This is a genomic window from Halogeometricum rufum (genome assembly GCF_900112175.1).
GTDB classification, from domain to species: domain Archaea; phylum Halobacteriota; class Halobacteria; order Halobacteriales; family Haloferacaceae; genus Halogeometricum; species Halogeometricum rufum.
The window spans coordinates 1-55,386 of the sequence record NZ_FOYT01000002.1 but is presented as its reverse complement, the minus strand read 5'-3'; the positions used below and the strand labels follow the sequence as shown (position 1 = coordinate 55,386).

Annotated in this window: 52 protein-coding genes, 1 tRNA gene and 2 rRNA genes (1 of these 55 only partly in view); 22 read left to right on the top strand and 33 right to left on the bottom strand. The window is 69.1% G+C overall.

The genetic code is table 11. From position 1 onward, the window contains the following. The 3 genes from BM310_RS09820 to BM310_RS09810 all read right to left on the bottom strand — a co-directional run. Positions 1–1,813 carry the 5' portion of a methyl-accepting chemotaxis protein gene (locus BM310_RS09820; protein ID WP_089807230.1) on the bottom strand. 488 nt of this gene lie to the left of the window's left edge, so 1,813 of the gene's 2,301 nt are visible here — the first part of the coding sequence; its start codon is at positions 1,811–1,813; the stop codon falls past the left edge of the window. 89 nt (positions 1,814–1,902) lie between these two features. Beyond that, a complete protein-coding gene (locus BM310_RS09815) occupies positions 1,903–3,504 on the bottom strand; it encodes a methyl-accepting chemotaxis protein (RefSeq protein ID WP_089807227.1) in 1,602 nt (533 codons plus the stop codon). A gap of 262 nt (positions 3,505–3,766) precedes the next feature. After that, positions 3,767–6,037, bottom strand: coding sequence for a methyl-accepting chemotaxis protein (locus tag BM310_RS09810; RefSeq protein WP_089807225.1), 2,271 nt, complete (start codon positions 6,035–6,037; stop codon positions 3,767–3,769). 117 nt (positions 6,038–6,154) lie between these two features. Between BM310_RS09810 and BM310_RS09805 the strand changes: the two genes are divergently transcribed. After that, positions 6,155–6,418 carry a BolA family protein gene (locus BM310_RS09805; RefSeq protein WP_089807223.1) on the top strand — a complete coding sequence of 88 codons (264 nt, stop codon included), beginning with the start codon at positions 6,155–6,157 and terminating at the stop codon, positions 6,416–6,418. A 39-nt stretch (positions 6,419–6,457) separates the two neighbouring features. Here the strand turns inward: BM310_RS09805 and BM310_RS09800 are convergent, their stop codons facing one another. The 4 genes from BM310_RS09800 to BM310_RS09785 are packed head-to-tail and all read right to left on the bottom strand — an operon-like array spanning position 6,458 to position 10,899. After that, positions 6,458–7,597: an ABC transporter ATP-binding protein gene (locus BM310_RS09800; protein WP_089807221.1), complete on the bottom strand. Its 1,140-nt coding sequence runs from the start codon at positions 7,595–7,597 to the stop codon at positions 6,458–6,460. Then, a complete protein-coding gene (locus tag BM310_RS09795; RefSeq protein WP_089807219.1) occupies positions 7,597–8,493 on the bottom strand; it encodes a carbohydrate ABC transporter permease in 897 nt (298 codons plus the stop codon). Before BM310_RS09795 ends, BM310_RS09800 begins: the two co-directional genes overlap by 1 nt. Continuing rightward, entirely contained in the window at positions 8,490–9,497 is a 1,008-nt protein-coding gene (locus BM310_RS09790) for a carbohydrate ABC transporter permease (protein ID WP_089807217.1), read from the bottom strand. The genes BM310_RS09795 and BM310_RS09790 overlap by 4 nt, the downstream gene beginning before the upstream one ends. Positions 9,498–9,510: 13 nt before the next feature. Beyond that, complete coding sequence (locus BM310_RS09785) at positions 9,511–10,899, bottom strand: ABC transporter substrate-binding protein (protein WP_089807215.1); 1,389 nt, start codon at positions 10,897–10,899, stop codon at positions 9,511–9,513. Positions 10,900–11,233: 334 nt separating this feature from the next. Between BM310_RS09785 and BM310_RS09780 the strand changes: the two genes are divergently transcribed. The 3 genes from BM310_RS09780 to gatE all read left to right on the top strand — a co-directional run bounded on the left by BM310_RS09780 (position 11,234) and on the right by gatE (position 15,055). Continuing rightward, complete coding sequence (locus BM310_RS09780) at positions 11,234–12,640, top strand: class II fumarate hydratase (RefSeq protein WP_089807213.1); 1,407 nt, start codon at positions 11,234–11,236, stop codon at positions 12,638–12,640. 195 nt (positions 12,641–12,835) lie between these two features. Further along, the gene (locus tag BM310_RS09775; RefSeq protein ID WP_177232589.1) at positions 12,836–13,000 is read left to right on the top strand and encodes an HVO_2901 family zinc finger protein; all 165 of its coding nucleotides are present in this window, start codon (positions 12,836–12,838) and stop codon (positions 12,998–13,000) included. 186 nt (positions 13,001–13,186) lie between these two features. Next, positions 13,187–15,055, top strand: coding sequence for a Glu-tRNA(Gln) amidotransferase subunit GatE (gene gatE, locus BM310_RS09770; RefSeq protein WP_089807210.1), 1,869 nt, complete (start codon positions 13,187–13,189; stop codon positions 15,053–15,055). Between the two features lie 44 nt (positions 15,056–15,099). Here gatE and BM310_RS09765 read toward each other — a convergent pair whose 3' ends face one another. The 3 genes from BM310_RS09765 to BM310_RS09755 form a co-directional block, all read right to left on the bottom strand. Further along, positions 15,100–15,474 carry a MaoC/PaaZ C-terminal domain-containing protein gene (locus BM310_RS09765; protein WP_089807208.1) on the bottom strand — a complete coding sequence of 125 codons (375 nt, stop codon included), beginning with the start codon at positions 15,472–15,474 and terminating at the stop codon, positions 15,100–15,102. Positions 15,475–15,506: 32 nt separating this feature from the next. Continuing rightward, positions 15,507–17,072 carry an ATP-binding response regulator gene (locus BM310_RS09760; protein ID WP_089807206.1) on the bottom strand — a complete coding sequence of 522 codons (1,566 nt, stop codon included), beginning with the start codon at positions 17,070–17,072 and terminating at the stop codon, positions 15,507–15,509. A gap of 98 nt (positions 17,073–17,170) precedes the next feature. Beyond that, on the bottom strand, positions 17,171–18,097 hold the full coding sequence (locus tag BM310_RS09755) for a M48 family metallopeptidase (RefSeq protein WP_089809140.1): 927 nt from the start codon (positions 18,095–18,097) through the stop codon (positions 17,171–17,173). Between the two features lie 140 nt (positions 18,098–18,237). Here BM310_RS09755 and BM310_RS09750 point away from each other — a divergent pair, with 140 nt between their 5' ends. Continuing rightward, positions 18,238–18,735 carry a MaoC family dehydratase gene (locus tag BM310_RS09750; RefSeq protein WP_089807204.1) on the top strand — a complete coding sequence of 166 codons (498 nt, stop codon included), beginning with the start codon at positions 18,238–18,240 and terminating at the stop codon, positions 18,733–18,735. 12 nt (positions 18,736–18,747) lie between these two features. Here the strand turns inward: BM310_RS09750 and BM310_RS09745 are convergent, their stop codons facing one another. The 6 genes from BM310_RS09745 to BM310_RS09720 all read right to left on the bottom strand — a co-directional run bounded on the left by BM310_RS09745 (position 18,748) and on the right by BM310_RS09720 (position 25,317). After that, complete coding sequence (locus tag BM310_RS09745) at positions 18,748–20,109, bottom strand: PAS domain-containing sensor histidine kinase (RefSeq protein WP_089807202.1); 1,362 nt, start codon at positions 20,107–20,109, stop codon at positions 18,748–18,750. A 147-nt stretch (positions 20,110–20,256) separates the two neighbouring features. Next, positions 20,257–21,006 (bottom strand): RNA methyltransferase, encoded by a 750-nt coding sequence (locus BM310_RS09740; RefSeq protein WP_089807200.1) that lies wholly within the window; start codon positions 21,004–21,006, stop codon positions 20,257–20,259. After that, a complete protein-coding gene (locus tag BM310_RS09735) occupies positions 21,006–21,617 on the bottom strand; it encodes a hypothetical protein (protein WP_089807198.1) in 612 nt (203 codons plus the stop codon). Before BM310_RS09735 ends, BM310_RS09740 begins: the two co-directional genes overlap by 1 nt. Before the next feature lie 59 nt (positions 21,618–21,676). Further along, positions 21,677–22,633: a PstS family phosphate ABC transporter substrate-binding protein gene (locus BM310_RS09730; protein WP_245778468.1), complete on the bottom strand. Its 957-nt coding sequence runs from the start codon at positions 22,631–22,633 to the stop codon at positions 21,677–21,679. A gap of 43 nt (positions 22,634–22,676) precedes the next feature. Beyond that, positions 22,677–24,764, bottom strand: coding sequence for a HAMP domain-containing sensor histidine kinase (locus tag BM310_RS09725; RefSeq protein ID WP_089807196.1), 2,088 nt, complete (start codon positions 24,762–24,764; stop codon positions 22,677–22,679). Beyond that, a complete protein-coding gene (locus BM310_RS09720; RefSeq protein ID WP_089807194.1) occupies positions 24,757–25,317 on the bottom strand; it encodes a response regulator in 561 nt (186 codons plus the stop codon). The genes BM310_RS09725 and BM310_RS09720 overlap by 8 nt, the downstream gene beginning before the upstream one ends. Before the next feature lie 213 nt (positions 25,318–25,530). Here BM310_RS09720 and folP point away from each other — a divergent pair, with 213 nt between their 5' ends. Both folP and BM310_RS09710 read left to right on the top strand, forming a co-directional pair. Further along, a complete protein-coding gene (gene folP, locus BM310_RS09715; RefSeq protein WP_089807192.1) occupies positions 25,531–26,697 on the top strand; it encodes a dihydropteroate synthase in 1,167 nt (388 codons plus the stop codon). A gap of 141 nt (positions 26,698–26,838) precedes the next feature. Next, positions 26,839–27,513: a 6-hydroxymethylpterin diphosphokinase MptE-like protein gene (locus BM310_RS09710; protein ID WP_089807190.1), complete on the top strand. Its 675-nt coding sequence runs from the start codon at positions 26,839–26,841 to the stop codon at positions 27,511–27,513. Between the two features lie 32 nt (positions 27,514–27,545). On the opposite strand, the gene BM310_RS09705 is transcribed toward BM310_RS09710, so the two are convergent. Then, positions 27,546–28,358: a hypothetical protein gene (locus BM310_RS09705; protein ID WP_089809137.1), complete on the bottom strand. Its 813-nt coding sequence runs from the start codon at positions 28,356–28,358 to the stop codon at positions 27,546–27,548. Between the two features lie 327 nt (positions 28,359–28,685). On the opposite strand from BM310_RS09705, the gene BM310_RS09700 reads away from it, so the two are divergent. The 3 genes from BM310_RS09700 (at position 28,686) to sod (ending at position 31,530) form a co-directional block, all read left to right on the top strand. Continuing rightward, a complete protein-coding gene (locus tag BM310_RS09700) occupies positions 28,686–30,089 on the top strand; it encodes a cryptochrome/photolyase family protein (RefSeq protein ID WP_089807188.1) in 1,404 nt (467 codons plus the stop codon). A 118-nt stretch (positions 30,090–30,207) separates the two neighbouring features. Continuing rightward, positions 30,208–30,828: a DJ-1/PfpI family protein gene (locus BM310_RS09695; RefSeq protein WP_089807186.1), complete on the top strand. Its 621-nt coding sequence runs from the start codon at positions 30,208–30,210 to the stop codon at positions 30,826–30,828. Positions 30,829–30,930: 102 nt separating this feature from the next. Next, entirely contained in the window at positions 30,931–31,530 is a 600-nt protein-coding gene (gene sod, locus BM310_RS09690) for a superoxide dismutase (RefSeq protein ID WP_089809135.1), read from the top strand. Positions 31,531–31,625: 95 nt separating this feature from the next. Here sod and BM310_RS09685 read toward each other — a convergent pair whose 3' ends face one another. Beyond that, the gene (locus BM310_RS09685; protein ID WP_089807184.1) at positions 31,626–32,054 is read right to left on the bottom strand and encodes a DUF7522 family protein; all 429 of its coding nucleotides are present in this window, start codon (positions 32,052–32,054) and stop codon (positions 31,626–31,628) included. Positions 32,055–32,143: 89 nt separating this feature from the next. Here BM310_RS09685 and BM310_RS09680 point away from each other — a divergent pair, with 89 nt between their 5' ends. Then, positions 32,144–32,449: a DUF5827 family protein gene (locus tag BM310_RS09680; RefSeq protein WP_089807182.1), complete on the top strand. Its 306-nt coding sequence runs from the start codon at positions 32,144–32,146 to the stop codon at positions 32,447–32,449. A gap of 67 nt (positions 32,450–32,516) precedes the next feature. On the opposite strand, the gene BM310_RS09675 is transcribed toward BM310_RS09680, so the two are convergent. From BM310_RS09675 to BM310_RS09665, 3 genes are all read right to left on the bottom strand, one after another. After that, a complete protein-coding gene (locus tag BM310_RS09675; RefSeq protein WP_089807180.1) occupies positions 32,517–33,092 on the bottom strand; it encodes an MBL fold metallo-hydrolase in 576 nt (191 codons plus the stop codon). 67 nt (positions 33,093–33,159) lie between these two features. After that, positions 33,160–34,161 carry a hypothetical protein gene (locus BM310_RS09670; protein WP_089807178.1) on the bottom strand — a complete coding sequence of 334 codons (1,002 nt, stop codon included), beginning with the start codon at positions 34,159–34,161 and terminating at the stop codon, positions 33,160–33,162. Between the two features lie 217 nt (positions 34,162–34,378). Beyond that, positions 34,379–35,041 carry an NUDIX hydrolase gene (locus BM310_RS09665; protein ID WP_089807176.1) on the bottom strand — a complete coding sequence of 221 codons (663 nt, stop codon included), beginning with the start codon at positions 35,039–35,041 and terminating at the stop codon, positions 34,379–34,381. A gap of 116 nt (positions 35,042–35,157) precedes the next feature. On the opposite strand from BM310_RS09665, the gene thyA reads away from it, so the two are divergent. The 3 genes from thyA to BM310_RS09650 all read left to right on the top strand — a co-directional run bounded on the left by thyA (position 35,158) and on the right by BM310_RS09650 (position 38,161). Further along, on the top strand, positions 35,158–36,159 hold the full coding sequence (gene thyA, locus BM310_RS09660; RefSeq protein ID WP_089807174.1) for a thymidylate synthase: 1,002 nt from the start codon (positions 35,158–35,160) through the stop codon (positions 36,157–36,159). Beyond that, on the top strand, positions 36,159–36,680 hold the full coding sequence (locus BM310_RS09655; RefSeq protein ID WP_089807172.1) for a dihydrofolate reductase: 522 nt from the start codon (positions 36,159–36,161) through the stop codon (positions 36,678–36,680). Before thyA ends, BM310_RS09655 begins: the two co-directional genes overlap by 1 nt. 71 nt (positions 36,681–36,751) lie before the next feature. Continuing rightward, positions 36,752–38,161: a hypothetical protein gene (locus tag BM310_RS09650; RefSeq protein WP_089807170.1), complete on the top strand. Its 1,410-nt coding sequence runs from the start codon at positions 36,752–36,754 to the stop codon at positions 38,159–38,161. Positions 38,162–38,189: 28 nt separating this feature from the next. Here BM310_RS09650 and BM310_RS09645 read toward each other — a convergent pair whose 3' ends face one another. After that, positions 38,190–38,681, bottom strand: coding sequence for a hypothetical protein (locus tag BM310_RS09645; RefSeq protein ID WP_245778467.1), 492 nt, complete (start codon positions 38,679–38,681; stop codon positions 38,190–38,192). A gap of 260 nt (positions 38,682–38,941) precedes the next feature. On the opposite strand from BM310_RS09645, the gene psmA reads away from it, so the two are divergent. Both psmA and BM310_RS09635 read left to right on the top strand, forming a co-directional pair. Next, positions 38,942–39,700, top strand: a complete 759-nt coding sequence (psmA, locus tag BM310_RS09640; protein ID WP_089807168.1) for an archaeal proteasome endopeptidase complex subunit alpha — start codon at positions 38,942–38,944, stop codon at positions 39,698–39,700. Positions 39,701–39,706: 6 nt separating this feature from the next. Continuing rightward, positions 39,707–40,579, top strand: a complete 873-nt coding sequence (locus tag BM310_RS09635) for an MOSC domain-containing protein (RefSeq protein WP_177232588.1) — start codon at positions 39,707–39,709, stop codon at positions 40,577–40,579. A 114-nt stretch (positions 40,580–40,693) separates the two neighbouring features. Here the strand turns inward: BM310_RS09635 and BM310_RS09630 are convergent, their stop codons facing one another. Then, positions 40,694–41,428, bottom strand: coding sequence for an SDR family oxidoreductase (locus BM310_RS09630; protein ID WP_089807166.1), 735 nt, complete (start codon positions 41,426–41,428; stop codon positions 40,694–40,696). A gap of 96 nt (positions 41,429–41,524) precedes the next feature. Between BM310_RS09630 and BM310_RS09625 the strand changes: the two genes are divergently transcribed. The 3 genes from BM310_RS09625 to BM310_RS09615 all read left to right on the top strand — a co-directional run bounded on the left by BM310_RS09625 (position 41,525) and on the right by BM310_RS09615 (position 43,684). Continuing rightward, positions 41,525–42,709 (top strand): metal-dependent hydrolase family protein, encoded by a 1,185-nt coding sequence (locus tag BM310_RS09625; RefSeq protein ID WP_089807164.1) that lies wholly within the window; start codon positions 41,525–41,527, stop codon positions 42,707–42,709. Between the two features lie 109 nt (positions 42,710–42,818). Next, a tRNA-Glu gene (locus BM310_RS09620) sits at positions 42,819–42,893 on the top strand. Between the two features lie 554 nt (positions 42,894–43,447). Then, a complete protein-coding gene (locus BM310_RS09615) occupies positions 43,448–43,684 on the top strand; it encodes a hypothetical protein (RefSeq protein ID WP_089807162.1) in 237 nt (78 codons plus the stop codon). A gap of 25 nt (positions 43,685–43,709) precedes the next feature. Here BM310_RS09615 and BM310_RS09610 read toward each other — a convergent pair whose 3' ends face one another. The 5 genes from BM310_RS09610 to hutU all read right to left on the bottom strand — a co-directional run bounded on the left by BM310_RS09610 (position 43,710) and on the right by hutU (position 50,198). Next, entirely contained in the window at positions 43,710–44,456 is a 747-nt protein-coding gene (locus BM310_RS09610; protein ID WP_089807159.1) for a DUF2270 domain-containing protein, read from the bottom strand. A gap of 172 nt (positions 44,457–44,628) precedes the next feature. Further along, on the bottom strand, positions 44,629–46,263 hold the full coding sequence (gene hutH, locus BM310_RS09605) for a histidine ammonia-lyase (protein ID WP_089807157.1): 1,635 nt from the start codon (positions 46,261–46,263) through the stop codon (positions 44,629–44,631). After that, positions 46,256–47,467 carry an imidazolonepropionase gene (gene hutI / locus BM310_RS09600; protein WP_089809129.1) on the bottom strand — a complete coding sequence of 404 codons (1,212 nt, stop codon included), beginning with the start codon at positions 47,465–47,467 and terminating at the stop codon, positions 46,256–46,258. The genes hutH and hutI overlap by 8 nt, the downstream gene beginning before the upstream one ends. Continuing rightward, the gene (gene hutG / locus BM310_RS09595; RefSeq protein ID WP_089807155.1) at positions 47,464–48,390 is read right to left on the bottom strand and encodes a formimidoylglutamase; all 927 of its coding nucleotides are present in this window, start codon (positions 48,388–48,390) and stop codon (positions 47,464–47,466) included. Before hutG ends, hutI begins: the two co-directional genes overlap by 4 nt. Next, the gene (gene hutU / locus BM310_RS09590) at positions 48,387–50,198 is read right to left on the bottom strand and encodes a urocanate hydratase (protein WP_089807153.1); all 1,812 of its coding nucleotides are present in this window, start codon (positions 50,196–50,198) and stop codon (positions 48,387–48,389) included. Before hutU ends, hutG begins: the two co-directional genes overlap by 4 nt. 84 nt (positions 50,199–50,282) lie before the next feature. Between hutU and BM310_RS09585 the strand changes: the two genes are divergently transcribed. Then, entirely contained in the window at positions 50,283–50,966 is a 684-nt protein-coding gene (locus tag BM310_RS09585; protein WP_089807151.1) for a helix-turn-helix domain-containing protein, read from the top strand. Between the two features lie 4 nt (positions 50,967–50,970). On the opposite strand, the gene BM310_RS09580 is transcribed toward BM310_RS09585, so the two are convergent. Together BM310_RS09580 and BM310_RS09575 are read right to left on the bottom strand one after the other, a co-directional pair. Further along, complete coding sequence (locus tag BM310_RS09580; protein WP_245778466.1) at positions 50,971–51,351, bottom strand: hypothetical protein; 381 nt, start codon at positions 51,349–51,351, stop codon at positions 50,971–50,973. Between the two features lie 14 nt (positions 51,352–51,365). Next, positions 51,366–52,556, bottom strand: a complete 1,191-nt coding sequence (locus BM310_RS09575; protein WP_089807147.1) for a redox-regulated ATPase YchF — start codon at positions 52,554–52,556, stop codon at positions 51,366–51,368. A 132-nt stretch (positions 52,557–52,688) separates the two neighbouring features. Here BM310_RS09575 and BM310_RS09570 point away from each other — a divergent pair, with 132 nt between their 5' ends. Together BM310_RS09570 and BM310_RS09565 are read left to right on the top strand one after the other, a co-directional pair. Continuing rightward, positions 52,689–53,003 carry a hypothetical protein gene (locus tag BM310_RS09570; protein WP_089807145.1) on the top strand — a complete coding sequence of 105 codons (315 nt, stop codon included), beginning with the start codon at positions 52,689–52,691 and terminating at the stop codon, positions 53,001–53,003. Next, complete coding sequence (locus tag BM310_RS09565; RefSeq protein WP_089807142.1) at positions 53,000–53,413, top strand: hypothetical protein; 414 nt, start codon at positions 53,000–53,002, stop codon at positions 53,411–53,413. Before BM310_RS09570 ends, BM310_RS09565 begins: the two co-directional genes overlap by 4 nt. A gap of 72 nt (positions 53,414–53,485) precedes the next feature. On the opposite strand, the gene BM310_RS09560 is transcribed toward BM310_RS09565, so the two are convergent. From BM310_RS09560 to BM310_RS21645, 3 genes are all read right to left on the bottom strand, one after another. After that, a complete protein-coding gene (locus tag BM310_RS09560; RefSeq protein ID WP_245778465.1) occupies positions 53,486–54,817 on the bottom strand; it encodes a hypothetical protein in 1,332 nt (443 codons plus the stop codon). A 219-nt stretch (positions 54,818–55,036) separates the two neighbouring features. Beyond that, positions 55,037–55,158 (bottom strand): 5S ribosomal RNA (gene rrf / locus BM310_RS09555). 127 nt (positions 55,159–55,285) lie between these two features. After that, positions 55,286–55,386 (bottom strand): 23S ribosomal RNA (locus tag BM310_RS21645); the annotation flags it as partial.

The window sequence follows — 55,386 nt, the reverse complement described above, 5'->3', positions numbered from 1 at the left end:
CCGCGCGCTTGTCCTGCAGCGTCGTGACGTGGTCCTCGATGGTCTCGGCGTACGTCGCCGTCTCCTCGGCGAGGTGTTTCACCTCCTCGGCGACGACGGCGAACCCCTCGCCGGCCTCGCCCGCCCGCGACGCCTCGATGGAGGCGTTCAGCGCGAGGATGTTCGTCTGCTCGGCGAGGTCGGCGATGACGCCGGTGACGTTGCTGATGCGCGCTATCTCCTCGTCCAGTTCCTCGACCGACGCGACGGCCTCGTGCGTCTCCGACTCGATGGCCTCGACGCCGGTGAGCGCGTCGTTGGCGGCCTCGCGTCCCTCGTCGGCGCGGTCGGCCACCTCTGCCGACCCCGTCGCTAAGTCGTCGGCCGTCGCCGACACCTCTTCGACGGACGCCGAGAGGTCGCCCATCTCCTCGGAGAGGTCCGCGAGGTGGTCGGCCTGTTCGCGCGCGCCCGCCGAAATCTGCTCGACCGACCGCGCTATCTCGTCGCTGGCGGCGCTGACCTCCGACGCGCCCGCGGCGACGCCGGAACTCCGGTCGGCCACCGTCTCGCCGAACGCGGTGAGTGCGACGACGGTGGTCTCCAACTCGTCGACCATCTCGTTGAACGCGTCGGCGATGGTCCGCATGTCCGCCGAGTCGGAGTCGCGGTCCATGCGGACGGTCAGGTCGCCGTCGGCCGCCTCGCTCATCACGTCGCTGTAGCGGCGCGCGTCCGCACGCTGGGCTTTCAGGTCGTCCCGAAGCGCAGCCACGCCGTCCACGACGGAGCCGAACTCGTCGACGCGGCCGCCGGGCAGCGACACGTTCAGGTCGCCCTCGCGCAGGCGTTCGACGCGATTCGCGAGCCTCGACAGCGGGGAGACGGTGGTGCCGTGGATGAGACCGCCGAGGACGACGAAGCCGACGACGACGGCGGCCAACAGGGCCACGAGTTTGCCGGCGACGGAGTTCTCGACGCTGTACACCGCCGAGGCCGGCGCGTGGACCACGGTGACGAAGTCGGTGCCGGCGACGGGGGCGTAGGCGACGAGGTGTCGCTCGTCCATCAGCGCGTTCGCGCCGTCCTCGTAGACGCCGGGGTTGCCGGCCGCGCCGTCGGTCACGGCCGTCGCGTTCGCCACGCCGTAGTCGCCGTAGTTCCCGCGGCCGGAGGCGTCGAACTGCACCCGCCCGTCGGCGGTGACGACCTGTGCGAAGCTTCCCTCGGTGGCGGTGTCGAGCGTGAGTTCGACGTAGCTGAGGTCGGCGACGACCATCACCACGCGGTCGGATTTGAGCTGTACCGGGCTGACGAACGCCATGAACGTCTTGTTGTCGCGGTGGTACGGGCGCGTGTAGGACACCTGGTCGGCGACGGGCATCTCCATCGACCCCTCCACGAACGCGGTGCCCTCGGGGAGCGGGTCGGTGCCCACGGCGTCGCTGTTCGAACTGGCGACGATGTTCCTGTTCTCGGTGTCCACGTAGTGGACCTCGGTCACGGCCGTCGGCAGGACCGCCTTCTCGCGTCTGAGATACTGCGAGACGACGGAGTCCTCGGCGGTCTGGAACACGTTGTACCGGGAGACCATCCGGGCGGTCTGCTGCTGTGAGGTGACCCACCCCGAGAGCTGTTCGGACTGGAGGTTGGCGGTCGTCTGGAGGTCACGCTCGGCGGAGTCGCTCACCTCCTCGGCGACGGTGACGTAGGTGTACCCGCCGATGGCGACCACGCCGACCGTCACGACGGCGAACAGCAGGGCCAACTTCGCGAGGTAGTTGCGCCGAAGCGATTCCGGGAGGAGTTCGTCGAGTCGTCGGGCGACCTTCATCTACTCGCGCCGAAGGTGTTTCGGTTCAAAATACTTCGCTGCCGAGTATCAGAGTTGATTCTCGAAACCGCCCGACGTCGTGCGGACTGTTACCTCGTGGCGTCCGGCGCGACCGCGGTGACGCGTTCCCCGTCCCCGGCGTCTGTGGCACCGGCGGCGACTGAGTCGTCGTCGAGGACGTCGTCCATCGCCTCGGTGGTGCCGTCCGAGCGGTCCACGTCGAACTCCGAGAGGTGTTCCTGCAGTGCGTCCACCTGCTGGGCGAGGCGGGTCGCGCTGTCGGTCACCTCGCCGAGCGACGCGGCCTGCTCCTCGGCGGCGGCGGAGACGTTCTCGGCCTCGCTGGTCGTCTCCTCGACGACGCTGGCAACCTCGTCGGTCATCGACCTGACCGCCTGGGCCGCCGACGCCTGTTCGGAGGTGACGGTCGATATCTCGGCGACGCTGTCGTTCGTCTCAGAGACCGCCTTGTCGATGTCGTCTAGCGTTCTGAGCGCGCTCGAAACGGCGTCGGAGCCGTCGTCGACCGACGAGCGCATCCGTTCGATACCGTCGGTCACCTCCTCGCGTTGCTCGCGGACGTCCTCGACGAGTTCCGAGATGTTGCCGGCGAACTGCTGGGTCTCCTCCGCGAGGGACTTGACCTCGTTGGAGACGACGGCGAAGCCCTCGCCGGCCTCGCCCGCGCGGGCGGCCTCGATGTTCGCGTTCAGCGCGAGGATGTTCGTCTGTTCTGCGATGGCGGAGATGCGGTCGGTTATCTCGCCCACTTCGACCAGTTTCTCGTCCAGCGTCTCCACCGACTCCACCGTCTCTCTGGTCTGTCGCTCGATGTCCTCGATGCCCTCGAGTGCGTCTTCGGCGTAGCGCTGCCCGCGTTCGCTCCGGTTCGACGCCTCGTCGGCCTGGTCGGAAACCTCGTCGGACTCGGCGGCGACCTGTTCGATGGCGGCCGACAGCGTCTCCACCTCGTCGGAGAGTGTGCCGACGCTGTCGGACTGCTCGCGCGCGCCGGCCGAGATCTGTTCGACGGACTCGGCGACTTCCTGGCTGGCGTGGTTCACCTCCGTCGCGCTCGACGCCACCTCCTCGCTCTGGGCGGCCACCTCGGTAGTGAAGCCGCTGACGGCCAGCACCGTCGTCTCCAACTCGTCCATCATCCCGTTGAACGACTCGGCGATGCGGCGCATGTCCCGACTGCTGCAGTCGGTGTCCATCCGCACCGTCAGGTCGCCGTCGGCCCCTGCTCGCATCGACGCGAGGTGGGCCTCCGCGTCGTCGCGTTGGTCTCTGAGGTCCCGGCGGACGCCGTCGATGCAGTCGGCGACGGTGCCGAGTTCGTCGTCGCGGCCGAGGTCGGCGCGTTCGTCGAGGTCACCCGCGCGGATGCGCTCGACGCGGCGTTCGAGCGACTCCAGGGGAGCGACGACGTGCCGACCGAAGAAGAGGGCGATGCCGGCGAGTGCGAGAGTCGTCCCGCCGACGAGGACGCCGAGGTCGGTCACGAGAGCCGTTTCGATGCTTCGCGCGGCCTCCTCGGAGGCGTGCCGCTCTATCTCCGCGGCCAGACTGAGATAGGTGTAGATGCTGACGCCGCCGCCGAACAGCACGACGGCGAAGAAAAACGTTCTGAGAGTCCTCGTGAGGCTTCCGGTCACCCAGTCGAGGACGCCTTCCGAACCTTCGAACATTGTGTGCGACTCTTACTACCGTTCACCAGAACTTATGATTTAGTTACCAGTTATCGGCAGTGAGTCTCGGACGGCGGATTTGCTCGCAGAGATGTCGATAGAAGCGGTCGGCGAACGCGACCGAACCCGTTGCCGCCGGCGAGCGATATCGTCCACTCACCGCGTAGTAAACAGTTGGACCGAACGAACATAACTGTAGGTGTCGTTCTCGCCCGTGATATCGAAGAGCGGGTCGGCGAACCCGACCGGGTCGAAGCCGGGGTTACGGTTCGGAGTCCGTCGTCGTCGCGGCGCCCTCGACCGGCCGCCGACGGTCGGCGTCGGCCGACGCGTCGCCTTCCGCCGCCCCGACCTCGAACTCGTCCAGCCGTTCCCCGAGTTCGGAGGCTTCGTCGGCCAGTTCGGCCGTGCTCTGCGTGACCTCGGAGAGCGAGGCCGTCTGCTCCTCCGCGGCCGCCGAGACGTTCTCCGCCTCCGCCGTCGCCGCCGCGGCGATGCCGGCCACCTCGTCGGCCGTTCCGGTCACCTCGTCCGCGGCCTCGGCTTGCGCCGCGGCGGCGTCCGTTATCTCGTCGGTGCGGTCGTCCGTCGCCTCGATGCTGGCGACCGTCTCGTCGAGCGAATCGAGCGTCGCCGCCACGGCGTCGGCCCCGTCGTCGACCTGTTCGCGCATCCGTTCGACGCCCTCGATGACCTCGTCGCGCCGCGTCTCGACCGCTTCGACGAGGTCCGCGATGTCCGTCGCGGAGTCGTGCGTCTCCTCGGCGAGCGACTTGACCTCCTCGGCGACGACGGCGAACCCCTCGCCGGCCTCGCCCGCCCGCGACGCCTCGATGGAGGCGTTCAGCGCGAGGATGTTCGTCTGCTCCGCGACGTCGGTTATCATCTCGACGACGTCGCTTATCTCGTCGAGTCGGGCGTCGAGTTCCCGAATCGCTTCGGCGGTGCGTTCGGCCTCCCGTTCGACCGCCTCCATCTCCGACATCGCTTCGCCGGCCGCCTCGCGCCCCTCCTCGCCGCGGGTCGCCGCTTCCCCCGACAGATCCGAGAGTTCCGCGGCGGCCGAGGCCACCTGTTGAATCGACGCCGACAGCGTGTCCATCTCGTCGGTCAGCGAGTCGAGTCGCTCGGACTGCTCGCGCGCGCCGGACGATATCTGTTCGACCGACTCCGCCACCTCCTCGCTGGCCCGTTCGACTTCCCCGACGCCGTCGGCCACGGAGGCCGAGCGTCGGGTCACGTCGTCGCCGAACGCGCGGACGGTCCGCATCGTCTTCGCCACCTCGCGCATCATCTCGTTGTAGGCCGCGGCGACGGTCCGCATGTCCTCGGAGTTCGAGTCCGGGTCCAGACGGACCGTCAGGTCCCCCTCGGCGGCCCGCACCATCTGTTCGCTGTACGCCTCCGCGTCCCGTCGCTGGTCCCGCAGGTCGTCTCGGAGGTGCGAGACGCCCTCGTACACGCGTCCGAGTTCGTCGCGGCGCGCCGTCGAGAGGTCGGCGTCCAACTCGCCGTCGCGGAGTCGTTCGACGGTCCCCGCGAGGTGGCGCAACGGACGCGCCGTTCGGTAGTGGATGACGGCCGTGAACGCGCCCAACGAGAAGAGGGCGACGAGAGAGAGCGCGACGAACCCGCCCGCGACGAGGGTCACCACGCCGTACGCGGCGTTCGTCGGCGCGTGCGTCACGACGGCCATCTTCGTCCCCGGTATCGGCGCGTACCCGACGAGGTGCCGTTCGCCGAGGGCCGCGTTCGCCGCCGCGGTGTACACGCCCGACTCGCCGTCGAGACCCGCCTGCACCGCGGGCGCGTCGTCGACCGGATACGGCGCTCCGACCGCGTCGTCCGTCGCACCGGTACCGTCCGCGTGGTCCGCCCCGTCGAAGTGGACGACGCCGCCCGGCGCGACGACCTGCGAGAAACTCCCGTCGATGGGCGTCTGCAACTCCGACTCGACGGCCGCCGTCGAGACGACGAGTACGACGGCGCGAGTCGGCCGTTCCGGGACGGGACTGACGAACGCTATCACGTCTTCGCTCGTCGTGTACACCTCCGTCATCGCCACGGAGTCGGCGTCGCCGTCGGTCAGCCCACCCATCATGAACGGCAGGTCGCCGTCGCCGCCGAGGAACTGACCGTTCATCGACTCGTTCGAAGAGGCGAGTATCACCCCCTCGGACCGGTCTACGTAGTGGATGGCGGACACGTCGTCGGTCTGCCTGTCTACCTCCTCCCGGAGGTACGACGACACCGCGTCGACGTCGTTCCGGGCGAACACCCGGTACTCCGAGAGCATCCGGGCCGTCTGCGACCGGGTCGCGACCCACTCGCTCGTCTCGACCGCCTGCTGTTCGCTCAGCGTTTCCACCTCGTGTCGCGCGTCCGCGCGGAGTTCCTCGGCGACGGCGACGTACGTGACGCCGCCGGTCACCGAGAGCAGGACGACGGCGGCGACGAACGCCGCGAGCAGTTTCGCGATGTAACTCCGAGAGAGCCGGTGTCGAACCGCCTCGAATAGATTATCGGATGACACGTTTGCGCAGACCAATTCGTGAAATTATTTAGAACTGTCCGTCTGAAAATCACGTTCGATAACAGCGGTCGCGACCCGTCCCGGAGCCTTTTATCCGACGCCGACCCACCGACGGGTATGGAGACTTCTGAAGTCGAACGCCTCATCGAGGACGGAATCGAGGGCGCGGAGGCGTCGGTGACGCTGCCGCGCGTGCCCGACGAGGACCACGAGGACGCGCACTTCGCCGCCGTCGTCGTCTCCCCCGCCTTCGAGGGGAAGAGCCTCGTCCAGCAGCACCAGATGGTGTACGACGCGCTCGGCGAGTCGATGACGACGGACATCCACGCGATGGAACTGAAGACCTACACGCCGGAGGCGTACGAGGCCGCCGGCGAGTAGTTCGGTCGCGGAGCGAAACCGGACGGTTCGGCCGCCCCGCTACAACTGCGGTTCGGTCTCCTCGAGTTCGTCGAGCGACCGGTTCTTCAGCGCCGCGCCGGTCCGCGTGTCGAACAGGTGAATCGCCGACTCGGGGAAGCGCGCGACGACCGGTTGCCCGGCGTCGAGGCTACGCATCCCGTCTATCGTCGCCACCACGTCGGCGTCGCCGTCCGTCTCGAACGACAGGTAGACGTTGTTCTCGTTGCCCATCGGTTCGACCACGTCCACCACCGCGCCGAAGTCGTGGTCGCCGGCGCTCTCGCCGACGATTTCGACGTCTTCGGGGCGGATGCCGAGCGTGACGTGTGTGGCGTCGCCGACAGCCTCGCGCGTCTCCTGCGACAGCGAGTAATCGAACCGGTCGCCGGTCAACCGGTCGCCCTGCACCTCCATCTCGAAGAAGTTCATCGAGGGTTCGCCGATGAACCCCGCGACGAACAGGTTCTCGGGCTGGTGGTACGCCTCGAGCGGCGTCGCCACCTGCTGGAGGACGCCGTCGTTCAGGATGGCGATGCGGTCGCCCATCGTCATCGCCTCCGTCTGGTCGTGCGTGACGTAGACGGTGGTGACGCCCAACTCCTCCTGCAGGCGCTGGAGTTCCGTGCGCATCTGCGAGCGGAGTTTGGCGTCCAGATTGGAGAGCGGTTCGTCCATCAGGAACACCTTCGGGTCGCGCACGATGGCGCGGCCGAGGGCGACGCGTTGCTGTTGTCCGCCGGAGAGTTCGCCGGGCTTCCGGCCGAGCAAGTCGGCGATACCGAGCATCTCGGCGGTATCCTCGACGAGCGAGGATATCTCGCTGTCAGCCATGTCGGTGGACTCCTCCAGCCCGAACGACATGTTCTGCTTGACGGTCATGTGCGGGTACAGCGCGTACGACTGGAACACCATCGCGATGTCCCGTTCGCGCGGCGGTTGTCCCGTCACAACGTCGCCGCCGAGCGTGATGTCCCCGCTGGAGACGGTTTCGAGGCCCGCTATCATCCGGAGCGTCGTCGACTTGCCGCACCCGGACGGGCCGACCAGGACGAGGAACTCCCCGTCCGCGATGTCTATCGAGACGTCGTCTACCGCGACTATCTCCGAGCCGTCGTCGTCGAATACCTTCGTGACGTTGTCGAGTGTGAGTTCTGCCATTATGTTTCACCTGCCACGCCCTCGGCGAACTGTTCGCCGAACAGCACGTACACGAGGAGCGTCGGGAGTGCCGCGACGAACGCGGCGGCCATCTGAACGTTGTACTGCTGCACCATCGACCCCTGGAGTTTGTTGAGCGCTATCGTCGCGACTTCGCTCGTCGGCGACGACACCAGCACGAGGGCGAACAGGAAGTCGTTCCACACCTGCGTGAACTGGTAGATGAGCACCACCGCGAACATCGGCTTCGAGAGGGGGAAGACGATGCGGCGGTAGATGCGCGAGAACGTCGCGCCGTCGATGCGCGCCGCCTCCAGCATCGAGTCGTCGAAACTCGCGTAGTACGACCGGAACAGGATGGTGCAGATGGGAATCCCGTACGCGGTGTGCGTGACGATTAGTTCGATGAGTCCGACGCGCTGGGCGAGGAACGGCACGCCCGCGAGGTAGTTCTGCAGGCCGACGATGGTCCAAAAGCGCGTCAGCGGGACGAGCACGGACTGGTAGGGGACGAACATCCCCGCGACGAACAGCATCAGCACGCCCGCCTGCCCGCGCCAGTCGAGGTTCGTGAGTCCGTACGCCGCGACGGAGCCGATGAGCCCCGACAGCACCGTCGCCGGGATGGCGACGAACGCGCTGTTGTACAGCGCGCCGGAGAAGTCCGATAGCGGCCCCTGCATCTGCGCCCACGCCTCGGCCCACGCGTCGAGCGTGAAGCCGTCGCCGAACGGCGGGACGAACGGCGTCGTCCGGAAGAACGCGTCCTGCGTCTTGATGGACGTCATCAGGCCGCTCTCAAGCGGTGCGAGGTAGAACGCCGCCATCGCGAGGAGGACGGCGTACAGCGCGTACCGACCGAGCGCGCTCGAACGCACGTCGTCGGCGAGGCTCATAGGTCACCCCGCTGGTACTGCACGTAGAGGTACGGACCGATGACCACCAGCGCCAAGAGGAACAGCACCGTGGCGATGGCGGCGCCGTACGCCCAGTTCGAGGAACTGAACGCCTCGCGGAACATCATCGTCGCGAGGATGTCCGTCGAGGGGCCGGGCGTGTCGCCGAACATGACGAACAGGAAGTCGAACGCCTTCAGCGCGAACACCATCAGCACGACGGCGGCGCTCATGGTGGAGGCGCGCAGTTGCGGGATGACGACGCGCCAGTACATCCGCACCGTGGACGCGCCGTCGATGCGCGCCGCCTCGAACTGGTCCGAGGGGATGGCGCGCAGGCCGGCGAGGTACACGACCATGCAGTAGCCGCTGAACTGCCACATCAGCGCGAAGATGACCGCGCCGAGTTTGGTCTGCGGGTCGCTTATCCAGTCGTTCGCGAGGAAGCCGAGGCCCGTCCCGCGGAGGACGACGTTGATGAGGCCGATTTCGGGGTTGTACATCCACGCCCAGAAGATGGCCGTCACGACGAACGAGAGGCTCATCGGCAGGAGGTAGACGGTTCGGAACGTGTTCTCGAACCGGATACCGCGGTCCACGAGGATGGCCAACAGGAGGCCGACGACGAGCGACGCAACCGTGAACACCACGAGCAACACGACGGTGTTGCGCGCGGCGGCGACGAACGTCGGGTCGCCGAGCATCTGCGCGTACATCGAGAAGTCCAGGTCGCCGTAGTCCGGACTGCCGAACCCGGACCACTCGGTCAGCGAGATGACGGCGTTCCAGCCGATGGCTCCGTAGACGAACAGTCCCATGAGCAGCGCCGGCGGGAGCCAGAACGGGAGCGACCGGACGAACTCGCTGTCGCGCCACGACCGGTTGGACTGCCCAGTCGAGGCGGACGCCGTCGCCGTCGCGGTGCCGCCGTCCGTGCGCAGTTCGTCGTCGCCCTCGTCGCCCCACCCGAGGCTCACGAGTCGTCGAAAGATGGAGTGAAGCATGCGTGAGACCCCGTCAGTTGGGGAAGGCGTTCACGAGGGCGTTGTACGCCCCGTCGACGTTCCACTGCTCGTTGAAGCTGGCGAACGCTTCGTCGATGTTGCCGTGGACGTCCGGCGTGACCGCCGTCCCGTGCGCGATGGTCGGCGGCTGGGCGTCGGAGTTCTTGAACTCCTCTATCTGCGAGGAGAGGAATGGGCCGAAGGCGTCCGTCGGCACGTCGGTCCGCGGCGGGATGGACCCCTTGACGGGGTTGAACCGCTCTTGGGCGTCGACGGTGCCGCAGTAGCTGAGGAACTTCCGCGTCGCCTCGGGCGACGGGTTGTTCTTCGGGAAGACGAACGAGTCCGTGACGACGGAGTACATCCCCTCGGTGCCCGGGAACGCGGTCATCCCCCAGTCGGAGTCGTACTCGAAGTCGGATGCCGACTTGTACTGGCCGGCCGCCCAGTCGCCCTGGTGGATGAACGCCGCGTTGCCGTTGACCACCTTGCTGTTCGCCTGGTCCCACGTGACCGAGCCCGCGTCCCCGTTGAAGTACTCGTGGTAGTCCTTCAGCGTCTGCAGGGACTCCTTGACCGCGTCCTCGTGGTCGCCGATGTTCCCCTCGACGATGGCCGCGTTGTACGTGTCGGCGCCGTTGTAGCCGAGGAAGATGGTCTCCCACAGCTGAACCGACGACCACGGCGACTGCACCTGATGGGCCATCGGCACCGCGTCCGTCTCGCTCGCGACGGTTTCGAGCGCGTCGGTGAGCGCACCGGGGTCCGAGATGCTCGCGGGGTCGACGCCCGCATCCTCGAGAACCGCCGCGTTGTAGAACAGGTTGTTGAGGCGGTGGATGTTGAGCGGCACCGCGACGTAGTTCCCGGCCGGCTGGGCGAGGTTCTGGACGCCCTGTCGGTAGGCGTCGCGCATCTCCTGACTCCAGACGGAGTCGCCGATGTCGTTGAGGACGTCGCCCTCGACGTACTGCGTGAGCGCCTTGCCCGGCCAGATTTGGAACGTGCTCGGGGGGTTCTGGTTGAGCACGCGGTTCTTGATGACCGTGTCGAGCGCCGACCCCGCGCCGCCCGGCGCCGGGTTGTTGTTTATCGAGACGTCGGGGTACTCCTCGCTGAACCCTTCGAGGAGCGCGTCGAGCGCGTCCTTCTCCCCACCGGCCGTCCACCAGTGGACGAGTTCGAGCGCGTTCCCGCTGCCGCCGCTCGTCTCCGTCTCGGCCTCGGTCTCCTCGGTCCCCGTGCTGCCGCCGGAGGCCTCCGTCTCCGTCTGCTCGGCCGTCGTCGTCTCGCCCCCGCCGCCGGAACAGCCCGCGAGCCCTGCCATTCCTGCGCTTGCGAGACCGCTGAGGCGAAGATACGTCCGCCGAGAGACACCGTCTTGGTTGGTTTCGTCTTTCATGGTAATTGACCGCTGACAGTTGCGGGTGTAATATCCTACACGATTTACTTAAATCTTTGTAGATAGTTTACACGGGTTCGAGTGAATAACTATAATAAAGATACATTATGGTATACGATTAGAAGACGGCATCGCACTACACCAGTAATTAGTAATCTGCGTTACATTCAAAATCCGGGCGCAGAGACGTTCATTTTACTACTCTCTACGGTATATTAAGGGACTATTCGCGAACGGCCGCAAACGTGTGGGGAGATAGTTCACGATACGTTGGTGCGGCCGTGGGAGAGGCGGACCAACGGGTTTTACGCGGACCGCCGCCGTCGCCCGAGATATGAGCGAGGACTTCCGTACCGAACGGGACAGTCTCGGTGAGATGCAGGTGCCCGCGGACGCGTACTGGGGGGCACAGACCCAGCGCGCCGTGGAGAACTTCCCCATCTCGGGTATCACGTTCAGTCGCCGGTTCATCCGGGCGCTGGGCGTGGTGAAGAAGGGGGCCGCGCAGGCGAACCGCGAACTCGGACTCGTCGAGGAGGAGAAGGCCGACGCCATCGTCGAGGCGGCGGACGAGGTCATCGCCGGCGACCACGACGACCAGTTCCCGGTGGACGTGTTCCAGACGGGGTCGGGCACCTCCTCGAACATGAACGCCAACGAGGTCATCGCCAACCGCGCCGCGGAACTGCTGGGCGAGGATATCGGCGACCGAGTGGTCCACCCGAACGACCACGTCAACTACGGCCAGTCCTCGAACGACGTGATTCCGACCGCGATGCACGTCTCGGCGCTCGAAGCCGTCGAGAAGGACCTCCTGCCCGCACTCGACACGCTCCGGGAAGCGCTCGAAGCGAAAGAGGACGAGTTCGCCGGCGTCGTCAAGACGGGTCGGACCCACCTGCAGGACGCGACGCCCGTCACTCTCGGGCAGGAGTTCGGCGGCTACCGAACGCAGGTCGAGAAGGGTCTCGCCCGCCTCGACAACACGCGCGAGCACCTCTCGGAACTCGCCCTCGGCGGCACCGCCGTCGGGACGGGCCTGAACACTCACCCCGAGTTCCCCGAGAAGGCCGCGGCGTACATCTCCGAGGAGACGGGCGTCGAGTTCCGCGAGGCCGACGACCACTTCGAGGCGCAGGCCGCCCACGACGCGATGAGCGAAGCCCACGGCGCGCTTCGCACCGTCGCGGGGTCGCTGAACAAGATAGCGAACGACCTGCGTCTCCTCGCCTCCGGCCCCCGCAACGGGCTCGGCGAGATAGAGCAACCCGAGAACCAGCCGGGCAGTTCCATCATGCCGGGGAAGATAAACCCCGTCGTCGCCGAGGCGGTCAATCAGGTCCACAAGCAGGTCGTCGGCAACGACGCCGCCGTCTCCGCCGGCGCCGCCGAGGGTCAGATCGACCTCAACCTCTACAAGCCCGTCCTCGCGCACAACTTCCTCGAATCGGCCGAGATGTTGTCGAACGCCGCCGAGACGTTCGGGACGAAGTTCGTCCGAAAGCTGGAGGCCAACGAGGACGTCTGCGAGGAACAGGTCGAGCGCTCGATGGCGCTGGCGACGGCGCTGAACCCCACCATCGGCTACGACAAGGCCAGCGAGGTGGCGAAGGCGGCGCTGAAAGAGGGCAAGACCGTCCGCGAAGTCGTCCTCGAGAAGGGCTACCTCACCGAGGAGGAGGCCGACGAGGTGCTGGACCCCGAGAAGATGACGCACCGCGGCATCCTCGGCGACGACTGAGTCGACGACGGCGACCGGACCGTCCGCGACGACCGGACGCTCCACGGCGACGGCGACGACGCCGACGCCGTCTCGATAGTTTGTTTCGTGAATCGCTAGGCGACAATCGAGAGACGGCGACGCGTCCGTGGGGAACAGTCACGAACTCCGTAGAAAATCGGTATTTTCATGCCTGAATCCGTAGAATCTCCGACTATGGCGAGCCTGCAGTACCAGCGTGACCGGGGCCGAGACCTGTTGGAATGTCGAAGCTGTGGCGAGACGTTCCCCGAGGGCAAAGCGACGAACGACGGCTGGCACTACGAGTGCCCCGAGTGCAACGAGGCGACCGGCATCGGTGAGGGACTGCGTCGCCTCTGAACGAGCGGGATAGATTTTCGCCCCGCGGGCGGTGGACGCCGCGACCCGGGCGGGCACGCGCGACCCGGTCATCGCGTCCCCCCGTCGTCGTCCCGGTGGTCGTCGGCTCTCGCGGGTGATTGCCGAGTGAGGAGGACGGCCGCCGTTGTGAATCCTTTTTACTCCCCCGACTCGCATGGGCAACCAATGAGCGCGTACGACTACGAGGACCTCGGACTCGTCGCGGGGCTGGAGATTCACCAGCAACTCGACACCGCGACGAAGCTGTTCTGCGGCTGTCCGACCGACATTCGCGAGCCCGAAGACGCCGAACGGACGTTCGTCCGCTTTCTGCACCCGACGAAGAGCGAACTCGGCGAACTCGACGAGGCGGCCCTAGAGGAGAGCCGCGTCGAACGCGAGTTCGAGTATCTCGCCTACGACACGACCTGTCTGGTCGAAGAGGACGACGAACCGCCGCACCGACTCGACGAGGAGGCGCGCGACGTGGTGATGCAGATCGCCTCCCTGCTCGACATGGACGCCGTCGACCAGGCGCACGTGATGCGCAAACTCGTCATCGACGGGTCGAACACCTCGGGGTTCCAGCGCTCCTCGCTGGTCGCCCAGAACGGCGAGATTCAGACCAGCGACGGTCCCGTCGGCGTCGAGGACCTGATGCTGGAGGAGGAGTCCGCCCAACGCGTCGAGGAACGCGACGGCGGCGTCACCTTCTCGCTGGACCGACTCGGCATCCCCCTCGTCGAAATCGGCACCCGACCGGACATCTCCTCGCCCGAACAGGCGCGCGAGGCCGCCGAGACCATCGGGATGCTCCTGCGCTCGACGGGGAAGGTCAAGCGCGGCCTCGGCACCATCCGACAGGACGTGAACGTCTCCATCGCCGACGGCGCGCGCGTGGAGATAAAGGGCGTGCAGGCGCTGGACGCCATCGACGACATCGTCCGCAACGAGGTGGGCCGACAGGTCGAACTGCTCGAAATCCGCGACGAACTCGAAGCCAGAGACGCCGCCGTCGGCGAGACGCGGGACGTGACCGACGTGTTCGAGGACACCGACAGCGGCGTCGTCGGCGGTGCCCTCTCCGCGGGCGGCGTCGTGCAGGCCGTCCCCCTGTTCGGCTTCGACGGCCTCGTCGGGCGGGAGATTCAGCCCGACCGCCGCCTCGGGACGGAGTTCTCCGACCACGCCAAGCGACACGGCGCGGGCGGCATCTTCCACACCGACGAACTGCCCGCCTACGGCGTCACCGACGAGGAAGTCGCCGCCCTCCGCGACGCCGTCGGCGCGGGCGAGGAGGACGCCGTCGCAATCGTCGCCACCGACCCCGAGACGGCCGAACTCGCCATCGACGCCGTGGCGGAACGCGCCGAGACGGCCCTCGCGGGCGTGCCCGAGGAGACGCGCGGCGCGAACGAGGACGGCACCACGCGCTACCTCCGTCCCCTCCCCGGCGCGGCGCGGATGTACCCCGAGACGGACGTGCCGCCCGTCGAACTCGACCCCTCGGACGTGGAGACGCCCGAACTCCTCACCGAGAAGGTCGAGCGCTACCAGTCGGCGTTCGGTCTCGACGCCGGCCTCGCCGAACAGGTCGCCTACGGCCGCCGGATGCCGCTCTTCGAACGGGCGACCGACGAGGGCATCGACGCCACGTTCGCCGCCGGACTGCTCGAGTCGACGCTGACCGAACTGCGCCGCGACGACGTGGCCGTCGAGAACCTCTCGGAGGACCACCTCCTCGACCTGATGCACCTCGTCGAGGACGGCGAGTTGGCGAAGGAGGGAGTCAACGACGTGCTGACCGCCGTCGCCGAGGACCCGTCGCTGTCGGCCGAGGAAGCCGTCGAGGCGGCCGGCCTCTCCGGCGTCTCCGAGGCGGAGGTGCGAGACGCCGTGACCGACGTCGTCGAACGCAACGCCGACCAGGTCGACGAACAGGGCATGGGCGCGTTCTCCGCGCTGATGGGCGAGGCGATGGGCGCACTACGCGGGAAGGCCGACGGCGAAGTCGTCAGCAGCGTGCTCCGCGAAGAGATACAGAAGCGCGCCTGAGGCTCTCGGTTCCGTTCTCGTTCTCCTTCCTGCTTTCCGTTCGACTACCCCTCGACGATACCCGTCACCGACCCGGTCATCACCACGTCGCCGTCGCGCGTGCACGTCACGCCGACCGTGAGGTCGTACCGGTCGTCCGTCTCCTCGACGGCTTCGACCACGCACGCACAGCGGACGGTCTGTCCGGTGTACACCGGCCGGTGGAACTCGAACTCGAACGTCCGGCCGAGGACGCCGAGTTCGCCGCCGACTTCCGTCGGCAGCGTGGCCGTCAGCAGACCGTGGACGAGCAACCGCCCGTCCGGGTCGGGTTCGGTGTGCCGGGGTTGGTCGTCGCCGGACAGGTCGGCGAACTGCCGAACCGTCTCCGGCGAGAACGAGCGCTCGACGACGTGCGTGTCACCTTCCTGTGGAGGCATCGGTCGAGCCATCTCGCCGACGCGGCAAGAAGCTAGTCACCGTCACCGTCGCCGTCGGCGAACTCCACGCCGGTGAACTCGAACCGCGCCCCGCCGTCCGCGCCGTCGGTCAGGGTCACCTCCCACCCGTGGTCTTCCGCGACTCGCCGGACGATGGCCAACCCGAGACCCGTCCCGCCCCGGTTCGTCGAGTAGCCCGGCGTGAACACGTCCCCCGCGTCGGCGTCGATTCCCCGGCCGTCGTCGGCGACGAAGAACCCGCCGTCGACGTCCCCGACGGTGATGGTCGGGGGGTCGAAGTCGCCTGCGGTGTCGTCGGCCTCTGGGCGACTGCTCGTGGACCCGTGTTCCACGCTGTCACCGGACGACGTCCGGTTGCCCGTGGAGCCGTGCTCCACGCTGTCTCCGGGAGCGGAGCGACCGGAGGTACGTCGAGCGCCGTGCTCGACCGAGTTCCGAAACAGGTTCTCGAACAGTTGGCGGAGTCGGCTCCGGTCGGCGCGAACGACGCGGTCGGTTTCGACGACGAGTTCGCCGACGCCGCCGACGTTCTGTCGGCAGTACTCTGCGGCGGAGGCGAGTGTGACCGGTTCGACGGTCGTCTCGCCGTCGCGGGCGAGGTCCAACAGCCCCTCGATGAGCCGTCGCATCCGGTCGTGGGCGTCGGCGACGGGGTCGAGGTGGTCGCTGTCGCACTCCTCGCGGGCGATTTCGGTGTGGCCGCTCGCGACGGCGAGCGGGTTTCGTAGGTCGTGCGAGACGATGGTGGCGAACTCGTCCAGCCGTCGGTTCTTCCGTTCGAGTTCTCGCTGGTGCTCCTTCTGGTCGGTGATGCTGGTGACGAACCCCTCCAGCGCGACGAGTTCGTCCCCCTCGTAGATGGCCTGCCCGCGTTCCCACATCCACTCGATGTTGCCTGCCCGGGTGACGATTCGGTAGGTCAACTCGAACTGGCCGTCGTCCGCCAGCGCCGACTGGACCACGTCCCACGCGCGGTCCCTGTCGTCGGGGTGGAGTACCTCCTCGCCCCACAGCGAGTCGTCGGACTCCAACTCGGCGGCGGTGTACCCCGTGAGTTGCTCGCAGTCGCCCTCGACGTACTCCATCGGCCACCCGGGGTCGTTCTCGCACCGGTAGACGAACCCGGGGAGGTTGTCGATGAGCGTCTCCAGCCGTCGCTTGCGCTCTTCGAGCACGCGCCGCGACCGGTAGCTCTCGACGGCGTTGACGATGCGGTTCGCCAAGAGCGTGTACTGCTCCGTCCCGGTTCCCTTCTGCAGGTAGTCGGTGACGCCCGCGGAGATGGCCTCGCTCGCTATCTCCTCGGACCCCTTGCCGGTGAACAGGACGAACGGCAGGTCGGGATACCGCTCCTGGACGACTTCGAGAAACTCGATACCTGTGCGGTCGGGCATGTCGTAGTCGGCGAGGACGCAGTCGACGTCGTCGTCGAGTGCCGCGACTGCGTCGGCGACGGCCGTGGTGGTGACCACGTCGATGCGGTCGTCCTCGCGTTCGAGGTACGTGGCGACCAACTCGGCGAAGGCGTCGTCGTCGTCCACGTGGAGGACGCGAATCTCGCCCGGTATCGTGCTCATCTCGGACTCGAATCGTAGTGCGTTCTGCCACCAGATATAACTGTATGGAATCTGCCCGGTCTCCGACGCCCCTCCGGACGGGCGTTCCGGTCGGACCGTCAGGAGAGGCGCGCCCCGTCTCCGCCGCCCCGGCGTCGGAGTCGCTCGATGCGTTCCTCGGTCCGCGGGTGCGTCGAGAACAGTTCGCGGGCGCGGCGTTCCTCCTCGGAGGGGACTTCGCCGTGAAGCCACAGCGGCGAGAACACCTCGAACTCGGTCGTCGACGCCCGCTCTATCTTCTCGAGGGCGCGCGCGAGAGCGAGCGGTCGCCCCGTCACCTCGGCCGCCCGCGCGTCGGCCGCGTACTCCCGCCTGCGCGAGTGTGCGCGCGACAGAAGCATCGCGAGTCCCATCACGAACGACGCGGCGCGTTCGAGACGCGTGCGGATGCGGCCGGGAACCGTCCGGGGCCACGAGGCGGGGTCGCCGCGGACCCACGCCGTCGAGAGCGCCAGTCCCGTGACGAGGAAGACGACGGGCGCGACGGCGAAGTAGACGAGGCTCACGACGGTCTGGAGCACGCTGAACGCCAGCGTCTGGACGAGGCTGTCCCTGCGTTCGAGGTGTGCGAGTTCGTGCGCCAGCAGGCTCTCGAACTCATCGCGGTCGAGGAGTCGGAACAGCGCCGCGTCCACGACGACGGTGTCGCGTCCCGTCGTGTCGAGGGCGAAGGCGTTCGGCGCCGGCAGCGAGACGACCATCAGTCGCGGGGGCGCGTCGAGGTCCATCCGCTCGACGAGTCGGTCCAGTATCCGGTACGCGCCGGGCACTCGCTCTCGCGGGAGTTCGCGCGCGTCGAGTTGGGAGTACAGTTGCGCGGTGCCGACGCGGAGCCCCAGATAGCCGAACGCGAGCGTGAGACCGACGACGAGCAGGAGCGTCGTCACCGGGTCGAACCGCAGTCGCCACAGGAGCGAGAGCGCGACGTAACTCCCGTACGCGAGGAGGGCGTAGAAGGCGAAGACGACGACGCCCACGAACGCCATCACGAGTCGAGTCCCGAGCGACCGGGTGGGCGCGGACATCGGCCCGACCTACGCCGGCCAGCGGCAAAACGATTCGTCCGCCCCCCGAACGCGTCTCCGGGACCCACAGTCTCATTGTCCGACGACCCGACTCGCGTCGTATGACGAGGTTCTTCGAGGACTTCACCGTGGGTTCGGTCGAGGAGTTCGGCCGGTACGACGTGACCGAGGAGGAGGTTCTGACGTTCGCCGAGCAGTACGACCCGCAGTGGTTCCACACCGACCCGGACCGGGCGCGCGAGGAGTCGATGTACGGCGGCCTCATCGCCAGCGGCTGGCACACCACGGCGATGATGATGCGGATGCTCGTCGACGAGTTCCTCTCGGAGACGGCGTCGCTCGGCGCGAAAGGCGTCGACGAACTGCGCTGGCGACGCCCGGTCCGTCCCGGCGACACGCTGTCGCTCCGACTCGAAGTGCTGTCGAAGGAGGCCGAACGACCGGACCGCGGCCTCGTCGAGAGTCGAATCGAGGTGGTGCGCGACGGTGCGGACGGCGGCGAGAACGGCGAGAGCGACGGAGACGCCGGCGGCGAGGTGGTCTGTTCGATGGTCGCGCTGACGATGTTCGGGCGGCGCGACGGCGACGGGGAGGAGTGAGTCGCTCCCGCGTCACTCCGCGGCTTCCGCCTCAGTCGCGGCGTCGACGCCGGTAATCTCGAACCGCGCGCCGCCCGCGGTCCCCTCCGCGACGCACACCGTCCAGCCGTGTGCCTCGGCTATCTCTTCGACGATTCCGAGGCCGAATCCCGTTCCGTCGGTCGCCGTCGAGTAGCCGAGGTCGAACACCTTCTCGCGCATCTCGACCGGGATTCCGGGCCCGTCGTCCTCGACGAAGAAGCCGTCTTCGAGGTCCCCCAACGTGACCGTCGCGTCGGGTCCCGCGTGTTCCACGGCGTTGCGAACGAGGTTCTCGAGCAGTTGGCGGAGGCGCGACTCGTCGGCCCGGACGACGCCTTCGGCGTCGACGACGAGCGTCGCGTCGTCCGTCTCGACCGTCTCCCACGCCCGGCGAAGCGCCGCCGCGAGGTCGACGGCGTCGGGGTCGTCCACGTCGCGCCCCTCGCGCGCCAGCGTCAGGAGGTCGTCTATCAGCGCTCCCATCCGGTCGTGCGCCGCCGCGACGCGGTCGACGGCGTCGTCTCCGTCGCCGCCGCACTCGGCGCGGACCTGCTCCAGCCACCCTTCGGCGACGTTCAGCGGGTTCCGCAGGTCGTGGGAGACGACGCTGGCGAACTCCTCTAAGCGCTCGTTCTTCCGACGAAGGGCTCGTTCTCGGGCCTTCCGCTCGGTCACGTCACGGAGGACGCCGACCCGTTCGAGGTCTGCGCCCGGCCCGGAGACGGTGCTGAACCGCATCTCGACCGGGACGGTCCCGCCGTCGACGGTCGAGAAGCCGAACTCGACCGTTCCGACGCTCTCGCCGCGGGCGTTCATCTCTCGGCGCGCCGCCCGTATCCGCTCGATCGCTTCGCCGTCCGCCCAACTGTAGACATCGGTTCCGAGTATCGCCTCGCGTTCGACGCCCTTCATCGCCGCGTACCGCTCGTTGACGTAGACGAGCGTCCCCTCCGAGTCGATGGCGTAGACGGCGTCGTCGAGAGATTCGAGGAGGGTCTCGAACCGTTCGAGCGTCCGGGCCGGGCCGTCGAGGGAGGTGACGGCCCTCGACCTGACGACGCAGTCGTCGCCGAGTCGACGACAGCCGGTGGCCTCGAACCAGACCCACGACCCGTCGGCGTGGCGGAGTCGGTACCGGAACGGGTGGCAGTCGTCGGACGTTCGGGCGAACGACGAGAACCGCGCTCGGTCGTCGGGGTGGACGTACTTCCGGACGTCGTCACCGACCATCGCCGACGCTCCGTGGCCGCACTCGCGGGAGAGGGCGGCGCTCAGGTACAGAACGGTGCTGTCGGCGTCGAGAACGATGGCGCCGGTCGCCTCACGTTCGGCGAACGCCTCTGTGTCGGGCATGGTGTCGAACGGACTCCCGCCGTCGGACGACTCTCACCGTCGGGACGGGGGGCGCTTGTGTTCGGCGTCACGTTGGATTATCGAACATATCAATATTTCGGCCAGAGGGAAGTGCCGGAACTCGGGGGTCGAAGAATCGGGCGGGGGTCAGTCGCGCGTCTCGTCCTCGAACCGGTCGATGCGGTTCGACGCTCGGCGGAACAGGCCGGTCAGCGTCGTTATCTCCCGGTCGGTCGGATGCGCCCGGCCGACGAGGCGGCGCATCATCCGCAGCGTCTTCGGGCGCTTGTGGTCGCGGTGTTCGACGCGCTCGACGAACGACTCGAAGTTGTCGTAGAAGCGCTCTATCTCGGACTCCTCGGCCCGTTCGCGTTCCACGTCGGGGAGTTGCGTCTCCGCGACGGTGAGCGACCGGAGTTCGTACAGCAGCACCGTCGCGGCCTGTCCGAGGTTCAACACGGGGTAGTCGTCGCTCGCCGGGATGGAACACACCTCGTCCATCCGCGCGAGTTCGTCGTTGTTGAGGCCGCGACCCTCGCGGCCGAAGACGAGGGCCGTCTTCGTGTCCACCGTCTCCAGACTCTCGCGCACCTCGGCGGGCGTCTTGAACGGGAAGCGGACGTGCTTTCGGCTGTCCTCGTTCGTGATGGCCGTCGTCGCGACGGTGTGGTACTCCGAGACCACCTCCTCGAACGTCACCTCCTCGGCGTTCGGGAGGACGTCCTCGCGGGCGTGTCCGGCGAAGCCGTACGCCTCGCCGTCGGGTTCCAGCGGCGGCGGGTTCACGAGTTTGAGGTCGGACAGCCCGAAGTTCTTCATCGCGCGGGCGATGGTCCCCACGTTGCCCGGCGTCTCGGGTTCGACCACGACGACGACGGGGGTGAATCGGCGCGCCATCACTTCGTCGGGTAGTCCTGCCCGAGGTCGAGGTCACCCACGTCGTCGACGGCGTCCTCGTCGTCCTCGTCGTCGCCGCGCCGTTCGTCCCACTCCTCGTACCGTATCTCTCCGGTGCGGAGGTCGATGCGCTTGCGCTTGCCCTCGTAGTTCTCGTTCAGCCGACGGTTCAGTTCCGCGGGGTCCGGCGGCGTCGGCAGTTCGTCCGTCCCCGTGTCGACGTGGTCGAGTCCGCCGTACCCCTCGGGGGCGCGTTCGCCCGCGGCGAACCACTCGTGGAACTCGTCGCGGAACGTCTCCTCGCCCCGGTGGTCGGAGCCGCCGGCCTCGCGGTACCAGTAGAGGAAGTCGGCCTCGTGGTCGGCGCAGAGGAGCACCTCCTCCATCGGTTCGCCGTAGACGAACTCGGCCGGGTTGCAGCGCTTCTTCTCCGCCTCGCCGTGAATCAGGTAGCAGGCGTCGCACGGCTTGCCCTGCAGGTAGGTGAGTCGGATGAGTCGTCGTCGCGTGTCGTCCGGAACCTCGTCGAGGGGGCGGAACTCCCCCTCGTCGGTGAACACCTCGTCCTCGTCGAAGCGCCACCCACGGAGCCCGATACTGACCTTCGCCATGAGCGGAAGCTAACGCGTCTGCGGATAAAAAGAGCGTGACTCGCCGGGCGCCCCGGCGGTCAGACGACTTCGGAGACGGCGCTTCGCAGGCGCTCGCGGTTCCGCCGGGCCGTCCGTTCGGAGAGGGGGACGTACCCCACGTCGCGGACGACGTCGCCGGTGACGTGGTCGAGGTAGTAGGCGACGAACTCGCGAACGACGCGCCGAGAGAGCGCCGCCCGGTCGACGTAGACGTACAGCGGACGGGAGAGGGGGACGTACCGCCCGGTCCGCGCGGACTCGAACGACGGCCGGACGCACGCGCCGCCGCCCGCCGCGGTGGCGAGTGCGCGCACGGCGTCGCGGTTGCGGACGTAGTAGGCGAAGCCGAAGTAACCCATCGCGTAGCGCGACCGACGGACCGCCTCGACGACGGTCTCGTCCTGTTCGGTGCCGGCGTAGTCGGTCCGGTGCGAGCGGTCGCCGAGCACCGCCTCCGAGAAGTAGTCGAGCGTCCCCGACGCCGACGTCGGGCCGTGGAGTTCGATGGGTTCGTCGGGCCACGCGGGGCGCACGTCCCGCCACCGGTCCGCGCCGCCCTCGCGCCACACGCTCGCCAGTTCCGACAGCGTCACGCAGGACACCCAGTCGGCGCCCTCGTTCACGACGACGGTCAGGGCGTCCGTCGCGACCTGGAACCGGAGCGGTTCGACGCCCGCCGCGGCGCAGGCCGCCCGTTCGTCGTCGCGAATCGCCCGACTCGCGTCGTTGAGGTCGGTCCGCCCGGCACAGAAGAAGTTCGCGAAGCCGTCGCCCGTGCCCGTCGAGGAGAGCGACACGTCGACGCCCGGATGCGCCTCGGTGAACCGGTTGCCGAGTTCGAGCGTCAGCGGGTAGACGGTGCTGCTCCCGGCGATGCGAACGGTCCCGGAGAGTCGAGACGACGACACCGCGTCCGTCGTCCCCGTCTGCTTCCCCCTCGGGGAGCCGAGGCACCCGCCGACGGCGGCGGTACAGACCCCGAGCGACCGCAGCACCGCCCGACGCGACGCGGCCGGTCGCGAAGAACTGCCCCGCACGTCAGACCTCCGTCGGCGCGTCGGCCGTGGCACACTCGCGCTCCGACTGCGGTTCGACGCCCACCTCGAAGCGCGCGCCGCCCGTCTCGCTCTCGGTGACGGTCACGGTCCAGTCGTGGGCGTCGGCGACGGTCTTGACGATGCTGAGGCCGAACCCGGTCCCCCCGTTCTCGCGGTTCGTCGTGTACCCGGCCGCGAGGACGGCGTCTCTGTCCGCCGGCGGGATGCCGTCGCCGTCGTCCTCGACGTAGAAGCCGCGGGCGTCTGCCAGCGGTCCGACGCGGACGTGGACGCCGGCGTCCGGTGGTGGGTCGTCGCCGGACGCCGTCCGGTCGCTCCTGGCGCCGTGCTCCACGCTGTCTCCGGGAGCGGAGCGACCGGAGGCACGTCGAGCGCCGTGCTCGACCGAGTTCCGAAACAGGTTCTCGAACACGTGGCTCAGGAGGTCGCGGTCGGCGTCGAACGTGGTCGTCTCGGTCACCGTGAGCGTCGCCGCCTCCGTCTCGACGAGCGCCCACGCCGACGTGGCCCGCGCGCGGAGGTCGACGGGTATCGTCTCCTCGACGTTCGAGTGCAGAGCGAGGACCACGGCGTCGTCGATGATGGTGTCGATGCGGTCGAGTGCGTCGCAGAGCGGTCCGACGTGTGGCGAGTCGACGTCCTCCGCGAGGAGGTTCGCGCGGCCGGTGGCGACGTTCAGCGGGTTCCGCAGGTCGTGGCTGAGGACGTGCGAGATGGTCGCCAGTTGCTCGTTGCGTTCCTGCACGTCGTCCATCATCGCGTTGAACGAGACGGCGACCGTGCGCATCGCCTCGCTCCGGTCGTCGGGGTCGAGGCGGGACGCGAGGTCACCCGACGCGCACGACGCCATCACGTCGCCGTACGCGGCGGCCGTGCGTTCGAGGTGCCGGCTGAACGCCTCGGACTCCGCCTTCGCTTCGAGGGCTTCGCGCCGCGCGTCTTCGGCGGCCTCACGCGCGGTTTCCGCCTCGCGGATGCGCGCCCTGAGCGACTGCCGCATCGCCTCGAACGCGGAGAACAGGTGGCCGAACTCGTCTTCGCGGTCCGTCCGTACCGGGTCGTCCAACTCGCCCGCCGTGAGTCGCCGCGCGCGTTCGGCGAGCGTCCGGACCGAGCGTGTCGTGTCGCGCCCGAGGGTGACGGCGATGAGGCCGGCACCGACGAGGACGGCCGCGAGGATGCTGCCGAGACCGGCGAGGATGTCGCCGCGAAGCGCGTACGCCGTCGCCGCCGGGACGCGCGACGTGACGGTCCACGGGCGGGCGTCGAGTGCGGCGTACCCCACCTCCGTCGGCCGCCCGTCGAGCGTCGTGGCCGCGTGGCCGCGAGCGCCGGTGAGCGTCTCCGTCGCCAGTTCGTCCGCGGTGAGAATCCGCGACTCGTCCTGCGACATGACCACGGTGCCCGCGTCGTTGCGGACGACGAACGTGCCGTCGTCGGTGTGGTGCAGGTGCCGGTCGGACGCCTCCACGAGGTCCACGACGGCGACGACGGCCCGGGAGCCGTCGGTGTTGGGGACGGCCGTCGCGAACAGGACGACGGGCGCTCCGTCGGGCGTCGGGCGGAACGGGTCGGAGACGACCACGTCCGACGCGCCCGAGGACTCGCGGGCGGCGGCGACGAACGCCTCGCGGCCGCGGCCCGTCGTGACCGAGACGGCGCTCGACACCTCGGCCGACCCGGCGTTCGACAGCACCGTGTGGTTCGTCGTGTCCACGTAGTAGGCGGCGGCCACGTCGTCGTCGCGTTCGACGACTTCCCAGAGGTAGACGGCTATCTCCCCCCGGTCGCCCGACTGGAACGCGGCCGACTCCGCCGTCGAGCGAAGCGTCACGCGCATCCGCCGCACCCACTCGTCGAGTTGGTTCGCCTGTATCTCCGCGTTCGTCACCACCTGCTGCTGGGTGTCCCGTTCGAGGACGTCGCCGGCGTGGACGTACGTCACCCCGCCGACGAGCACGATACAGAACGTGACGCCGACGAGGACGAAGGCGAACGTCGCGGCGTAACTGCGCCGTATCCGGCGCGGGAGGAGGCGGTGGAACGCGGACCGGCCGTCGTCAGTCATGCTCGAACGGTCGCTCCCGGCGTAGCAGGTCGTCGCGGGTCCGGTCGGCGGTCCGCGAGACCCGGTCGAGTTCGCGCCGTAACTCCCGATACGCGGGGTGGTCGTGTACCTCCGTGACGGCCGTCGACGCCTCCAGTACGGCCCGCTTTCGAGCGAGCGCGAAGTAGTCGCGCACCTGTTCGTCGTACGTCTCGCGCGTCAGCGACGCCTCGACGGTCCGCGTCACCTCGTCGCGGCCGACCGGTTTCACGAGGTAGTCGTCGAACGGCATCGAGACGACGTCGAACTCGGGGTCCACCGCCGTCACCATCACCACCGGGCAGTCGACGCCCTCGGTGCGGAGAGTATCGAGCAGTTCGTCGCCGGTAGTCTCCGGCATCTGTCGGTCGAGGAGGACGACGTCGGGGTCGAAGTCCGACGCGACGGCGTCGAGTGCCGCCGCGGCGTCGTTCGCCTGCCGCACCTCGTACGCGTCGGCTAACCACGCGGCGTACAGTTCGGTCAGCGACGGTTCGTCGTCGACGGTCAAGACGGTCTGGGGCGCGTCGGTCATGGGTGGTGGTCGGCAACCGGTCGCCTCACACTACGACGGCCGGCACTCGGTCGTACGTCACTCGAAGCGGTCCATAAGCTGTGCTAATAGGTCTCCGGAGCGGTACATTCGTCTTCAGATTACAGTTCGAGAAGCGGGAGTCGCGTGGCCGCGTCCCCGGCGACGCCCGCCGAGACCGGACTGCATATACCGACACAATCCTACCCTCCGCGCATGCGAACCGTCGACGCTGCCGGACTCGAAATCGGCGACGACCACCCGCCGCGAATCATGGGCGTGCTGAACGTCTCGAAGGAGTCGCCGTACGACCCGAGCGTGTTCGACGACCCGGGTGAGGCCGCCGAGTACGTCGAGACGGAACTCGTCGACGAGGGGGCCGACATCGTGGACGTGGGGCTGGAGTCCGCGAACAAGAAGTTCGAGGTGCTCTCGGCGGACCAGGAACTGGACCGTCTCGACACCGCCGTCGAGGTGCTGGAGAGCGTCGCCGGCGACGCCGTCTTCTCCATCGAGACGCGCTACCACGAAGTCGCCGACGAGGCGCTCTCCCGCGGGTTCGACATGGTCAACGACATCTGCGGGTTCGCCGACCCAGAGATGCCGACGGTCTGTGCGGACCACGACGCCGCCGTCGCGAAGATGGCGTCGCCCCCGGACCTCGAACGGCCGGGCGCCGTCGAGGAAGTGGACGACATCTACGACGCCCTCGAACTGAACGGCTTCACCGACAAGACCATCGTCGACCCGGCGTTCGGCGGGTGGTCGGAGACGAAGACCCTCGCCCACGACCGGGAGACGTTCCGTCGCCTCCGGGAGTTCCGCGGGTACGGTTACCCCATCCTCGTCTCCATCAACCGGAAGAACTTCCTGCGGGAGGTGGCCGGCCGGGATACGGCGGCGGCCCTCCCCGTCTCCCTCGCCGCCACGTCGATGGCCGTCGAACGCGGCGCGCACGTCGTCCGGACGCACGACGTGGCCGAGACGCGCGACGCCGCCCTCGTCGGCAAGGAGTTCGCCCGCCGACGGACGCGGGCGACGGGCGACGTGAGCGTCGAGGAACTCGACGTGACGACGCCCCGCGAGGCGGAACGGCACCTCGACAGACTCGGCGTCGAGACGCCCGAGTCGGTCGCCTCGGAGGCCGTCGTGCGCGTCTTCGAACTCGCGGGACTCTCCGACGACGACGTGCGGACGCTGGCCGCCGCGGCGGGCGACGCGGGTGCGACGGTGGCCCGCGGTGCGACCGAGGGCGACGCCGACGGACACCGGGTCCTCCTCGTCGGGACGCCGCGCGCCCTGACGGAGACGGCGTCGTTCGCGACGGGTGCGTCGAGTTCGCTCGACTCGGCCCTCGAAGCGGTCGAAGACGGCGTCCTGTGAGTAAACTGAAACACGTCAGAGTAAGAGAAAACTTATGCCGGACGACCGTGAATCGGCCGACTGGAAGCCGGAAGGGCACGCGGGTAGGGGTACTTGGTGCCATTCCGGTCCACACCGTACTACAGTCGAGGAGCCGTAGCTATGGAGTTTCTCGACTGGGACCCCGTCTACGAACTGATTCTGGACGACTTCGGCTACCCACGCGAGGGCGACGAACGCGCCCGCGACGTGATGGCCGCGTACGCCCGCCCGTTCGACGCCGACAGACTCGACTGTACGGGTCGTACCGTCGCCGTCGTCGGCGCGGCCCCGTCGCTCTCTGACGAGGTGGACGCCGTCGCCGACGCGGGCCTCGTGTTCGCGGCGTCGACGGCGGCGGACGTGGTCCGCGAGGCGGGGTACGAGGTGGACCTGATGGTGACCGACCTGGACAAGAATCCGGAGACGGCGCTCCGGCGGACGCGGGCGGGCAGACCGGTCGCCGCGCACGCCCACGGCGACAACGTGCCGGCGATACGCGAGTGGTTCCCGCGGTTCGACGCCGACCACGTCCTCGCGACGACGCAGGCGGAACCGGTCGACGGCGTCGTCAACCACGGCGGATTCACCGACGGCGACCGGGCGGCGTTCCTCGCCGACGCGTTCGGCGCGGCCTCCCTCCGGTTCGTCGGCTGGGAGTTCGACGACCCGACGGTGGGCGCGGAGAAGGCGAAGAAACTCCGGTGGGCCGAACGACTGCTCTACTGGCTGGAGCGACGGCGCGGCGACCGGTTCGCGGTGCTCGACGGGCGACGCGACGCGATAGAACCGCTGTGACCCGAGCGAGTCCCGCCGTCGCGGCCGCGCGGTCAGACCTCGGCGTCCCGCGGTCGGGGCCGGTCGAAGTGGACCGGTTCCAGTTCGGCCTCGAACAGGTGGGCGGCGCACCCCTCGCAGGTGGCCGCGAGCACCGAGTCGGCGTCGGGCGTGTGGCCGTCGACGTGGGTGATTCGAACCGCGCCGTCGCAGGTCGGACACCAGTCCAGACACAGTCTGAGCGCCGCGAGGGCGCGCGTCCGCATCGGCGGCGAGAGCGCCCACCACTCGGGGTACTTCTCGCGGAACTCCTCGGCGGCGGTCACGTCGGCGACGAACGCGGCGCGCGAGGGCCACCGCCCGGCGCGCGTCCCGCGGACCGTCGCGACGAGGGCCCCCTCCTCGGCCACCCACCCGAGTTCGACCGCTCGACTGGGGGCCGACAGTAGGTCCGCGAGGACCGCCTCGTCCTCGCTCCTGTCGCCGACGGAGAGGATGCGGCGCCGCCACGCGCGTTCGAACGACGGTTCGACGCTCGGAACCCGGTTCTCCCCCTCGTCGACGAGGACGCCCGCGCGCCGCAGGTGTCTCTCGACGGACTCGACGTCCGCCGTGTCGCGGCGCGGCGACTCGTCCCGCCGCAGTCGCCGCCGAACCGCCTCGACGGCGCGCCGGCAGGACCGCCGAACCCGTCGCCGCACTCGCGGACTGTCGGCGACGACCACGCCGGCCGTACTCACGAGAACGAACGAGACGACGACGCCGGCCGTCGGCCACCGGGCGGCCATGCCGACGACGACGCCCGAGAGGACGGCGAACGCCGCGACGAGGAGGACGACGACGCGCGGGTCGCGACGGCGTCGCATAGCGAGCGCTGTCGAACGGACCGACGACCCGACGGTCACTGCGCGTTTGACGACGCGGTCGAGCGTTCTCGTCACTATCGACACTACAGTAGGTCCCGGGGGTTAGGTATGCGGCACTTACTACCGTTTCCCGACGTGTCGGCCGATTTTTCGCCCTCCCTATCGTTCGTTAAGTTCTCGCACGCCGACGCCGTCGGCCCGCTAACCACCGAATACTCTCGCGTAAAGCTCTCGCAAACGGGACAGAGTCGCGAAACAATCAGACGAACGGATACGTCGGGGACGACGCGTCGATAGCTTGAGGGTCGTCTCGTCCTTGCGCCCCGTATGCAGATATTCTGGCACCGACGCGACCTGCGGGTGGCGGACAACCGCGGCCTCGCGACGGCGGCCGAGTCGGGCGCGGTGGTCCCCGTGTTCGTCTTCGACGACGACGTGTTGGCGCACGCCGGTGCCCCCCGCGTTCGGTTCATGCTCGACGCTCTCGCGGCGTTGCGCGAGGCGTACCGCGAACGCGACTCGGACCTCGTGGTCGTCCGCGGGGACCCCGCCGAGGAACTGCCCCGACTGGCCGCCGAGTACGACGCCGACCGGGTGGTCTGGAACAGGGACTACTCGGGCCTCGCCCGCACTCGCGACGCCGCCGTGCGGCGGGCGCTGAACGACGCGGACGTGCCCCGCGAGGCGGTTCACGACGCCATCCACCACGAACCCGGGTCGATAACGACGAACGCGGGCGACCCCTACTCCGTCTACACCTACTTCTGGAAGAAGTGGCGCGACAGGGAGAAGGCGGACCCGTTCGCGTCGCCGGACGCGGACTCGTTGGCCGACGTGTCGGGCGCGGCCCTGCCGAGCATCGAGGACCTCGGGTTCGCGGAACCGGAGGCGGCGGTGCAGGCGGCCGGGACCGAGGCCGCGCGGGAGCGTCTGGGGGCGTTCTGCGCGGACGGCATCTTCCGCTACGCCGAGGACCGCGACTACCCCGAACGCGACGCCACCTCCCGCCTCTCGACGGACCTCAAGTGGGGGACGATAGGCGTCCGCGAGGTGTACGCGGCGACCGAAGACGCCGCCGCGGAAGCCGACGGCGGCGACGAGGCCGAGTCCGTCGAGGAGTTCCAGTCGCAGTTGGCGTGGCGGGAGTTCTACGCGCACGTCCTCTTCTTCAATCCCGAGGTGGTGACGGAGAACTACAAGGAGTACGAGAACGACATCGCGTGGCGCGACGACGACGAGGCGTTGACCGCGTGGAAGGAGGGCCGCACGGGTTATCCCATCGTCGACGCCGGGATGCGGCAGTTGCGCGCGGAGGCGTACATGCACAACCGCGTGCGGATGATCGTGGCCGCCTTCCTCACGAAGGACCTCCTCCTCGACTGGCGCGAGGGGTACGCCCACTTCCGCGAGTACCTCGCCGACCACGACACCGCCAACGACAACGGCGGGTGGCAGTGGGCCGCCTCCACCGGGACGGACGCGCAACCGTACTTCCGCATCTTCAACCCGACGACGCAGGGGGAGCGCTACGACCCCGACGCGACGTACATCAAAGAGTACGTCCCCGAACTCCGCGACGCCGACGCCGACGCGATTCACGACTGGCCGAACCTCTCGCCGACCGAACGCGAACGGGTCGCCCCCGACTATCCGGCCCCTATCGTCGACCACGCCGACCGGCGCGAGGAGGCCATCGCGGCGTTCGAGGCGGCCCGCGGCGACGACGACTGACGGCGCGGGGAGAACGCGGCGTTCGGCGACGGAGATTGCGGGGAGAACGCGGCGTTCGCCGACGGTGAGAACCGACCGTTAGGCAACCGTTTTCTCGGTGGCGACCCCATCTCGGCCCATGCACGTCGAGATTCTCCTGTACGACGGCTTCGACGAACTCGACGCCGTCGGCCCGTACGAGGTGTTCGAGACGGCGGGTGCCTTCGGTGCCGACTGCGGCGCGCGACTCGTCACGCTCGAACCGAGCGAGTCGGTCACCGCGAGTCACGGCCTGCGCGTGGGCGTCGACGGGACGTTCTACGCCGGCGGCGCAGTCGACGGCGGCGACTCCCCGCCCGTCCTCCTCGTGCCCGGCGGCGGGTGGAGCGACCCCTCGCGACCGGGTGCGGGGATGGAGGCCGAACGCGGTGCCGTCCCGGACGCCGTCGCCGAACACGCCGAACGGGGCGGCGTCGTCGCCGGCGTCTGCACCGGCGGGATGCTCCTCGCACACGCCGGCGTCCTCGACGGCCGCCCGGCCGTCACGCACGCGAGCGCACTCGACGACCTGCGGGCGATGGACGCGGCCGTGCAGGACGCGCGGTTCGTCGACGACGGCGACGTCCTCACGGCGGGCGGCGTCACCTCCGGCTTGGACCTCGCCCTCCACCTGGTCGAACGCGAGTGCGGACGCGACGTCGCCGAACGCGTGGCGGAGGAAATCGAGTACGACCGCGAGACCGGACCGGTCGAAAACTGACCGCCCGCGAGACGGTCACCGGAAGTGACAGTCAAATGTTATCATGCCTCTCCTCAACGTTTAACAGCATTCCAAGACAAGGAAGGGGTGGAGGAATCTACCATGAGCTACGAACTCGACCCCCTGCCGTACGATTACGACGCACTCGAACCGCACATCTCCGAACAGGTGCTCACGTGGCATCACGACACCCATCATCAGGGCTACGTGAACGGCTGGAACAGTGCGGAGGAGACGCTGGAGTCGAACCGCGAGCAGGGCGACTTCTCGTCGTCGGCCGGCGCGATTCGCAACGTCACGCACAACGGCTGCGGACACATCCTCCACGACCTCTTCTGGCAGAACATGTCGCCCGAAGGCGGTTCCGAACCCTCGGGTGACCTCGCCGACCGTATCGCCGAGGACTTCGGCTCCTACGAGGCGTGGAAGGGCGAGTTCGAGGCCGCCGCGGGCAACGCGAGCGGCTGGGCGCTCCTCGTCTACGACTCGTTCTCGAACCAGCTCCGCAACGTCGTGGTGGACAAGCACGACCAGGGCGCGCTCTGGGGCTGGCATCCGATTCTGGCGCTGGACGTCTGGGAGCACTCGTACTACTACGACTACGGCCCGGCCCGCGGCGACTTCGTCGACGCCTTCTTCGAGGTCGTCGACTGGGACGAACCCAGCAGCCGCTACGAGCAGGCCGTCGAACTGTTCGAGTAAGCGACGAGTGCGGCGTCGGAGACGACGCCGCGTACACCCCGATTTTTTCTTTGCGCACGCCGCAGAGCGGCCGCACCGCCCGCCGAGCGCGTCGTTCAGTCGGTCACCGTCGGGTCCGCCTCGGGCGCGAACGTCTCCGGGCCGAGTTCGAGCGCGAGTTCCTGCACGGACTCGTCGAGTTGCCGGTAGTCGTAGCCGTCGTCGGCGAGGTCGAAACTGGCGAAGACGCCGATGGGTTGGTCGCAGAGGAACGTCCGGAACTGCTCGAAGGAGGAGAGCCCGCGGACGGTGTAGCCGTAATCGGCGTAGTAGAGCGACTCGTACGTCTGTCGCGTGACGAAGCCGTAGCGCTCGTTGTCGACGAAGCGCTCGACGTCCAGGTCGCCGTCCGCGATCGCCTCGGCGACGTCGTCGCGGACGTACACGCGCTCGAACGCCCGTTCGTCGAAGAGCCACACGTCTCTGAGCGCCCGTCCGCCGAAGTCGCGAAAGACGCCCAGCAGCCGTTCGGACGGCGATTCCATACGTTCACACTTCGAAGCCATTTGATAACCATTGTGATTCGTTCTCCCGGAGTCAGGGCGTTTACGTGCGCCGGCGGCGACTGTTCGGTATGCCTCGACCGAAAGACGAGTTCGACACGCTCTACCCGTACCGACTGTACGAACCCGCGGAAGTGCTCGACGACGAGATGATGTACACCGTCCCCGAAATCTCGCGCCTCCTGCAGGGACTCGACCCGGAGACGGAACTCGACGCGGACACGGAGGACCGCATCGTCACGTGGACGGTGCCGTGGCTGATGTCGCACGCCGACGAGTTCGTCATCAACGACCCGGAGGGCGACGAACCGGGCTACTTCGGCATCCAGTCGGAGTCCCGGCCGGCCGACGAGATTCCCGAGGGCGCCGACGAGTAATCCGCGGCCGAGTGGCCCGCGGACGAGTGATTCCCGTCTGAATGGCCGGTGAGACCGTCGAAGCGGGTCACATCCGGGCGGCGCGCCCGGCGAGTTCGACGTCCTCGAACGGTCGCTGCGTGACGCTCGGCCCGTGGCCGGTGTGCATCTCCGAGAGGTCCTCCCCCACCGTCTCCCGGACGCGGTCGATGCTCGCCGTCAGCGCCGCCCGGTCGCCCTCTTCGAGGTCGGTGCGCCCGAACGCGCCGTCGGCGAACACCAGGTCACCGGCGAACAGGACGCTCGCGTCGCGCGAGTAGAAGCAGAGGTGGTCGTCCTTGTGTCCCGGCGTGTGGAGCGCTTCGTAGTCGTCGTCGCCGATGCGGACCGTCTCTCCGTCTTCGACGGCGTGGTCGACTTCCGGCCGGTCGGGGTCGAACCCCCACGTCTCCACGTCGAACGCCTCGCGGACCGCCGCGACGTTGCCGACGTGGTCGGTGTGCGTGTGCGTGAGGTACACCCGGTCGAGTCCGTCCACCCGGTCGCGGACGCGCGACACCACGTCGAAGTTCGCGCCGGTGTCCACGAGAGCCGTCGTCTCGCCAGTGACGAGGAAGGCGTTGCTGGTGAACGCTTGCACGTCGTGCGCGAGGTTAGATATCACGCCCGAGAGTAGACGCGAACGGGCCTTTCCTCTTTCCATGGCGGCCGTCGGAGCCGTCCGCCCGACCTCAGAACCCGCGCCAGACGGCGCGACCGGGCGTGTGGGCGACCCACGTCCCGTCGTCGCGCAGGAGTCGCGGGTCGCGCCACCGGCAGCGCACGTTGCCGAGGTAGGAGAACGGCGGGGTGGGGTCGTCGAGGGCGACGACGGTCCGCGCACCGACGGTCAGCGACCGGCGCGACGCCCGTTTCGCTGGCGTAAAGCCGTGCGTAACCTCGCCGCCGTCGCTCACCGACTGCTCGACGGCGAACGCGTCCGTGCCGGCCGCGGGTCCGGTCGCCTTCACCGTCGCGTCGGTGAATCCCGTCCGAACCGACACCTCGTCGACGCGGTACCGCTCCGGGAACGGAGCGTCCGCGGCGGTCACCGTCGCCACCGTCTCGACGACGGCGCGTTCGCGGTCCGGAAACAGCGTCGCGCGGTCCCAGCGGTCGTAGTCGCCGACGTCGACGCGGCCGCGGACCCGGACGCGCCCGAGTTCGACGCCGCCGTCCGGACGCGACGGGCCCTCGACGGGGAACGCGGGCGGACGGCCGTCGAGGACCTGTCCGACGGCCCACGGGAGTCGGGCCGGGAGGTCCGCGCCGCGTATCGGTTCGACGTACTGGACGAGGAGGCGGTCCGCCACGGGGACGACGGCGGCGACGCGTTCGCTCGGCGTCCACGAGTCGCTGGGGACGCCGTACCGCTCCCCGGCCCGTTCGCAGAGGCGGAGAACGGTTCCCGGAGCGTCCTCGCCGGCGACGACGACGGGCGTGCCGGCTTCGAGCGCGTAGAGGGCGGTGTCGTAGAACTGCGCGCCCGGGGGGACGAGCACCACGTCGGCGTCGCCGACGGCACCGGTGCGTCTGGCCCCGGCGTCGTCGGGGAGGGGCACGTCGCCGACGACGGTGACGGTCCGACCCGAGAGCGGCGGGTCGTCCGTCGCGGACGAGGCGTCTGGGTCGGCGCTACACCCGGCGAGCGGAGCGGTGGCGAGGAGGGCGAGAACGTCGCGGCGGGAGGGCATCGGTCGAACGATTCGGTCGAGAGTTGTAAGTATGTTGTCTCGACTGCGACGGCGCGGGCGGCGAGAGGGGGTCCGCTCGGTCGTCCGGGGCCGCGGCGGAGTCGCCCGTCCCGACGCTGAACCACTCGCTCGGCGAGGAACCACCCGCCCGACGCTGAACCACTCGCTCGGCGAGGAGCCACCCGTCCCGACGCGGAGCCACCCTCGCGGTGCAGACTCACTCGTCCCGGCGGACCCACCGTTCGTGCGCGTCGCGGGCGAACTGCTCGTTCTTCGTGTGCCACGCCGACACGTCGTCGACGTGGCGGAAGCGGACCTCAGTGCTCTCGTGCGAGCCGTCGAGTTCGCCACCGATTCGCTCACAGCGGTAGACGATGGGGACGTGGGTGTGGGCGTGCGGCGACCCCTCGTCGTCGGGGCCGACGGCGTAGACGCCGACCAACTCCGCGACGGACACCTCGACGCCCGCCTCCTCTCGGGCCTCCCGGACGGCCGCCTCGGGCGGCGTCTCGTTCGGTTCGACGAAGCCGCCGGGGAGGTCCCACCGGCCGTTGTCGGCTCGCCGGACCAGCAGTATCCGGCCGTCGTCGTCGAACACGGCCGCGTTCGCGCCCACCTTCGCCGTCGCGTGACCGAGTTCGGCCGCGAGGCGGTCTCTGGCCTCCGCCGGCGGCAGGTCGAGGGCGACGCCGTACCACTCGCTCGTCAGGTCGAGGAGGCGGCGGTACCGCTCCTCGTCGTGGGCGTCGTGGCCGTCGTCGCCGTACTCCAGCCCGTTCTGGGCGATGACGCGGAGTTCGTCGAGGAGCGCTAGCAGCGAACGGCCGTCCTCGGTCTCGGGCGGTCGGTTCGGTCGCGGGTCCGGTCCGTCTTCGGTCACGCCTCCGTCTACCGCGCAGGCCGGTAAATACGGACCGGGCGGACGCCCCCGACAGCGTCCATTGCGTCACGTTCATACCTCGGTACCGAGCACAGTATCCTAACCCCGAGCCCACCATGCGCCAGTATCTCGACCTAGTCACCGACGTGCTGTCGGACGGGCAGCACAAGCCGAACCGCACGGGCGTAGACACGATTTCGGCGTTCAGCCGCCACTACGAGGTGGACCTGCGGGAGGGCTTTCCACTGCTCACGACCAAGGACCTGTCGGGCTTCCGCTGGAACTCGCTGATTCACGAGTTCGTCTGGTATCTCTCCGGCGAGGAGCACATCCGAACGCTGCGCGAGGAGACGGGCATCTGGGACGCGTGGGCCGACGACGAGGGGCGACTCGACACCGCCTACGGTCGGTTCTGGCGGCGCTTTCCCATCCCCGACGAGGGGTTGCCGGGCGAGGCGTGGCCCGAGGAGGGCCACCGCTGGCTGAACGAGGACGAACGGACGTTCGACCAGATTCAGTACGTGCTCGACACCCTCCGCGAGAACCCCACCTCCCGGCGCATCGTCGTCAACGCGTGGCACCCGGCGAACGCCGCCGTCTCCACGCTCCCGCCGTGTCACTACTCGTTCGTGTTCAACGTGCAGGGCGACGAGTTGAACCTGCATCTCACCCAGCGTTCGGGCGACATCGCCCTCGGCGTCCCGTTCAACGTCGCCGCCTACGCCCTCCTCGCCACCGCCGTCGCCCAGCGGACGGGCTTCGAGGTCGGCAAGTTCGCCCACACCGTCGTCGACGCGCACGTCTACTGCGGCGAGGGTGACCGCGGCGCGTGGTACGCCGACAACCTCGCGGACCTGCAGGCGCGCCTCGCCGACGTCGAGTCGCGCGCGGACTACCTCGACGTGCGCGACTGGTTGGTCGAGACCGCACCGCCCGAACCCGACGGCAAGGAGGACTACGACCACGTTCCGGGCCTCCTGCGGCAGTGCGCCCGCGAACCGGGCGACCGGCCGACCATCGAGGTGGCAGACGTTCCCCTCGACGAACTCACGTACGACGACGTCGAACTGCACGACTACGACCCGGACGAGGGGATTCGATTCGCGGTGGCCGAGTGATGCCGGAGTCACCGAGCGAAACCGAGTACGCCCTCGTCGCCGCCGTCGCAGACAACGGCGTCATCGGCCGCGACGGCGGGATGCCGTGGCACTTCCCCGAGGACATGGCGCACTTCAAGCGGACGACGACGGGCCACCCCGTGATTCTGGGTCGGAAGACGTACGAGAGCGTCGTCGACGCCCTCGGCGAACCGTTCCCCGGCCGGACCAGCGTCGTCCTCTCCTCGCGCGAGTTGGACCTCCCCGACGGCGCGGTGCTGGCGCACTCGGTCGCCGAGGCGGTCGAACGGGCCGAAGCGGCGGCCGCAGAGCGAGGCGTCGAGACGGTGTACGTCGTCGGCGGCGCGCGCGTGTACGAGCAGTTCCTCCCGCGAGCGACGCGGATGGTGCTGACCGAGATTCACGAGTCGTACGAGGGCGACACTCGGTTCCCCGACTGGGACGCCTCGGCGTGGGCGGAGACGGACCGCGAGACGGGCGAGCGGTTCGACTTCGCGACGTACGTCCGGCGGGACGAGTAGCGCAGTCGGAACGGCGGCCCGCCCACCCCACCCTCCGAAACGCTTGACCCGTCGTCGTCCTAACGGACGGTATGCGCCCCGTCGACCGGAGCCAGTTTCGCCGGTCGGTCCGCCGCCTCGACCAGCGGTCGCTGGCGCGACTCGTCGCCGCGATGTGGCGGGCGCGCGGCGCCGAGGCGACGGTCGACGGCGACGCGGTGACGGTGTCGACTCGCGACGGAACGCGCCGGATGCTGGTCGTCTGCGGCCCGTGGGCGACGCGCCGTCTCGGCCGCCGGACGCTCCCCGCGGACGTCGACGCCGTCGTGGTCGACAGGCCGGTGTCGGACCGACCGACCGGCGTCGACGTCGTCGAACCCGACGACCTGCGAGAGCAACTGCTGTACGCCCTCCCGCGCGAACGGGCCGTCGAAATCGCCGCGACCCACCTCGGTCGGCCCCTCCTGACCGAGGCGGCGGAGCCGACGCCCGCACTCCGCGACCGACTCCCGGTGTCGTCCGCGTCGCTGGGCTCGCTCCCCTCGTCGGCCGTCGTCGTCGTGGGTCTGCTCGTCGCCCTCGTCCTCGCGGGGTCGATCGGAGGACTGTGGGCGGACGGCGCTCCGTTCGGCGTCGGGTCCGACGCCGACGGCGCGAGCGTGGGCGGTCTCGGCGCGTCCGCGGACCCCGTCGAGGACGCCGACGGCACGGCGACGCCAGCGCCGACGGTCACGCCGACGCCCACCCCGACGCCGACACCGACGGCCGAGCGAAGTCGCGGGTTCCCGCCCGGACTCGGACCGGACGGGATACGGGACCCCTACCGCCTCGCGGAGACGCACGCCGACGCCGTCACCACGCAACCGTACGAACTCCAACTGACGTATCTGGAAGCGGTGAACGGGACCGAGCGGAGCCGCCGGGTCGAACGCGTCGAGGTGGCCGCACCGGTCAACTACGTCACGAACGTCTCCGGCAGGGGCGTCCCCTCGGCTGACCCCCCCATCGTCGCCGACGTTGAGGCGTACGCAGACGGGGGAATCCGCTGGGAACGGCAGGTCAGCGGGCCGCAGGGGCCGAACGACACCGTCTACTCGGCGACGCCGACGCGGACCGCGCGGTCCCGGCACGGCTACTACGCCGACCGAGTCGAACGCTACCTCGGCTGGTATCTCTCCGTGGAGAACTCGACAATCACCGACGCCATCGACCAGAACGGCGTCACCTACTTCTGGCTCAGTCTCGGTCCCGACCCGTACCCCGGCGTTGAGAACTCGACGGGGTGGGCGCTCGTCACCGGAGAGGGCGTCGTCCTCCGCCTCGAACGGACGTACGAGACGCCCGACGCGCCGAACGCGACGGCGACGGTGCGCATCCAGTACACGAACCGCGGCGACGAACCGGTCGCGGAACCCGCGTGGGTGGCCGCGGCGCGTACCGCGACGCAGGGTTCGAACGCGACGGCGACCGGGACGGAAAATACGACGCCGACCGCACCCTGACGACGGGGTCCGTCCGGCGAACCGACGCTCAGGCGGTACCGTTCTCCAGTCGTCGGAGTATCACGTGCGACCCGTCGTTCTCGACGGAGGCCACCGTCCGGCCGTCGAAGACGACGCGGAACGTCTCGTAGTCGCTCGGCACCGTCGCGACGCCGTCGAGTCGGGAGACTGGCGTGCAGTCCTCGGGCGGCGTCTTCTCCGCGTCGGCGTCGGGCGAACTCGCGATTCGGTAGACGTAGACGCCGGGAGCGGGGTTCTCGACCGTCGCATCGAAGTCGAGCGCGGCCGCCTCGTGCGCGTAGGTCCGGTTGAACACGAACGTCGTCGTCTCGCCGCCGGGGACGCGGACGAGGTACGACGACGGTCCGGCGGGCGGGTCGGCGGTACATCCCGTGGCGACGCCCGTCGAGGACGTGGGGCCGGTCGTCGTCGCCGCGGGGAGGACGTACGCGACGCCGCCGCCGCCGACGAGGAGGCCGACGACGAACACCGCGACGACGGTTCGGAGGTCGTAGGACACGGTCGGAGAGACGACGGCGAGCGAGAAAAGTGTGGGCCGCGGGGCGGCGTCGCTCGGTTCGGCGGGAGCCCCCGAACGCGGACGTTCACCCGTTCCGACTGGTCGCTCCGCGGCGCGCGGCCTCTCTGACACGGCGTGCTGTCGCGCGCAGCGGTACCGAACCGTCCGCTCTCGGGGCGAGCAGACGTAAACGTCGCCGGGATGCGGTACTATCCTCCCCCGGTGGTGCTTTTATACCTCCGGGGACCGGATGGGGCTGTATGAACCGAAACGACCAGCAGGCGTACGACCGGGGTACGTCGCTGTTCTCTCCCGACGGCCGCATCTATCAGGTCGAGTACGCCCGCGAAGCAGTCAAGCGAGGCGCGCCGAGCGTCGGCATCCGAACCGACGACGGCGTCGTCCTCGCGGCCCAACGCCGCACGAGTTCGTCGCTCATGGAGACCGAGAGCATCGAGAAGATTCACAAGCTCGATAGCTACCTCGGCGCCGCCACGTCGGGCCACGTCGCGGACGCCCGGCAACTCGTCGACGACGCCCGACAGGAGGCGCAGGTGAACCACCTCCGCTACGGCGAGTCCATCGGCGTCGAGACGCTGACGAAGTCGCTCTCGGACATGATTCAGGAGAGCACCCAGCGCGGCGGAACGCGGCCGTTCGGCGCGTCCCTCCTCATCGGCGGCATGGACGGCGAGGGCGAGGAGACCCGCGCGCGACTGTTCCAGACCGACCCCTCCGGCGCGCCGCAGGAGTGGAAGGCCGTCGCCATCGGCGCGAACCGCAGCGACGTCCAGGAGTACCTCGAAGAGGAGTGGAGCGAGGAACTGTCGCTGTCCGACGGCGTCGGACTCGCCGTCCGCGCGCTCACCGTCCCCGACGAGGAACTCGAAGCGGAGAACCTCAGCGTCGTCACCGTCTCCGCCGAGGGCTACCGCGACGTCGACAACGAGGAGATAGACGCCGTCCTCTCCGACCACGTCCCCGGCGCGGACGACGACGAAGACGAAGACGCCGAGTAGGCGGCGATGCCCGCAGACTCGACGCCCGGTGACGAGGGGTCCGAACCCGGCGACCCGATGGACGGTCCCACAGCCGTCGTCCGACGCCTCACGACGTTTCCGGTGAAATCGCTGGACGGCTGTGACCGCGAGTCGGTCGAACTCGTCGAGAACGGCGGGCTGGACGGCGACCGGGAGTTCGCCCTGTTCGACTCGAACGGCGACTACGTGAACGGGAAGCGCGAGCGTGCGGTCCACCGAATCCGCGCCGACTTCGACCCGGCGACGCGACGCCTCCGCCTCGTCGTCCCGGACCGCGAGGCGGCGTTCGACGTGGACGACGACCGGGCGGCGATGACGGCGTTTCTCTCCGAGTTCTTCGGCTACGAGGTGTCCCTCGACCAGAACCGCGCGGGCGGGTTCCCCGACGACACCGAGGCGTCGGGGCCGACCGTCGTGAGTACGGCGACGCTCCGCGAGACGGCGTCGTGGTTCGACGGCATCACGGTCGACGGGATGCGCCGTCGCCTCCGCGCGAACGTCGAACTCGGCGCCCGCGGCGACGGCGAACTCCCGCCGTTCTGGGAGGACCGCCTGTTCGACCGCAGGGGGCGCGTCGTCGAGTTCTCTGTCGGGAGCGTGCGGTTCGCCGGCGTCAACCCGTGCCAACGCTGCGTCGTTCCCTCGCGAGACCCGGATACCGGCGACGAGTACGACGGCTTCCGGGAGACGTTCGTCCGCCGGCGCGCGGAGACGAAACCCGACTGGGCCAAGAGCGACTGGTTCGACCACGACTTCCGCCTCATGGTGAACACGCGCGTCCCCGAGTCCTCGTGGGGCGAGACGCTCGCCGTCGGCGACGAGGTGCGCGTCGGCGCGTCGCGGCCGGCCGCCGAGTGAGGCGCGGGCCCGCACCGCACTTCACTCGCCCCTCCTCGCTTCGTCTCACCCCTCCTCACCTCATCCCGTCTCACGTCGCCGCATCCCGCACCACTTCACCCCGTCCCCACCACCTCACCACCCGCCGAACTTGTCCCGGCGGTAGAGGTCCAGTTCCTGCACCGCGGAGTTGTCCTGCATGGCCGCGAAGGCGATAGCGTCGGCCACCTCCTCGGGTTCGGTCACCTCGCCGGGGTCGAACCGCTCTTCGAACGTCTCCCCCTCGACGGCGAACTCAGAGCGGACCTCGGTGGGGTTGACGACGCTGACGGCGACGCCGTCGTCGCCCACCTGCGCGGCGACGCTGTGGGCGAAGCCCCGGACCCACCACTTCGTCGCGGCGTAGACGGGGTTGAACGGTCGGGGGTACTGCCCGGCGAAACTGCCGACGAAGACCAGCGTTCCCTCCGTCTCGACGAGGTGCGGGAGGACGGCGCGAGCGAGGAAGAACGAGCCGTCGACGTTGGTGTCGGTCATCGTCCGGTAGTCGTCCGTGGACATCGACGCCACGTCGGACCCGCGGGCGACGCCGGCGTTGACGACGGCCACGTCCACCCGGCCGAACGAGTCGAGCGTCCGTTCGACGGCCGCCGTGACGGCGTCCTCGTCGCGCACGTCCGCCGGCACCACGGCCGTCTCGACGCCGTGTTCGGCTTCGACGTCCGCCGCCAGCGACTCCAGTCGCGCCTCGCGTCTGGCGAGGAGGGCGACGTCCGCGCCCTCGGCGGCCAGTCGCCGCGCCGTCGCCGCGCCGATGCCCGAACTCGCGCCGGTCACGAGTGCGCTCCGTCCCGACAGGTCTTCCAACATGTCCCTCCCGTCTCGCCGGTCGCACTTAGCGGTGTACCCCGCCGCGCGCTACCGCTACCCGGACGTTTAGGCGGTGGGACGCAGAACCGATGGAGCATGAGCGCAGACCGACTCGTGTTCGAGGGCGGCCGCGTCGCCGACGCCGACGGAACGCGGCGCGCGGACGTGGTCGTGGACGCCGACACCGGACGAATCGTCTCGGGAGACGGCGACGCCGACGGCGGCGACGTGGACGTGGAGACGGTCGACGTGTCGGGCCAGGTGGTCGCACCGGGCCTCGTCGACTCGCACGTCCACCTGATGATGGACGCCCGACCGGACGTGGCGACGACGGCGGAGGAGGGGCCGGAACTGCTGAGTTACCGCGCCGCGGCGAACCTCCGCGCGAACGTCGAGGCGGGCGTGACGACGGTCCGGGACCTCGGCGCGCCGGGGAGTCTCGCCATCGACGCCGGACGCGCCGTCGACGAGGGCGTCCTCGACGGTCCGAACGTCGTCGCCTGCGGCGAGAACGTCGTCATGACGGGCGGACACGGCCACTGGTTCGGCCGCGAGGCCGACGGCGCGGACGAGGTGCGGAAGGCCGCCCGCGAACAACTGAAGCGCGGCGCGGGCGTGGTCAAGACGATGGCGACGGGCGGCGTCCTCACCGAGGGAGCCGTCACCGGCGCGCCGGAACTCACGCAGCAGGAACTGTCAGCGCTCGTGGACGCGGCGTCGGCGAAGGGCGTCCCGACGGCGGCGCACGCACACGGGCGGGAGGGCATCCGAAACGCCGTCCGCGCGGGCATCACGAGCGTCGAACACGGCACGTTCATGGACGAGGACACGGCCGAACTGATGGCGCGCGAGGGGACGTACTGGGTGCCGACGGCCAGCGCGTTGGAGGGCATCGTCGAGAACGGCGTCGAGGCGGGAATCCCCGAAGAGGCCGTCGAGAAGGCCGAGGACGCACAGGAGCGGTTCGAACGCGCGTGGGAACACGCCCTCGACGCGGGCGTGACCATCGCGATGGGCACCGACGCGGGGACGCCGTTCAACTTCCACGGCGAGAACGCCCTCCGCGAGATGGAACTGATGGTCGAGTACGGACTCACGTCGACGGCGGCGCTGGAAGCCGCCACCGTCACCGCCGCCGAACTCCTCGGCCTCTCGGACGTGGGGCGCGTCGCCGAGGGCTATCGCGCCGACCTGCTGGTTCTCGACGACGACCCGAACGAGGACGTGACCGCGTGGCGCGACGCCGCGGCCGTCTACCGCGACGGCGAGCGGGTGGCGTGAGCGGACGCCCGTAACCGACCGCCCGGCCCGCCGCGGTGATGCGCCACGGCGCGACACACCCGTCCCGAAACGGAACGGTTTTATTCGTCGGTGCGATACGATAGGATGCGCTCTGGTGGTGTAGTCCGGCCAATCATATCACCCTCTCACGGTGATGACCAGGGTTCAAATCCCTGCCGGAGCATTTCTCTCGAACACGAATCCGCGAGCGACCGCGTAGCGTGTCGCTCGCACACCGTGTGAGAGGAAATTTCGACGGAGGGATTTGAATCAGGGAGCAACTCGTTGCGACCGTGGTTCAAATCCCTGCCGGAGCCCTTTCTCACTGAATCACGGCGTGGAGTTCCATCTCCGCGACACTCGATTCGAGAGAACTGAGACACACAGGAATTTGAACCCTGCAAGTCGCAGCGCGCGAACGGAGTGAGCGCGACCGTCTTGCATCGGTTCAAATCCCTGCCGGAGCATTTCTGTCGAAGTACTGACCCGCGAGCGACCGCGTAGCGTGTCGCTCGCACGTTCTACGAGACGAATGCTGTACGAAGAGATTTGAAGCAGCGAGCGAATCTCCGATTCGCGAGTGAGGTTCAAATCCCTGCCGGAGCACTTTCTCGCTGAATCACGTCGTGGAGTTCCATCTCCGCCTCGTCGCCCGGGTTACGCATGCTAGCCCCGTCCCCGCGAACCTGCTAGCTCTCTAGCTGCCAGTCTCACGTCACGGGCCGCGAACGGTACCCCATGTCTGCGCTACAGGCACTCGTGTTCATGGCGGTACTCAGCGTGGCCCCCGCCGCCCTGTTCGTCGGCCTCCTCGCCGGCCTCCGTCGTCGACAGCGGACGCCGATGATGTCGGTCTACAGCGCTCACGCCGGCGTCGAGGTATCCGAAGTCACGCTTCAGGACGCCGTTCGGGGAGCGCTCGGACTGCAGGCGGACTACACCGAGCGACCCTCGAACGACGAGTACCGGTTCTGAGCGCCGCGTCGGCCGCGCCGCCGTCTCAGATGCGCCGTTCGTCCTCGCCCGCCGTCGGACCCGACCCCGTGCGGTTCTCGCGGAGTTCCTCGGACAGCAGTTCGCCCCGCGTGTGCCACGTCCGCGGGCGGTAGGCGATGACCGCCGCGGCGGCGAACAGGGAGACGACGATAGCGGTGACGGCGACGCCCGAAATCATCCCGACGGCCGCGCTCTCGGGCCACGGGTCGGCGGAGAACGCCGTCACGCGGAGCAACCACGCCCCGTTCTGGACGGCGAACAGGGGGAGGTACACCCGGCGGAGGCGGTGGGCGAGTGCCTCCTCGAACGATATCTTCAGCGTCGGGTTGCGGTAGTCCTCGGCGAGTTCGGAGCGCCAGTCCTCGTCGCGGAGGGGCGAGTCGGGGTCCAGTCCGGGCGCCCAGACGTGTTCTTGCAGGTAGCGAACGCGAGAGCGCCACACGTCGTACGCGCGGTACCGGCGGGCCTCGATGGAGAGGAAGAGGCCGACGGCGGCGTTGCCGAGGAGGAGGATGTAGTGCGGATGCGACGGTTGCGAGAACGCCCACGTCAGCACCGCGGCCATCAGGATGACCGCCCAGTTGGTCGTCCGGTCCAGTCGCTCTCGCCACAGTTTCATCCGGTGTATCTCGCCGCGGTAGAGGTGGGCCATCGCCGAACTCGGGCCCATGTCCACGTCGAGCAGTCCGCGGCCGACGTGTTCGTCGACCGCCGGCCCGTCGTCCGGCGTCTCGCTACGACCCTCGGGCATCACTATTGCCCGATATTGTGGTGACGGTGAAAACGGTTGTGTGTCACCCGGCGACGCGGGGGCCGGACACACCGTCTTTCCGGTGAATCGTTCGTGAACGTCACCGGCGCGTCCGCGCCCCTCGGAGCGTCGTCGCCGCCACACGGCGTCGTCTCTCGCGTGGCGTCGTCGCTCACACGGCGTCGGCGAGGCGTTCTTCGAGGCGGCCCGCGGCGACGGCGTCTGCGACGGCTTCGATGTCGTCGTCGAGACTCCGGTCGTCGGTCACCGGCGGCGACACCTCCCGGACGAGTTCGTAGACGGCGGCCGTCCCCCGGCCGTGCGACAGGGCGTCGTCGACGAACTCCGACGCCTGCGCCCCGGTGAGCAGTTCGACGGCGACGACGGTCCGGGCGTTCGACAGCGCGGATTTGGCCGCGAGCGCACTCGTCGCACTCATGCTCACGTGGTCCTCCTGCCCCCCGCTGACGGGCGTGTTGTCCATCGACGGGCGACCGGTCGCGCGCATCTCGTTTATCAGCGACGCCGCGGTGTACTGCGGAATCATGAACCCCGAGTCGAGTCCGGGGTCCGCGGCGAGGAACGGCGGCAGGTGGTCCTCCTGCAGGTTGGGGTTCACCGTCCGGTCCACGCGACGCTCCGAGATGGCCGCGAGTTCGGTCAGCGCGCTCACGAGGTAGTCGAGGCGGAGGGCGAGCGGTTCGCCGTGGAAGTTGCCGCCGGAGATGACCACGGCGTCGTCGGTGCCGGTGGCTCGGCTGTCCGCCTCTCTCGCGTCGAACACGAGGGGGTTGTCGGTGGCGCTGTTGAGTTCGACCGCGACCGCCTCGCGGAGGTGGGCGACGGCGTCGCGCACCGCGCCGTGGACCTGCGGGAGACAGCGGACGGAGTAGGCGTCCTGCACCCGGTCGCAGTTGGCGTGCGACTCGACTATCTCGGAGTCGGCCGTGAGCGCCCGAACGTGCTCGGCCACCGCGGCCTGCCCGCCGTGGGGCCGGACGCGGTGGACGGCCGGGTCGCAGTTTGCCGTCGTCCCCATCGTCACCTCCGTCGTCAGAGCTCCGGCGGCGTCGGCCGCCTCGCAGAGTCGTTCGGCGTCCACGACGAGCAACGCCGCGATGCCCGTCGTCAACTGCGTCCCGTTGATGAGCGCCAGCCCCTCCTTCGGCGCGAGCGTCAGCGGCGTCAACCCCGCCGTCGCCAACGCGTCCGCGCCGGAGAGCCGTTCTCGGCCGCCGTCTCCGTTCGGCGCGGAGTCGTCGTCGCCGACGGCTTCACTGGCCACCGTCGCCTCGCCCTCGCCGAGGAGGACCACGGAGAGGTGCGCGAGGGGGGCGAGGTCACCCGACGCGCCGAGACTCCCGCGCGAGCGAACCACCGGATGGATGCGCTCGTTCAGCATCGTCGCGAGGTAGTCGACGACGACTTCGCGGACGCCCGAGTAGCCCTTCGCGAGGGCGTTCAGCCGGGTGAGAATCATCGCGCGGACCTCCTCCGCGTCGAGCGTCCGCCCCGCGCCGGAGGCGTGACTCCGGAGCAGGTTCGTCTGGAGCTGTTCGACTTCGGACGGTTCGATGCGGGTGTCGACCAGTTCGCCGAACCCGGTGTTCAGCCCGTAGACGGCCTGTCCGCTCTCGACGATTTCGTCGACGCGTTCGCGGGCGGCGACGACGGCCGCCCGCGCCTCCTCGGCGACTTCGACTCGCGCGCCGCGGCGAGCGACGGCCTCGACGTCCTCGGGGGTGAGCGACTCGCCGTCGACGACGACGGTGTCGGGAGTCACGGCGTCCGAGGCGCCGTCACTCATGCGCCACCTCCCCGCCGACGACGACGGTGTCGACCGGGTTCACCCCGAAGTTGTACGACAGGTGGACGTGACTCGGCGCGTCCAGCACCGCGAGGTCCGCGGGCGACCCGGGTTCGAGTCGGCCGGCGTCCGGTCTGTCCACCGCGCGGGCGGCGTTCGCCGTCGCCGCGCCGAGGGCCTGCGCGGGCGTCAGTCCCATCTCGACGCACCCCAGCGTCATGGCGAACGGCATGCTCTGCGAGTAGCAGTTCGGGTTGAGGTCGGTCGCGAGCGCCAGGGGTGCGCCGCGGTCGAGGAACGCCTCGGCGTCGGCGTACGCCGCGCCGAGACCGAACGCCGTCCCCGGCAGGAGGACGGGCGTCACGTCGGCGGCGACGAGGGCGTCGACGTCCTCGTCGGTGGCGTGCAGGAGGTGGTCCGCGCTGGCCGCGCCCACCTCGGCGGCCAACTGCGTCCCGCCGAGGTGGCTCAACTCCTCGGCGTGGACCTTCGGCGTCAGGCCGTGTTCTATCCCCGCCTCCAGCACGCGACGCGACTGCGCCACGTCGAAGACGCCCTCCTCGCAGAACACGTCGCAGAACGCCGCGACTCCCTGCTCGGCGACGGCGGGAATCTGCTCGGTCACGACTTCCTCGACGTAGTCGTCGGCGTCGCGCCCCGTCGGCACCGCGTGTGCGCCCATGAACGTCGGGACGACCCGGACCGGGTGCTCTGCGGCCGCGCGGTCGATGGCGTCGAGCATCCGCAGTTCGGTCTCCGCGTCGAGTCCGTAGCCCGACTTCACCTCGGCGGTCGTCGTCCCGTGCGCCAACATCACGTCGAGTTCGTCGCGGAGGTTCGCGACCAGTTCGTCGGTCGACGCCGCGCGGACGGCCTCGACGGTTCGGAGGATGCCGCCGCCCGCTTCGAGAATCTCCTGATACGTCTGCCCGCGGAGTTTGGCCTCGAACTCGTCCGAGCGGTCGCCCGCGAACAGGGCGTGGGTGTGCGGGTCGACGAACCCCGGCACGACGGCGCGCCCCGCGCAGTCGACGACGGCGTCCGCGTCGCTCTCGGGGTAGTCGTCGGTCACCGCCGCGGTCGGTCCGACGGCGACGACGCGGCCGTCGTCGACGGCGACGGCGGCGTCTTCGGTTCGCTCGAATCGCTCGTGGTCGGCGTAGGTGACGACTTCCGCCGCGTCGGTCAGCAGCAGGTCCGTCACGCGCCCGCACCTCCGAGGAAGTGCGCGACGGCGCGCGCGGCCGTCGCCGCGGTGCGCCCGGTCGGCGTCGGGTCCAGCGACGGCGCGCACTCCACCACCTCGAACCCGCGGACCCTGTCGTCGACCGCGACGCCGCGGACGAGGGCGAACAGTTCCCGCGAGGTGAGACCGCCGGGCGTCGGCGCACTCACGCCGGGTGCGGCCGTCGCGTCCAGCACGTCCACGTCCACGCTGACGTAGACCGTGTCCACGTCCGAGAGCGCCGTTCGAACCCGTTCGAGGGTCGCGTCGACGCCCGCGCCGACCGACTCGGCGGTGAGGACGCTCCCGCCGCGCGCGTCGAGGTAGTCGGCGTACGCCGTCGTCGTCTCGAAGTGGCGCGCGCCGACGACGCAGAGGGTGTCGAGTCCGGCGTCGTGCAGTTGCCGGTAGGGCGTTCCGCTGGTCGGCCCGGCCCGCACCTCGCGGCAGTCGAGGTGCGCGTCGAAACTGACGACGCCGACGCGGCCGGCGTCGTCTCGGTCGAGGAGTGGCGCGACGTTCGGGTACGTCAGCGAGTTGTCGCCGCCGAGGAACGCCGGCACCGCCCCGGCGTCGTACAGACGGGCCGTCTCCGCTCGGAGCGACGACTGCACGTCGCGGACGCTCCCGCGGGCGAGGTCCACGTCGCCGACGTCGCCGATTCGGGCGACCGGTCCAGCGTCGAAGTGGTGGGTCTTCACGCCCGCGAGGGCGTCGCGGATGGCCGTCGGCCCGTCGCGCGCGCCGGGGCGGCCGATGACCGCGCCGTCGTACGGTTCGCCGACGAGGACGGCCGCGTACTCGCCGGCCGCGTCGACCGTCGCCCGGTCGACGACGTGCCCGAACTGCTCGTCGTTCGGGTCCGAGGACGTGCCGGACCACTCGGGGGCCGGACCGGTCATCGCGTCTCGCCTCCCGCGTCGTCGTCTCGGTTGCTCTCCTCCGGTGACCGCGCCGCCGGGCCGGTGTCGTCCGGCGGCATCGGAACGCGGACGCCAGAGCGTGCCGCCTCGTCGAGGGCCTCCTCGTAGCCCGCATCGGCGTGGCGCACGACGCCCATCCCGGGGTCGGTGGTGAACACCGCGCGCGCCTTCTCGGCCGCCAGGTCGGAGCCGTCGAGGACGACGTGGTTGTTCGCGTGCAGGGCGTTGCCGATGCCCACGCCGCCGCCGTCGTGGACGCTGACGACGTCCGCGCCCGCCGCGCAGTTCACCAACGCGTTCAGGATGGGCCAGTCCGCGACGGCGTCGGTGCCGTCGCGCATCGCCTCAGTCTCGCGGTTCGGGCTGGCGACGCTCCCGGCGTCGAGGTGGTCGCGGGTGACGACTATCGGCGCCGAAATCTCGCCGTCGGCGACGAGTTCGTTTATCTTCAGGGCGAATCGTGCGCGTTCGCTCACTCCCTCGTCGTCGGTGCGGGACCCGAGCCAACAGACGCGGGCGGGGAGGCCCTGGAACTGCACCTCCTCGCGGGCCAGTCGAATCCACCGGGCGAGTCGGTCGTCGTCGGGGAACAGGTCGAGGACGGCGTCGTCGGTCCGGCGGATGTCCTCGGGGTCCCCCGAGAGGGCGACCCACCGGAAGGGACCCTTCCCGCGGCAGAACAGCGGTCGGATGTACGCCGGGACGAACCCGGGGAAGTCGAAGGCGTCGTCGCGGCCGGTGTACGACTGCACCTGCCCGCGGATGTTGTTGCCGTACTCGAACGCGACGGCCCCGCGGTCCTGCATCTCCAGGATGGCGTCCACGTGTCGCTCCATCGTGTCGACGCTCTCCTCGACGTAGCGCTCGGGGTCGCGTTCGCGGAGTTCGTCGGCCGCTTCGACGGTGTATCCGCTCGGGTAGTAGCCCTCGAGTTCGTCGTGCGCGCTGGTCTGGTCGGTCACCGCGTCGGGGACGAACCCGCGTTCGAGCATCGCCTCCAACACGTCCGCGGCGTTGCCGTGGACGCCGACGCTGTAGGACTCGTCCGCCGCCGCGGCCGCCTCGGCGCGTTCGACGGCCTCGGCCACCGAGTCGGTCTTCTCCATGCAGTACCCCGTCTCGATGCGCCGGTCGATCCTGTCCTCGTCCACCTCGGCGGCGATGCAGACGCCGCCGTTCATCGTCACCGCGAGGGGTTGCGCGCCGCCCATCCCGCCGAGTCCGCCGGTGACGACCGTTCGCCCGCGCAGGCCCTCCTCGTCCGGGAAGTGCTGACGACCGAGTTCCGCCAGCGTCTCGTACGTCCCCTGCAGGATGCCCTGCGTCCCGATGTACGCCCACGACCCGGCCGTCATCTGGCCGTACATAGTCTTCCCCTCGGCCTCCAGTTCGTGGAAGTGCTCCCAGTCGTCCCACTTGCCGACGAGGTTCGAATTGGCGATGAGCACCCGCGGGGCGCGTTCGTGCGTTCGGAACACGCCCACCGGCTTGCCCGACTGGACCAGGAGGGTCTCGTCGTCGGCCAACTCCCGGAGTTCCGCGAGGATGGCGTCGTAGGCGTCCCACGACCGGGCGGCGCGGCCGGTGCCGCCGTACACCACGAGGTCCTCGGGCCGTTCGGCCACCTCGGGGTCGAGGTTGTTGTTGAGCATCCGGAGGACCGCCTCCTGTCGCCACCCCCGGCACTCGATGTCCGTGCCCGTCGGTGACCCCTGATACCGCCGCCACTCCGCCGAGGGGTCACCGACCGCGTGTCGTCCGCCGTCCGCGCCGTCTGCGTCGTCCATACCGGTCGTTGACGCGCCGCACACATACCGAATAGACCTCCTTTGGGAGGGTAGTTTATATACTCTCGGCGCGCACGTGTCGGCGTGTACGAGGCGACGTTCGAGATTTCGGGCGACGGGGGGTACTCGGTGGCGACGGCCGCGACGGAGGCGTCCGTCGAACTGTGGTGCAACGACCACTGCGACCTGTTGCACGTCCGCGGGCCCGACGCCGAGTCGGTGGTCGAACGCGTCGAACGCCTCGTCGGCGTCCGCGAACGACTCGACCGCTCGGCGGAGGTGCTCCTCATCACCGACGACTGCCTCCGACGGCGCGAGACGGACGCCATCGAGACGTACCTCGTCCGCAACGACTGTCTCCTCCTCCCGCCCCTCCGCTACGAGGGCGGCGCGAAGGTCTGTCGCGTCCTCGCCCTCGACTCCGCGTCGCTGACCGACCTCTACCGCGAACTCGTCGACGACGGGACGACGGTGGACGTGCTCTCGAAACGGCACGTGAACGTGGTTTCGGAGGGCGCGCCGCTCTCGCCGGCGATGGCACTTCCGGACCTCAGTCCGCGGCAGTACGACGCCCTCAGACTCGCCGTCGAGGACGGCTACTACGAGATACCGCGCCGGACGACGACGGCCGAACTGGCCGACCGTCTCGGAGTCAGTCGACGGACGGCCGAAGAACACCTGCGGCGCGCGGAGAACAAACTGGTCGCCGCCGTGTTCGCGCACCTCCGCGGCCGCGGGCACGGGCACGGCGGCGGGCGGACGGACTGACGACCTACTCGCTGGCTTCCGCCGACGGTCCCTCTGCGCCTCCCTCGGGCGTCGGCGTCTGGGCGACGCCGACGTACGACTCGACGGCCGCAGAGAGCATCGACCGCCAGTCGTCGAACTCCGAGTGGGCCGCGACGTGGTCGTCCCACTCGCGTTCCGGGATGTTCTCGAACGATTCCTGACCTTCGACCTCGTGGCTGCACGACTCGATGAACCCCGCGATGGACTCGCTGTCCGTGTGCGCCGCCATCCAGTCGTCCCCGAAGAGGTCGTCCAACGTCACGTCGCCCCCGAGACCACCGATTTCCCCCGAAACGGTGGCGTCGAGCGCGGAGTGTTCCTCCCGCATCGTACCCTTCGTAACGGCTCCCCCTTGATAGCTCATGCGACTTTTCGGCCTCAGCCAGTGGTCACGATTTCCAACACGTCGCGGTGGTCGAGTTCGTGGTCGGAGCCGACCTGTCGCTCCGACCGGCAGTCGATGCCGTGCAGGAGTCCGTCGCCGATGTCCGAGTGCAGGTGGTAGGCGAAGTCCTCCGTCGTCGACCCCTCAGGGAGGATGAAGCAGTCCCGGAACACGCCCTGCGTGTCGGACCTCCCGTTGGCGCTCCCCGGGAAGATGGCTATCGCGCCCATCACGTCGAACAGGGCCGCCTCCAGCGACCGCTGGACGCCCGCGCCGCCGTACGCGTCGAGGAACTCCCGAATCTGTTCGAGTCCCTCCTCCTGGTCTTCGCTCACGTCGCCGACGATGTCGAAGTCGTCCGCGCCGGGTTCGTAGTCGACGACGCCCCCGGCTTCGGCCTTCTTCAGCGCCTTCTCCGCGTGCGCGCTCGCGGGGACGAACGTCAGGTGGTCGTAGTCGGGGTCCGACGTTATCTCCTCGAAGTTCTCCTGTGCGGCGGGCTTGTCCATCTTGTTCGCCGCGATGAGCATCGGTTTCGTCCGCTTGCGAATCTCCCGGGCGATGGCCTCCTTGTCCTCGTCGTCCCACTCGTCGGGGTCCAGCGAGCGTCCGAGGCTCAGCACGACCTGCTTTATCTCGTCTTTGTTCGTCTTGAACGCCGACATCTGCTCCGCGAGGTCCTCCTCGACGTTCTTCTCCTCGCCGTGGTAGCCCGACCGGTAGCGCTCTAACCCCTTCTCCAGCACGTCGAGATACCACATGTCGAGTTCGTCCTCGAGGAAGTCGATGTCGTCGCGCGGGTCGTGCCCCTCCGTCTTCTCGCCCTCGATGTCCGTCTCGCCGGAGAAGTCGACGACGTGCACGAGGACGTCCGCCTCGTTCAGGTCGGTCAGGAACTGGTTGCCGAGGCCCTTCCCCTCGTGCGCCCCGGGGATGAGACCCGCCACGTCGACGAGTTTCACCGGGACGAACCGCGTGCCGTGGTCGCAGAACCCGACGGAGGGCGTGCACGTCTCGTCGAACTCGGGGGCCGCGCAGTCGACGCGGACGTACGCCTCGCCGACGGAGGGGTCGATAGTGGTGAACGGGTACGCCCCCTCGGGCACGTCGTTCATCGTCGCCGCGTTGAAGAAGGAGGACTTGCCGACAGAGGGCTTGCCGACGAGTCCGATCTTGTAGCTCATTGAATTCTCGGAGTTACTCGTTCGCCAAAAGGCGTCCTATCTGCCGCCTCTCAGGGGCGTGCTGCCAGTTCGCACGCGGTCCGCGACGCGCGCACCACCGGGTATTTGTCCCGCCGCGCCCGAGGTGCGGGTATGACCGACAGCGACGCCGGTGCGGACGTCGACGCCGCCGACACCTTCGGCGTCGGCATCCACGTCACTGACGCCGACCTCCAGTTCGTCGTCCACGTCCCCTCGAACATCGACTCGGGGTGGACCGACCCCGACGAGTTCCAGCGACTCGTCGAACGGGTCGTCTGGGACCGACTCGACCGACGGCGGGTGCTCGAAGCCGTCGCCGCCGACACGCCGGCGGGCGAGACGGTGACTCTCGGCCGCGTCACGCTCAGCCCCGACGGCACCGTCGTCGAAACCGACCTCTCCTCGCCCGTCGACGACGACGCGTGACTCGCGACGTGGACGCCACTGCGGACGGTGTCGGCGCGGACGGCGACGCGGACGCACTCGCCGCCGTCGTCGACAGCGCTCTCGAACGCGCGCTCCTGGACGAGACGGACTCGCGGCGCTACTTCGCGCTGGCCGGAGCCATCGTACGCGCCCGCGAGGACGCCGACGCGGCGTCGGACCCCCTCGCGGCGGCGCTGGTCTGCACCGCCGCCGTCTCGGCGTTGGAGTCCGTCCCTCCCGAACCGACGTGGTCGCCGCCGGACGCGCGCACCGAACTCGTCGCCGCCGGCGCGGTTCGGGCGACGCGGCGGTTCGACGCCGACCCTGACCGCGTCGCCGCCCGGGCGGGGCTACCGCTCTCGGACCTTCGAGCACGCCTCGAAAAAGAGCGCCGCGGAGACCAACTCTGAGCGTCGTTCGCGCATCCGCGACGGCGACGGACGCTCGTCGCCGAGTCTCTCGACCCGAACTGCGCCGGCCGACTAGTTCTTACCGTTGCCGTTACCCTTCGCGTGGTCCGGCGGTCCCTGCCCGTCGTCGTCGGAGTCGTCAGACTCGTCGGCGTCGTCGGAATCAGCGTCGTCGTCGGAGTCGTCTCCGCTCTCGTCGTCGGAGTCGTCTTCGGACTCTGCCTCCTCCGCGTCGTCTTCCTCAGTCTCGGCCGAGTCGTCGTCCGCGTCCTTCTGCGCCCGCTTCTCGTTCTTCTTCTCTTTGGCGTGTTCGGGCGGACCCTGCTTTCCGTCCTCGCTCTGGGTTGCCTCGTCGTCCGCGTCGGCGTTCTGCTTCGCCTGCCCCGGTGCGTCACCCGACTGACCGGGTGCGTCACCCGACCGGCCGGGGGCGTCGTCCGCGTTCCCGGGGTTGTTCTCCGTCACGAAGTCGGAGATGATGCGCCCCGGCGGGCCGTTGAACCCGGCGGCGCGGAGTGCGTCGACGAATCGCTTCACCGCGCTCCCGAAGTTCTTCTCCGCTTCGACGAACTCGGTCGTCAGGCCGACCGTCTCGGAGACGGTGTCGCCGTCGGCCGTCGCGGTCACCGTGACGGAGACGTTCTCCGTCGGTGCGGGCAGCGAGACGGTGCCGTCCGCGTCCGTCTCGTACGTGCCCGTCCCGTCGTAGTCGCCGTCGCTCGTCACGTTCACCGTCGCGTTCTCGACGGCCTCGTCGCCGCGTTCGACGCTGACCTCGACGCCCGTCGTCTGTTCGACGTCGAGACCGAGGTCGGCCTCGGGCGCGACGAGCGTCACCGTCCGGGTCGTCTCGTCGTCGCCCTCGGCGACGGTCACCGTCGCGGTGACGTTCTCGTCGGGTGCGGCGAGTCCGACCGTGCCGTTCTCGTCGGTGGTGTAGTTACCGACCGCCGCGTAACTGTCGTTCGCGACGCTGACTTCCACCGTCGCGTTCGGCACGGCGGAGCCGTTCCGTTCGACGTCCACGGTCACGCTCCCGTCGGATGCCTGCGTCACGTCGACCGACAGGTCCTCGTCACCCTCGATCAGGACTGTCGTCTCGGCGGTCCGGTTTCCGTCCGTCGCGACGACGGTGACGTTCTGCGTGTCCTCGGGTTGCGCGAGCGATACGGTGCCGTTGGCGTCCGTCCGGTACGTCCGTTCGTCCGCGTACCCGGCGTCGCCGTCCACGGTCACCGTCGCGTTCTCGACCGCGGTCCCGTTGTCTGTCACTGCGACGAGCACGTCACCCGTCGCGCCGTCCTGTTCGACCGTCACGTCCAACGTCGTCGCGGCACTCGCCGCCGGGACGGCGGCGGCCACGAGGAGGACTGCGACGAAGACTGTGAGCGATTTGATGCGCATTGCATCCTCACCGAGACACGACATACACATAATTCAGAACGTCGCTGAACCCGACTCGCCTCCGTTTTAGCCGGATTTAATCCGGCTTAATCGGGAGTCTGAGCGGTTTTACGGCCTTTTCGCGGGATGGTGGCGATAGCGGTCGCTGTAGGGTATGGTTCGAAATGAAGAACGCCCACACGGGTCGGCCCGTGTGGGCGTTCGGATCTGCGTATGAGTGGGAGGCGGCGAAGCAGCGTTTCCAGAGGTTCGCACACTCCAGTACTTACTGCCACGCTGGCGAGCTTAACTTCCGTGTTCGGGATGGGTACGGGTGTTGCCTCGCCGCTGTGGCCGCCTTAACGCCAACCGACGGAATCGAACCGTCGTAAGACCACTGTTGGTGGTTCTGCAACCGTATGTGTCGCGTGCAATCCAGTTAACGCCTGAACCCGTTCACCGAGACCAGTGGACTGGTCCGATGAACAGTATGAATGTGGCATGGACTGTTAGTGCTCGTGGACTGAACGCCTCGTTGCCTCGGCGCGTACATCCCGAGTCTATCGAACTCGTCTTCTACGAGTGTCCGT

What these genes read in the sequence shown, in the direction of transcription:
- BM310_RS09815 (WP_089807227.1), bottom strand. Translation starts at nt 3,504, where the DNA reads ATGTTCGAAGGTTCGGAAGGCGTCCTCGACTGGGTGACCGGAAGCCTC.
- BM310_RS09805 (WP_089807223.1), top strand. Translation starts at nt 6,155, where the DNA reads ATGGAGACTTCTGAAGTCGAACGCCTCATCGAGGACGGAATCGAGGGC.
- BM310_RS09800 (WP_089807221.1), bottom strand. Translation starts at nt 7,597, where the DNA reads ATGGCAGAACTCACACTCGACAACGTCACGAAGGTATTCGACGACGAC.
- BM310_RS09795 (WP_089807219.1), bottom strand. Translation starts at nt 8,493, where the DNA reads ATGAGCCTCGCCGACGACGTGCGTTCGAGCGCGCTCGGTCGGTACGCG.
- BM310_RS09790 (WP_089807217.1), bottom strand. Translation starts at nt 9,497, where the DNA reads ATGCTTCACTCCATCTTTCGACGACTCGTGAGCCTCGGGTGGGGCGAC.
- BM310_RS09785 (WP_089807215.1), bottom strand. Translation starts at nt 10,899, where the DNA reads ATGAAAGACGAAACCAACCAAGACGGTGTCTCTCGGCGGACGTATCTT.
- BM310_RS09780 (WP_089807213.1), top strand. Translation starts at nt 11,234, where the DNA reads ATGAGCGAGGACTTCCGTACCGAACGGGACAGTCTCGGTGAGATGCAG.
- BM310_RS09775 (WP_177232589.1), top strand. Translation starts at nt 12,836, where the DNA reads ATGGCGAGCCTGCAGTACCAGCGTGACCGGGGCCGAGACCTGTTGGAA.
- gatE (WP_089807210.1), top strand. Translation starts at nt 13,187, where the DNA reads ATGAGCGCGTACGACTACGAGGACCTCGGACTCGTCGCGGGGCTGGAG.
- BM310_RS09765 (WP_089807208.1), bottom strand. Translation starts at nt 15,474, where the DNA reads ATGCCTCCACAGGAAGGTGACACGCACGTCGTCGAGCGCTCGTTCTCG.
- BM310_RS09760 (WP_089807206.1), bottom strand. Translation starts at nt 17,072, where the DNA reads ATGAGCACGATACCGGGCGAGATTCGCGTCCTCCACGTGGACGACGAC.
- BM310_RS09755 (WP_089809140.1), bottom strand. Translation starts at nt 18,097, where the DNA reads ATGGCGTTCGTGGGCGTCGTCGTCTTCGCCTTCTACGCCCTCCTCGCG.
- BM310_RS09750 (WP_089807204.1), top strand. Translation starts at nt 18,238, where the DNA reads ATGACGAGGTTCTTCGAGGACTTCACCGTGGGTTCGGTCGAGGAGTTC.
- BM310_RS09745 (WP_089807202.1), bottom strand. Translation starts at nt 20,109, where the DNA reads ATGCCCGACACAGAGGCGTTCGCCGAACGTGAGGCGACCGGCGCCATC.
- BM310_RS09740 (WP_089807200.1), bottom strand. Translation starts at nt 21,006, where the DNA reads ATGGCGCGCCGATTCACCCCCGTCGTCGTCGTGGTCGAACCCGAGACG.
- BM310_RS09735 (WP_089807198.1), bottom strand. Translation starts at nt 21,617, where the DNA reads ATGGCGAAGGTCAGTATCGGGCTCCGTGGGTGGCGCTTCGACGAGGAC.
- BM310_RS09725 (WP_089807196.1), bottom strand. Translation starts at nt 24,764, where the DNA reads ATGACTGACGACGGCCGGTCCGCGTTCCACCGCCTCCTCCCGCGCCGG.
- BM310_RS09720 (WP_089807194.1), bottom strand. Translation starts at nt 25,317, where the DNA reads ATGACCGACGCGCCCCAGACCGTCTTGACCGTCGACGACGAACCGTCG.
- folP (WP_089807192.1), top strand. Translation starts at nt 25,531, where the DNA reads ATGCGAACCGTCGACGCTGCCGGACTCGAAATCGGCGACGACCACCCG.
- BM310_RS09710 (WP_089807190.1), top strand. Translation starts at nt 26,839, where the DNA reads ATGGAGTTTCTCGACTGGGACCCCGTCTACGAACTGATTCTGGACGAC.
- BM310_RS09705 (WP_089809137.1), bottom strand. Translation starts at nt 28,358, where the DNA reads ATGCGACGCCGTCGCGACCCGCGCGTCGTCGTCCTCCTCGTCGCGGCG.
- BM310_RS09700 (WP_089807188.1), top strand. Translation starts at nt 28,686, where the DNA reads ATGCAGATATTCTGGCACCGACGCGACCTGCGGGTGGCGGACAACCGC.
- BM310_RS09695 (WP_089807186.1), top strand. Translation starts at nt 30,208, where the DNA reads ATGCACGTCGAGATTCTCCTGTACGACGGCTTCGACGAACTCGACGCC.
- sod (WP_089809135.1), top strand. Translation starts at nt 30,931, where the DNA reads ATGAGCTACGAACTCGACCCCCTGCCGTACGATTACGACGCACTCGAA.
- BM310_RS09685 (WP_089807184.1), bottom strand. Translation starts at nt 32,054, where the DNA reads ATGGAATCGCCGTCCGAACGGCTGCTGGGCGTCTTTCGCGACTTCGGC.
- BM310_RS09680 (WP_089807182.1), top strand. Translation starts at nt 32,144, where the DNA reads ATGCCTCGACCGAAAGACGAGTTCGACACGCTCTACCCGTACCGACTG.
- BM310_RS09670 (WP_089807178.1), bottom strand. Translation starts at nt 34,161, where the DNA reads ATGCCCTCCCGCCGCGACGTTCTCGCCCTCCTCGCCACCGCTCCGCTC.
- thyA (WP_089807174.1), top strand. Translation starts at nt 35,158, where the DNA reads ATGCGCCAGTATCTCGACCTAGTCACCGACGTGCTGTCGGACGGGCAG.
- BM310_RS09655 (WP_089807172.1), top strand. Translation starts at nt 36,159, where the DNA reads ATGCCGGAGTCACCGAGCGAAACCGAGTACGCCCTCGTCGCCGCCGTC.
- BM310_RS09650 (WP_089807170.1), top strand. Translation starts at nt 36,752, where the DNA reads ATGCGCCCCGTCGACCGGAGCCAGTTTCGCCGGTCGGTCCGCCGCCTC.
- psmA (WP_089807168.1), top strand. Translation starts at nt 38,942, where the DNA reads ATGAACCGAAACGACCAGCAGGCGTACGACCGGGGTACGTCGCTGTTC.
- BM310_RS09635 (WP_177232588.1), top strand. Translation starts at nt 39,707, where the DNA reads ATGCCCGCAGACTCGACGCCCGGTGACGAGGGGTCCGAACCCGGCGAC.
- BM310_RS09630 (WP_089807166.1), bottom strand. Translation starts at nt 41,428, where the DNA reads ATGTTGGAAGACCTGTCGGGACGGAGCGCACTCGTGACCGGCGCGAGT.
- BM310_RS09625 (WP_089807164.1), top strand. Translation starts at nt 41,525, where the DNA reads ATGAGCGCAGACCGACTCGTGTTCGAGGGCGGCCGCGTCGCCGACGCC.
- BM310_RS09615 (WP_089807162.1), top strand. Translation starts at nt 43,448, where the DNA reads ATGTCTGCGCTACAGGCACTCGTGTTCATGGCGGTACTCAGCGTGGCC.
- BM310_RS09610 (WP_089807159.1), bottom strand. Translation starts at nt 44,456, where the DNA reads ATGCCCGAGGGTCGTAGCGAGACGCCGGACGACGGGCCGGCGGTCGAC.
- hutH (WP_089807157.1), bottom strand. Translation starts at nt 46,263, where the DNA reads ATGAGTGACGGCGCCTCGGACGCCGTGACTCCCGACACCGTCGTCGTC.
- hutG (WP_089807155.1), bottom strand. Translation starts at nt 48,390, where the DNA reads ATGACCGGTCCGGCCCCCGAGTGGTCCGGCACGTCCTCGGACCCGAAC.
- hutU (WP_089807153.1), bottom strand. Translation starts at nt 50,198, where the DNA reads ATGGACGACGCAGACGGCGCGGACGGCGGACGACACGCGGTCGGTGAC.
- BM310_RS09580 (WP_245778466.1), bottom strand. Translation starts at nt 51,351, where the DNA reads ATGAGCTATCAAGGGGGAGCCGTTACGAAGGGTACGATGCGGGAGGAA.
- BM310_RS09575 (WP_089807147.1), bottom strand. Translation starts at nt 52,556, where the DNA reads ATGAGCTACAAGATCGGACTCGTCGGCAAGCCCTCTGTCGGCAAGTCC.
- BM310_RS09570 (WP_089807145.1), top strand. Translation starts at nt 52,689, where the DNA reads ATGACCGACAGCGACGCCGGTGCGGACGTCGACGCCGCCGACACCTTC.
- BM310_RS09560 (WP_245778465.1), bottom strand. Translation starts at nt 54,817, where the DNA reads ATGCGCATCAAATCGCTCACAGTCTTCGTCGCAGTCCTCCTCGTGGCC.